We start from the raw sequence: 57186 nt of genomic DNA on the forward strand, positions 1-57186 counted from the left end.
CTCGGCGTCCAGCAGTCCCGCCTGGTCGCCCATCGACTCCGCCATGTCGTCACGCATCGTCGTGACACCCACGGTCGCCGCAGCCTCGTCCCTGTCGGACGGGTCCCCCAGGGTGACCGCGACATTCCGGGACACGGGGCCGGTGATGACGTCCGGGTCCTTCTCGCCCGCCGTCGCCAGGTAGGACTTGCCGATCGTCGCCTCGGGATCGGAGACGGTGAGCTGCGTGTCCCCCAGGTCCAGCGGCACCGGGCGGTCGGCGTCCACCAGGCGGGGCAGGACGAACCCGACCCCCAGGAGGATGCACCCGAGACCCAGGGCGAGGATGGAGAGGACGCGAGACTTCGGAAGCATGCGGACCATCGTATAGGTGCCACCTACGCGAACGACCCCCGCCCTGCACACGTGGTGCAGACCGGGGGTCGCGGTGCTCCCCGTGGGGAGCAGGGCTCTGTAAGGAGCGCAGATTCCTCTTACTTGAGGGAGATCTTGGCGCCGGCCTCTTCGAGCTTGGCCTTGGCAGCCTCGGCGTCGTCCTTGGAGGCACCCTCGAGGATGGCCTTCGGAGCGGCCTCGACCAGCTCCTTGGCCTCCTTCAGGCCCAGACCGGAGACGATCTCGCGGACAACCTTGATCACGCCGATCTTCTTGGCGCCGGCGTCCTCGAGGACGACGTCGAACTCGTCCTTCTCTTCCTCAGCGGCACCGGCGGCCGGGGCACCGGCAGCGGCGACGGCGACCGGAGCGGCAGCGGTGACGTCGAAGGTGTCCTCGAAGAGCTTGACGAACTCAGAGAGCTCGATGAGGGTCATTTCCTTGAAAGCTTCGAGGAGCTCGTCGTTGGTGAACTTAGCCATGGTGGCTTCCTTTCGTTCATGCGCCCCACCGGAGGGCGGGACAGAGGTAGATAAAGTGTGTGTTCCGCAGAGGGACACCGCTTACGCGGCGTCCTTCTTGTCCTGGAGCGCAACGGCGAGCCGTGCGACCTGGGAAGCCGGGGCGTTGAACAGACCGGCGGCCTTGGTCGGCAGGCCCTTGAGGGCGCCGGCCAGCTTGGCCAGGGTGGTCTCGCGGTTGTCCAGCTCGGCGATTGCCTGAACCTGTGCGGCGTCGAGGATGTTGCCATCCATGTTGCCGCCCTTGATCACGAGGAGCTTGTGCTCGCCAGAGAAGGCCTTGAGGGCCTTCGCCGCGTCGACAGCTTCGCCGCGAACGAACGCGACGGCCGTCGGACCGGTCAGCTGAGCATCATCGAGCTCCACACCGGCCTGCTTGGCGGCCAGCTTGATCATGGTGTTCTTGGCGACGGAGTAGGTCACGTCGGCACCGAGGGCCTTGCGCAGCTCAGTGGTCTCGGCGACGGTCAGGCCGCGGTACTCGGTGAGGATCGCGGCGGACGCGTCCTCGAAACGGGCGGTGAGCTCCGCGACGGATGCGGTGTTCTTCGGGTTTGCCATACTCTCGCCTCCTTCCTGATGTCTGTCAGTGTCATGACCGCCGGGCCACCAGACGACGACACGCCCCGTGCCGCAGAGGCACGGGGCGTGTCGGAGCTTCACCACCCCGTAGGGCGGGAGCTGCATGTCCTCGTGTTTCTCCTGCGCGGGCCGCCATCGTCTTCGATGGTCCTTCGCCGCGACCCCCGGAAATTCCGGGAGGACGCGGTGACCGACGGTCTTCGGTGAAACTTGAACGTCCGCGGTTGCCCGCGGTCAAACTTCGTTGATGGACTTTAGACGATCACGGCCGGCACCACCAAATCGCGGAATTTGGATGCCTGTCAGTCATCGGACGGATATTGTCGGGGAAATGAACACACCGCTCGTCACGGACCGTACTCCGCGCGCCTTCACCCCGGCATTCCTCTACTCCCAGCGTCATCCCCGGCGCATGCCGGACGGTGTCAATGACTGGGACACTCCCCTGGCGGAGTCCCGGCCCGGTTCGGTCCCGGTGGTCCTCATCCACGGCACCTGGATGAACAGTTACTGCACCTGGTCGCTCATCGCCCCCACCCTGGTGGACGCCGGCTACCGGGTCTTCGCCGTGAACTACGGACAGGATCCGTCGTGCTTCCTGGGCCGGCGGCCGTCCTGTTTCGGCAACGCCGGGCTGCTGGAGGCACAGGCCGAGGTCGCGGCGTTCATCGACAAGGTACTGGAGCACACCGGTGCCCCGGTCGTGGACCTCGTCGGCCACTCGCAGGGCGTCGCCCAGGCCCGGCTGTACCTCACCGACTCCGGCGGAGCAGGCGATCCCGCCGCAAGCACCGCCCCCAGGGTGCGCAGGGTCATCGGCTTCGCCGGCTCAAACCACGGGACGACCATGAGCGGTCTGGGGAGCCTGGGCCGGTGGAGCAAGAACCGGGGTCTCTACGGCCCGCTGCGCGCCGTGCTCGGCCGGTGCGCCGAGGACCAGATGATCGGGTCCGCGGCAATGGCCCACATCAACCTCCACGGAGACACTGTCCCGGGAGTCGACTACACCATGCTGTGCAGCCGCTACGACGAGATCGTGACCCCCTGGCGCACCCAGTTCCTCGAGGAGGGCGAGGGCGCGACGGTGCGCAACCTGCAGGTGCAGGACCACGGCAACGGTGGGGACATCAGTGACCACCTCTCGCTGCTGTACTCTCCCCGCGCCATCGACCTGATGCTCGAGGCCCTCGACCACGGACCGGAAGGAGACTACCGGGCGAATAACCCGCACGTGACCGGCCGGGTGCTTCCCTTCTGGGGGAAGATCGGGAAGAACGGGAAGTAGTAGGCCCCGGGTACAGCAGAACCCCCGCCGCCGTGGATGCACGGTGACGGGGGTTCAGCTGTGTCCGGCGTCCTCCCCTGCGCGGGGAGGAGCTGGAGGGACGCCGCGGGAAACTACGCGGTGTACTCCTTGACCACGGACGGGTCGACCGGGATGCCCGGGCCCGAGGTGGTGGAGACGGTGACCTTCTTGAGGTAGATGCCCTTGGCCGCGGACGGCTTCTGGCGCAGCAGCTCATCGATCAGCGCGCCGTAGTTCTCGGCGAGAGCCTGCTCGGAGAAGGAGGCCTTGCCGATGATGGCGTGCAGGTTGGAGGCCTTGTCGACGCGGAAGGAGATCTTTCCGCCCTTGATCTCCTGGACGGCCTTGGCGACGTCGGTGGTGACGGTGCCGGTCTTCGGGTTCGGCATCAGACCACGCGGGCCGAGGACGCGGGCGACACGGCCGACCTTGGCCATCTGGTCCGGGGTGGCGATCGCGGCGTCGAAGTCGGTCCAGCCGCCCTGGATCTTCTCGATCAGCTCGGCGGTACCGACAGCCTCAGCGCCGGCCTCTTCGGCGGCGGTGGCGTTCGGGCCCTCGGCGAAGACGATGACGCGGACGTTCTTGCCGGTGCCGTTGGGCAGAGACACGGTGCCGCGGACCAGTTGGTCAGCCTTGCGGGGGTCGACGCCCAGGCGGACGGCGACGTCGACGGTGGCGTCGAAGTTCTTGGAGGAGGTCTCCTTGGCCAGCTTGGCGGCCTCGATCGGGCGGTAGATCCGGCCGGCGTCGATCTTCTCTGCAGCGGCCTTGAAAGCCTTGGACTTGGTGCTCATTGGGGTTCCAATCAGTGGAATCGGACTGTGGTGCGGGCCGGAGCGGGCCCTGCCACGGTATGTCGGGTGTTGCTCGGTGGCCTGTGCTTAGGCCGGGGCGCCGGTGACGACGATGCCCATGGAGCGGGCGGTGCCGGCGATGATGCGGGCGCCGTTCTCGAGGTCGTTGGCGTTGATGTCCTCGAACTTGGTCTCGGCGATCTCGCGGCACTGGGCCCAGGTGACCTCACCGACCTTGTCGGTGTGGGGGACGCCGGAGCCCTTCTGGATACCGGCGGCCTTCAGCAGCAGCTTGGCTGCCGGCGGGGTCTTCAGCTTGAAGTCGAAGCTGCGGTCCTCGTAGACGGTGATCTCAACCGGGATCACGTTGCCACGCTGGGACTCGGTGGCCGCGTTGTAGGCCTTGCAGAACTCCATGATGTTGACGCCGTGCGCACCGAGCGCCGGGCCGACCGGCGGGGCCGGGTTAGCGGCGCCAGCCTGGATCTGGAGCTTGATGAGGCCGGTGACCTTCTTCTTCTTCGCCATGTTGCACCTCTTCACGTGGTATCAGGCACTCGGGGCTCCCCCGTGGCGACAGGGGAACGGCCTGACCGGATGCCGGACTGGATACCGGCCACCGGGTGGAATGTATGTACTGCTGCCCTGCGGTGAATCCTGACGGACGACACCCACGGGCAACCGGAGAGAGCTTAGTTGAGCTTCTCCACCTGGTCAAACTCCAGCTCGACCGGGGTCTCACGACCGAAGATGGAGACCAGGGCCTTGAGCTTACTGTTCGCGGCGTCGATCTCGGAGATTGTCGCGGAGACCGAGGCGAACGGACCGGAGAGCACGGTGACGGACTCGCCGACCTCGTAGTCGACCTCGACCTGGTTCGAGTTCGCGGTCGGTGCCATGGCCACACCGGTGGCGGAGACATCGACGCCGGACGCGGAATCGGCACCCTCGGCGTCTGCCGGGACGGTGGCGGTCTCCGGCGGGAGCAGGAACTTGGCGACCTCGCGGATCTTCACCGGAGTCGGCTCACCGGCGTTGCCGACGAAGGAGGTGACGCCCGGGGTGTCACGGATGACGGACCAGGACGGGTCGTCCAGCTCGACGCGGACCAGGACGTAGCCCGGCAGCAGCTTCTGCTTGACGATCTTCTTCTTGCCGTCCTTGACCTGGGTGACCTCCTCGATCGGGACGACGACCTCGTGGATCTGCTGGTCCACACCGAGGGTCTGGGCACGCATCTCCAGGTTGGTCTTCACCTTGTTCTCGTAACCCGAGTAGCACTGGATGATGTACCAGTTGCCCGGCAGCTTCTTCAGGGCGCGCATGAACTCGCGCAGGCGGGTCTTGTAGGCCTCGAGGGCGGCGTCCTCGGCGGACACCGGGGCCTCCTCCCCCTCGGTCCCGTCGGCCTGGGCGGCCTGGGCGGCCTGGGCAGCCTCAGCAGCCTGTGCCTGGAGGTCCGAGACGGACTGCTGGACATCCTCCTGGGCGGCGGCGGCCAGACCCTCGGCACTGAGCTTGTCGGCCCGGGGCTCGTTCTGATCACTCATCGGTGGATCCTTTCCAAGTCTGTGGCGGTGGTGGGGTGACACCCGGGCCGTTACCGGCCCCCGCATGAAAAATCCGCCTCGCCGGTGGGGCGGAGGCGGTCATGATCTGCTGCTAACTTACCACGGTCAGAAGCCGAAGATGAACTCCACACCTCCGTGCGCGAGGAAGTCCACGGAGGCGCAGAGGGCGACCATGATCACCAGGAAGGCGATGGTGATGAGCGTGGAGGAGACCATCTCACGCCCGGTCGGCCAGATGACCTTCTTCATCTCGCGGCCGACGGAGCCGGCGTAGGCGACGGGACCACGGGCAGGCTTGCGTCCATCGTCATCGGTGACGCGGGCGGACGCGACCTTGGCGGTGGCACCCTTCTCCGCGTTCTCGATCTGGCGCTTGCCGGACGGCCGCAGCCGGTCGTTCGTGGTGTTCTCGTCGCTCACTCGTGAAGCTCCTTCAACGTAGTAGTCCCCGGCCCAGGGTAACCGAATTTTGTTTTCGGCGCCCCCGGACCGGGGATCAGTGCAGGGGCGACAGGACTTGAACCTGCAACCTGCGGTTTTGGAGACCGCTGCTCTGCCAATTGAGCCACGCCCCTAAAAGGTGCAACCCACCGACGCTGCGGTGAGCACTCGGGAAGTGTAGCAGTTCCGTCGGAGCGTCCACAAATGGGGTGGATGACGGCGCGACACCTCCCCCGCGGAGTCCGAACGGAACAGCGGAAGGGCCCGGCACCGTCATGGTGCCGGACCCTTCCCGGTGGTAGCGATGCGGAGGATCGAACTCCGGACCTCACGATTATGAGTCGTGCGCTCTAACCATCTGAGCTACACCGCCACTGTCACTCGCGGTCATCGCAAAATGACTGGAGCCCCCTGACAGAATCGAACTGTCGACCTTTTCCTTACCATGGAAACGCTCTGCCGACTGAGCTAAGGGGGCACGCTCTGGGACTCCCGGCGCCTGCGCCGTTCGTCTGAAGCCTGAGATAGCATAACCAGTGACCCTGCACGGGGACAAATCCACAGGTCATGCCCTCATTTCACTCTGTTTCCACCACCGGGGAGGACGTCCCGTGCAGCTTTACGTCGCACCAGGCCGATCAGGCGGCCTCAGAACAGCCTCACGCGACGTGAACCTTCATGGACTGGCGGGTGCCGACCGGGACGGGGCTCTGACGCTCACGGCCGCCATGCCCCGCACACAGAGAAACCGCCTCCCGGACTCAGTCCGGAAGGCGGTTCATCCTGGTGTCTCAACCAGTGCCAGGTAAAGGATTCGAACCTTTGAAGGCAATGCCGGCGGATTTACAGTCCGCTCCCTTTGGCCGCTCGGGCAACCTGGCAAGCACTTGTTGGTGCGCCGGATACGTTACTACGAACCCTGTAGTCCAGCGCAACTCAGCAGGTCAGACAGCATAAATCACGTTGATCGACACGCAGTCGGATCAGCCCAGTCGCGCGAGCGAGTAGTTCATCAGCCGGCGCAGCGCGGTCGTCACCGGATTCTCCGGTAGCAGAGCCAGTTCCGCCTCGCCGAGATCCCGGTAGCGTTCGACATCCGCCAGGGACCGCTCCCGGCCGTCGGAGGCACGGATGAGGGTCAGAGCCTCATCCACGAGCGCGTCGTCGGTCACCGGGCCCGTGAGGATCTCCCGCAGCCGCTCCCCGCCCGGGGTCTGCTCACGCATCGCGTAGAGCACCGGCAGGGTGAACACGCCCTCGCGCAGATCGGTCCCCGGGGTCTTGCCGGACTCCTCCGGATCGGACCACACGTCGATGATGTCGTCGACGATCTGGAAGACCTGGCCGAGGTGGCGTCCGAAACGGAAAAGAGCATCGCGCTGCTCCACCGGCGCACCACCGTGCATCGAACCGAGGAAGCCGGCGGAGGCGATGAGCACACCGGTCTTCTCCTGGATGACGGTCATGTAGTGGTCCACCGGGTCCTCCCCCTCGGGGCAGCCCACGGTCTCACGCATCTGGCCGGTGACCAGCTCACCGAAGGTCTCGGCGAAGTGGCGCACGGTCTCCGGACCCAGGTCGGCCATGATGGAGGAGGCGACGGCGAAGATGAAGTCCCCGGCGAGGATGGCGACGGAATTGTCCCACCGGGCGTTCGCGCTCTCGGAACCGCGGCGACGGTCGGCCTCGTCCATCACATCGTCGTGGTAGAGCGTCGCCAGGTGGGTCAGCTCGACGACCACCGCGGCATTCACCACGGTCTGCGCGGCGGTCTCCGGGGTCGATCCGTAGCGGGACGCCAGCAGGGCGAACATCGGGCGGAAGCGCTTCCCGCCGGCCAGCGCCAGGTGCTGCACCTTGTCCGTGAGGAAACTCTCCCCGGTCGACAGGGAATCCTGCAGGGTCGACTCCACCCGGGTCATTCCCTCGGCGATGAAATCATTGAGGGCGGCGTCCCCCAGGTCCAACCCCATCTGTTCACCGGAGTTAGTGCGTGCCATGAATTTCGTAGCCTCTGTCCGTCGTCCGTCAGTCACCGTGTCGCCTGTGCAAGGTCATCGCGTGTTTCACGCATGGTCGGGCACAGTCGCGCACTGACGACCAACCATATCCCAGCAACGGCCGTGGTTCCTATACCGCCGCCCCGCTCCCGTGCCACAATGTCCCCTTGTGAACACCTCCGAGCCTTCCGGCGAGCTCCCGACCGACTGCCCCCTCCTCGTCATCGGAGGCGGCCCCGCCGGAGCCGCGACAGCAGCCACGGCCGCCCTGGCCGGGATGGACGTCACGGTCGTCGACATGCAGGATTTCCCCCGTGACAAGACCTGCGGCGACGGGCTCACCCCGCGTGCCGTCCACGCTCTGACCCGACTCTGGGGCGGGGACCCGGCGGCGACGTCCCCCCGCACCGGCACCACCGGCGTCCTTGCCGGGCGCCCCTCGATCCGCGGCCTCGCCCTCCACGGGTTCGGCGGCTCCGTGACGACCCCCTGGCCTGACCTGCCGGCCTTCCCGCCGCGGGGGTCGGCGGTCCCCCGCACACAGTTGGACGCTGCGCTGCTCGACTTCGCGGCGGACGCCGGCGCCCGCGTCGTCACCGGGTGGAAGGCCGTGGACGTGACACTGACCGGGGCGTCCACCGCAGGCGTCGTGGAGTCCGTCACCTTCCGGCGGGGACGCGAGGAGCGCACCGTCCGCTGCGGCACCCTCGTGCTGGCTGAGGGGGTGCGCAGCGGGATCGCCCGGAAGCTCGGGGTGCAGTGGCTGCGCGGCATGGTGCACGGGATCGCCGCCCGCTCCTACTGCCCCACCCCGCGCGGCGATGACCCGTGGATCCACTCACACCTCGAGCTGCGGGACGCTGAGGGCACCGCACAGCCGGGCTACGGCTGGATATTCCCCCTCGGGGACGCCACGGGCGGGAGCGACGCTAAGGGAGTGAACCTGGGGTGCGGCGCCCTGTCCACGTCGAAGCGTCCCGCGAAGGTCAACGTGAAGAAGCTCCTCACCCACTACGCCGACCAGGTGCGTGGCGAGTGGGAACTCGGCGAGCCGGAGGACATCGCCTCGGCGCTGCTGCCGATGGGTGGTGCGGTGACCCGCGTCGCCGGAGTGAACTGGGCCGCCGTCGGAGACACCGCCGCGCTCGTCAACCCGCTCAACGGTGAGGGCATCGACTACGCCCTCGAATCCGCCCAGGATCTCGTGGAGTACCTGCCGGACGCCGCCCGTACCCCCCGCGGGTTGGCCGACATCTGGCCTACCCACCTGCGCGGACGCTACGGGGACGCCTTCTCGCTCGCCCGACGCGCCGCGACCCTGCTGACGATGCCGGGGCTGTTGTCCGCGGTCGGTCCGCTGGGGTTCCGTGGCCCCCTGGCCCCGCGGCTGATGGGTGCGGCCACCCGGCTGATGGGCAACCTCGTCACCCCGGAGGACCGGGATCTCACGGCGCGGGCATGGCTGACCGCCGGGAAACTCTCGGTCGGTCACGACCGGTTCCGGCACCCGGAGTCCCGCCCCCTGTTCGGCGCCTGATCAGGCGTCCAGCGGCTTCGTCGCGCTGTGCAGCGCGGTGATGCCGAAGGTGAGGTTCTGCCAGCCGCAGCCCTCCCAGCCGTTGTCGTTGACGATGGTCGCCAGCTCCTCCTGCTCCGGCCAGGCGCGGATGGATTCGGCGAGGTAGACGTAGGCCTCCGCATTGGAGGACACGGCCTTCGCCACCGCCGGGAGCGCCCGCATGAGGTACTCCTTGTAGACCGTGGAGAACACCGGGACGACCGGGGTGGAGAACTCACAGACGGTGAGCTTCCCGCCGGGCTTGGTGACCCGGGCCATCTCCCGCAGGCCGGCGGCGGGGTCGACGATATTGCGCAGGCCGAAGCTGATGGTGACGGCATCGAAGGTGTTGTCGGCGAAGGGCAGGTTCATGCCGTCGCCGCAGACCTTCAGCACGTCCCGGTCGCGGCCGGCGGCGAGCATGCCCTGGGAGAAGTCACAGGCCACGCACCAGGCGCCGGACTCGGCGAGCTCGACCGTGGAGACCGCGGTTCCGGCGGCGAGGTCGAGGACCTTGTCACCGGGGCCGAGGCCGAGGCGCCGACGGGTGCGCTTCCGCCACAACCGGTCCTGCCCGAAGGACAGGACGGTGTTGGTGAGGTCATAGTTCTTACCGACGGCGTCGAACATCGAGGCGACGTCGTGCGGATCCTTCTCCAGGCTGGCTCGCGACATGTCAGACCACTCTAGTGGCTGTCACCCGCCGAGCACGCCCCGGTACACCTCCACCAGTTCACCGCACAGTGCGGGCCAGGTCCGGTGCAGCACCCCGGCCCGCGCGGCGTCCGCCATCCGGTCGTGGTCGGGCCCTGAGAGGCGGGCCACGGCATCCGGCAGATCCTGCTCGAAGGACGCCACGTCCAGCAGTTCACCGTTCACCCCCGGGTCGACGAGGTCCAGCGGTCCGCCGGCCGCGGGACCGACGGTGGGGACCCCGGAGGCGAGGGCCTCCTGGATGCCCTGACAGAAGGTCTCGAACTCTCCGGGGTGAACGAAGACGTCGAGGCTGGCGTACGCCTCGGCGAGGCCGGTACCGCGGAGTTCACCGGTGAACACCGCGTCCGGCAGGAGGTCCTCCAGGGCGTGCCGTTCGGGGCCGTCGCCGACGATGACCAGGCGGATCGTGGGGTCGACGGCCAGGACGCGCAGCCGCTGGACGTTCTTCTCACTGGCGAGGCGTCCGACATAGCCGACGAGCGTGCGGGTGCCCGAGGGGTCCCAGCGCCGACGCAGGTCATTGCTGCGCCGGTCGGGGTGGAACAGGTCGGCGTCCACCCCGCGGGCCCACCGACGGACGCGGCGGACGCCGTGGTCGGTGAGCATCGCGGCTGTCGCCGAGGACGGGGCGAGAGTGACCGCGGCGTGGTTGTGGATCCGGCGGACGACCTCCCACGCGCCGGCCCGCAGTGCCGGGCGGATGAACCCCAGGTCGTACTGGTCGACATAGCCGGGGACGTCGGTCTGGTAGACCGCCACGGTCGGGATGCGCAGTGCCGCGGCCGCGACTGCTCCCCCGGCGCCGAGCACGAAGGGGCTGGCCAGGTGGATCACATCCGGGCGGAACCGGCGCAGTGCGGTGGCCAGGGCCGGGGAGGGCACGCCGATCGACAGTGACGGAATGCGGGGCAGATACAGTGCCGGGACACGGACCACGGGGAAGCCCTCGTAGTGCGTCACCGGTTCCCGCCCTTCCCGCCGGTCCCGACGGGCGACGCCGGGGGCGATGACGAACGCTTCGTGGCCGGAGCGGCGGAGATGCTCGAGGATCCGCAGGACCGAGTTCACGACTCCGTTGACCTGGGGAAGGAAGCTCTCGGCGACGACGGCGACGCGCAGCGTACCGGGGCCGGTCATCGCCGGAACCACCAGCGCACCGCACCCGCGAGCAGCGCGGCGATGACCGAACAGACCGCCCAGGAGGAGATCGCCGGGAGGAAGGCGAGGGTCCAGGCGCGGCCAGCGACCTTCACATTATCCGGGTCGTCGCGCTGGTACTCGACCTTCACCCGGTCACCGACCTCGAGACCGCCCGGGTACTTCAGCCCCGTGCCCGGGGAGTGGTAGCGGCCCTGGTCGTCGGGGAAACGCACGAGGGTCTTCGACCCGGTCGACAGGACCTCCGCGGTGGCGCTGCCACGGTCATGGCTGATACGCCAGTCACTGATCGCCGCCGTGACGACGAGGGATCCGCAGACGACGCAGGCGAGCAGGTAGACGGCCAGGAGCACCTGGACCAGTCGCCGGCGCACCGTGGCGCGGGGTGGACGCGGCAGGTCCAGCATGTTGGCGACCGGGTGACGCCACCTGTTGCGACGTCGCCCCCCGGCCGGTTCTGCCGTGTTCACCTGCGCGTCGTCAGTCACGGCGTCCACCGGTGGCCAGCGTCGTCTGCTCCCGCAGTGCGGCGTGCAGGGCGGCACGCGGTGCCCGCTGGACCGCGGCCTCGATGACGAGCAGGCCGTCGGTGTACCCCTCGGCATGCTCGTCGAGGGCTGCGATGAGTTCCTGCAGGTCATCGACCCGTCGGTGCGCGACACCATGTCCCTCGCACAGTGCCCCCAGGTCGACTCCGGTGGGGGTGCCGAAGACGCGGTCGAAGGCGTCCGCCCCGTCGTCGAAGGTGCGCAGCCCCCGGTTGCCGGCCTCGAGGGTCTCGAAGATCGCGCCACCGTCGTCGTTGGAGACCACGACCACGAGGTTGTCGGGGCGCGGCTCCCCGGGGCCGACGGTGAAACCGTTCATGTCGTGCAGCACGGTGAGATCACCCATCAGCGCGACGGTGCGCGGGGCACGGACCAGCTCCGGGTGCTCACTGGCGTGGGCCAGGGCCACGCCGACGGCGGTGGAGACGGTGCCGTCGATGCCGGCGGCACCGCGGTTGGAGACCGCCCACACACCCTCGAAGGGCAGCCCGGCGAGCGAGGCGTCGCGGACGGCGGAGGACGCGCCGAGGACCAGGGCGTCCCCGTCCCGCAGGGCGTCGGTGACTGCGGCGGCGACGTGCAGACCGGTGAAGTCCTCGCCCGCGAGCAGGTCCTGCATCACGTCGACGGCGACCCCGCTGGCGGCCTCACAGACCGTGAGCCAGCCGGCGGGGTGCTCACCGGTGAGGGCGACGCCGCGTCCCCACTCGCGGACCGTGTGCGCCAGGTCGGGGATGACTTCCCGGTCGGTCAGCGCGACCACACGGACCTGCGGGTCGGCGAGCAGGCGGGAGACACTGCGGTGCAGGGTGGGGCGTCCGACGAGCACGATCTGCTCGGGACGCAGCTGCACGGTCTGTGCTGCTGCCGCCGCTGCACTGTCTTCGGAGACGGTGCCGCTGAACAGGCCGGCAGCCGCCGGGTGCACCGGAGTGCCCGGGGACGGCGCCGTCGGCTCGGCGATGGCGGGGACGTCAGCGAGCGTGTCGAGGATACGGGTGGCCCAGGTGCGGTCGCGGACATCGCCGACGATGACCAGGGTGCGCTTCGACAGGTCGACCGTGACGACCGGGGACTCCGGGAGCACGGCCCTCACCGGGGCGGCACTGCGGGGCAGGGCGTTGACGGGCCGGGCGGCACCTCGCCAGGGGGTGTCGGTGTTCTCTGCACTGCCGGTGAGTTCCTCGACGGCGATCCGCGCGGCCAGCGACACATCGGCGGTCGACCCCGGTACCAGCGGCTCGACGAAGTGCACGTTGAGCTGCACTCCCCCGGCGCGCACGCCCCCGCCGAACAGGTCGAGTGCCGAGGTGACGACGCGGTCGACGACCGTGCGGACCTCCCGGTGGTCGGGCCGGTCGTGCAGTGCGGCGGCGAGACTCACGGAGTCGACAGCGTGCGCTCCGAAGATGCCCGACTGCGCGATGGTCTGGTTCGCGCCGGTGCCCTGGTAGCTGACCGGGCGGTCCGCGGAGAGGATGAGCAGCGGGACGCCGGACGCGGTGGCCTCCACCATCGCCGGCAGACAGTTCGCCACGGCGGTTCCCGAGGTCATGAGGACCGGGACCGGGCGACCACTGCGTCGGGCCATACCCAGTGCCAGGAAGGACGCCGAGCGCTCGTCGGTCCTGACGTGCAGGCGCAGCCGGTGGGTGCGGTCGGCCTCGGCGAGTGCCAGGGCCAGCGCCGCAGAGCGGGACCCGGGGCAGACGACAGCCTCACGGACCCCGGCGCGCACCAGCTCGTCGACGATCACGGCCGCGACAACAGTCGCCGGGGTGATGGTGCGGTCTCCGGCGGTGGCGGGGGCTGCGTCGTGCTCGATGTCGTGCTCGATGTCGTGCTCGCTATCGTGCTCGATGTCGTGCTCGCTATCGTGCTCGGGGTCGTGCTCAGGGCGTTCGTCAGTCACACCCCTGACGCTACCCGCCGTCACCCCCTGACCGGGCATTCAGCCGACCCTGACCCGCAGCACTTCCCGGTGGCATCCCCTTCGTCGCAGTGGCATCCCGTGCTGTCGGGTACCGCGGCTGAAGCGACACGATGAGATGCCGCGCTGTAGGACGGGATGCCGACAGACAATCAGTGCACGGCGGCGGCCAGGTAGCGGCCGGTCAGGTTGGCTGACTGCGCAGAGGCAGACACCAGCTCCGCCGGCGAGCCCTCGAACACGACCTGCCCACCGTCGTGCCCCGCGCCCGGCCCGATGTCGATGATGTGGTCGGCGGCGGCGATGACCGCGAGGTTGTGCTCGATGACGACGAGCGTGTGCCCGGCGTCCACCAGGTTCTGCATCATCTCCACCAGGGTCGCGGTGTCCGCCAGGTGCAGGCCGGTGGTCGGCTCATCGAGGACGATCACCGGGGCGTCCCCGTCGATGCGGGACGCCAGCTTCAGCCGCTGTCGCTCACCACCGGACAGTGTCGTCAGCGGCTGCCCGAGACGCAGGTAGTCCAGCCCGACCTGGCGCAGCAGGGACAGTGCCGCGGCGACGGGCTTCGAGGGGGCGTCCTGCGTGAAATAGGTGGACGCCTCCGCCACCGTCATGTCGAGCACCTCAGAGATGTCACGTCCGGCGACGCGGTACTCCAGCACCTCGGGCCGGAAACGGCGCCCGGCACAGTCCTCGCAGGGCGCCGAGACGCCCGTCATCATCGCCAGATCGGTGTAGACCACACCCTGACCGTGGCAGGTGGGACAGGCCCCGTCGGAGTTCGGGCTGAACATCGAGGCAGTCGCCCCGGCGTCCCTGTTGCGACGGGCGAACAGTTTGCGGATGTCGTCGAGCATCCCGGTGTACGTCGCCGGGGTGGAACGCCGTGAACCCCTGATAGCGGACTGGTCGACGACCGCCACACCGTCGCGGCCGACCAGGCCACCGGTGACCAGCGAGGACTTCCCCGACCCGGCCACACCGGTGAGCACCGTGAGGGTGCCCAGCGGGATATCGACGGAAACGTCGACCAAGTTGTTCAGCGTCACCGGCCCCACCGGGAGTATGCCACGGCCCGGTCGCACCGTATCCCGCAGCGACAGCCCCTGGTGCAGGGACTCTGCGGTGACGGTGGACGCCTCCTCCAGCTCCTCCGGCGTCCCGGTGAACACCACCTCGCCACCGTGGTCGCCGGAGCCCGGTCCCAGGTCGACGACTAGGTCGGCGGCACGGATCACCGAGGGTTTGTGCTCGACGACGAGAACTGTGTTGCCCTTGTCGCGGATGTCGGTGAGCAGTGTGTTCATCCGGGTGATGTCGTGCGGGTGCAGGCCGACGGTCGGCTCGTCGAAGACATAGGTGACGTCCGACAGTGCCGAGCCGAGGTGCCGGATCATCTTCACCCGCTGGGCCTCACCACCCGACAGTGTGCCCGCGGGGCGGTCGAGGCTGAGGTAGCCGAGGCCGACGGAGACCAGCGCGGCGAGCTGGTCGGTCAGGGTGGTCAGTGCCGGGCCGACGGACGTGGCGTCCACCCCCGTGAGGAAGTCCAGGAGGTCCCCGACCTGCATCGCCGAGCATTCCGGAAGCGTCTTCCCGGCGACGGTGGCGGTGCGGGCGGCCTCGGACAGTCGCGCGCCGTGACAGGACGGGCACTGTCCGGTGGTGCTGATCTTCTCGACGAAGGCCACGATGTTCTTCTGCTTCGGCGGGGTGTCGCGGTCGATCCACAGGCGGCGGATACGGGTCACCAGCCCGTCGAAGGTGAGCGTGGAGAAGCCGTTGTTGTCCTCTTTCGCCACCTTGATCTTCTGCGTCGGGGCGTAGAGGAAGAACTCGCGGTCCTCGTCGCTGTAGTCCTTCACCGGCAGGTCGGGGTCGAGCCGGCCGTTGGAGGCGTAGGACGACCAGTACCAGTCGCCGACACCGAAGCCGGGCGCCTCGATCGCCCCCTCGTTGAGGGACTTCGTCTCATCCAGGAAGGACGCCAGGTCCAGGTCAGCGACCGTTCCGGAGCCTTCACAGGTCGGGCACCAGCCGTCAGGCAGGTTGAAGGAGAACGCCTTGGCGGAGCCGACGTAGGGCTCGGACAGGCGGGAGAAGAGGAGGCGGAGGGTGGTGGATGCGTCGGTCGCGGTACCCACGGTGGAGCGGGAGTTCGCGCCCATGCGCTCCTGGTCGATGATGACGGCGGCGGTCAGATCGGTCAGTTCATCGACGTCGGGTCGCGGCAGGGAGGGCATGAATCCCTGGATGAAGGCACTGTAGGTCTCGTCGATGAGGCGCCGGGATTCGGCGGCGACGGTGCCGAAGACGAGGGAGGATTTGCCGGATCCGGACAGGCCGGTGACAACGGTCAGCCTCCGCTTCGGCAGGTCGACGTCGATGTTCTTCAGGTTGTTGACGCGGGCTCCGCGGACGCGGATCGTGTCGTGGGTGTCGGGCAGGGACGCGGTGCTGGTCTCGGCGTTCACCCGGCCAAGTATGCCGGAAAGTGTGGGCCTCCCCGCCGGGGTGTCATCCCGGGGAGGGGCGGTGGATCAGTGGGTCTCGGCCAGCACCTGGTAGGACGCCGCCAGCCGGTCGAACCACCAGTCGCGCCGTGCGGCCGGGGACGCCAGTGCGTCCAGCCGGGCGTCCTCCGGGACGCACTGCTCGACCGCGAGGCGTCCGTCGACGATCTGACGCGGCGCGCAGACCTCCTCGGCATACAGCGACCCGGTCGCCAGGCCCGCCGCCTGCGGATGGACCACCATCTCATCATCGTCCTCGTAGCCCGGCAGTGTCGCAACGGCAAGCAGCCCGGCGTACATGCCCACTGCGGACTCCAGAGCGGAGGACACGGTCACGGCGACGCCGTACCGCCCCACCTCCTCGGCGATGGCCCGCACATGGTCCACCCCGCCCAACGGCGCGGCCTTGAGCACCGCCACATCACACGCACCGGCCTGCACCGCGGCCAGCGGATCGGAGGCCTTGCGGATCAGTTCGTCGGCGGCGATCCGCACCATCATCCCGCGCGAGCCCAGTCGACGCCTGAGCTCCGCCAGCTCCTCCACGGTCGCACAGGGCTGCTCCATGTAGTCCAGCGGTCCACCGCCCTGGGAGGGGTCGGTCAACGCCACGGCGGCGGCGAAGGCCTCGTCGACACTCCAGCCCGTGTTGGCGTCCACCCGGACGGCGATCCCGGGCCGGGCCTCGCGGACCGCACGAACACGGGCCACGTCATCGGCCAGCGTCTGCCCCTGCTGCGCGACCTTCACCTTCACGGTCGTGCACCCCGGGTAGCGGTCCAGCAGCGCGGGCACGAGATCCGGGTCAGCCGACACGTCCACCGCCGGCACCGTGGCATTGACCTCCACGGACGGCAGGACGCGGGAACCGGCGGGCCGCAACGACTCAGCGTCCCACCCCAGAAGCAACGCCGAACGCAGCCAGCGGGACGCCTCCTCCGGGCCGTACTCCAGGAACGGCGACCACTCGACCCAGCCGTCGGGCCCTTCGATGAGCATGATCTCGCGCTCGGTGACGCCCCGGAAGGGCACCCGCAGCGGGCAGGTCACCACGCGGGCGCGGTCGGTGAGCTCGGAAAGGGAAGGAAGGGAGTGCAGTGACATGCCCACAGCCTACGATGGCCGCATGACAGAACAGAGCAACCCCTTCAACCCGGACCTGTGGCGCGACGTCCCCGGCTTCGACTTCGACGACATCACCTACCACCGCCACGTCGGTGAAGGGCGCACCAACGGCATCGTCCGTATCGCCTTCGACCGCCCGGAGGTGCGCAATGCCTTCCGCCCGCACACCGTCGACGAGCTCTACCGCGCCCTCGACCACGCCCGCCGCTCCCCCGACGTCGGCACCATTCTGCTCACCGGCAACGGCCCCAGCCCGAAGGACGGCGGCTGGGCCTTCTGCTCCGGCGGTGACCAGCGCATCCGTGGCCGCTCGGGCTACCAGTACGCCACCGCCCACGACTCGGACGTCGAGCACGCCGACGCGTCCTCGGTGGATGCCGCCCGCGTCAAGGCCGAGGGAGGACGCCTGCACATCCTCGAGGTGCAGCGCCTCATCCGCACCATGCCGAAGGTCGTCATCTGCCTGGTCAACGGCTGGGCCGCCGGTGGCGGACACTCCCTGCACGTCGTCTGCGACCTGACCCTGGCGTCCCGTGAGCACGGGAAGTTCAAGCAGACGGACGCCGACGTGGGATCCTTCGACGCCGGTTACGGTTCCGCCTACCTGGCCAAGCAGGTCGGCCAGAAGAATGCCCGCGAGATCTTCTTCCTCGGCCGGACCTACGATGCCGAGCGGATGATGCAGATGGGCGCGGTCAACGAGGTCGTCGACCATGCCGAGCTGGAGAACACCGCCATCGAGTGGGCGCAGGCGATCAACACGAAGTCCCCGACGGCGCAGCGGATGCTCAAGTTCGCCTTCAACCTCACCGATGACGGGCTGATGGGCCAGCAGGTGTTCGCCGGCGAGGCGACCAGACTGGCCTACATGACCGACGAGGCGGTGGAGGGTAAGAACGCCTTCCTGGAGAAGCGGGACCCGAACTGGGATGAGTTCCCGTACTACTACTGACGCACTACTACCGACGCAGCGTCCGTCCACCCCGACCCGCCGCCGCGGGGCGGAAAGACAGACCCTGAGGTTGTGAAGTTTGTCACATTCTGCCCGGCCCGGCGCAGTGACGCAGATCATCTCCCCCGGCGGGGCCCCGGCCGCCCGGCCGGCGGCGCCACCCGCCCGACATGAACAGATCATGAACCACGGACAACGGGAACCGGGAGTATTCCGCGGATCATCGAATTGCTGACCTGCATATATTCCGTGGGAGAATCCCACTATTCCCCGTGCCCATCGCGGGTCGTATTCACAAACATACTGTGACCTGCACAGATGCGCCGTCATCGTCACGGCGTCGCCGAGCGTTTCCCTGAGGTTCACCTACCACCTCCACCGGCACCCCCGGCCCGGCAGGGGATGGAAATTCCGGCCGATAAGAGGGATTCTTCTCGGGTGACTACCGAAGTACTGATCCTCATCCTAGTGATCGGGACTGCCCTGGCGTTCGACTTCACCAACGGCTTCCACGACACAGCCAACGCGATGGCCACCTCCATCGCCACCGGCGCACTCAAGCCGAAGGTCGCCGTCGCACTCGCCGGCGGCCTCAACCTCGTCGGAGCCTTCCTCTCCGTCGAGGTGGCCAAGACAGTGGCGAAAGGCATCGTCGACCTCGACGCCTTCGACCTCTCCGACGTGGCCTCCACAGACAAACTCCTGCTGGTCGTCTTCTCCGGCCTGATCGGCGGCATCGTCTGGAATCTTCTCACCTGGCTCCTCGGCCTGCCGTCCAGCTCCTCCCACGCCCTGTTCGGCGGCCTCATCGGTGCCGCAATCGGCGCCCTGGGCTTCTCCGGTGTCGAGTGGGGCGGCGTCGTCGACAAGATCCTCGTCCCCGCCCTCGCCGCACCGTTCATCGCCGGCATCGTCTCTGCCATCGGTACCTACGGCATCTACCGCGCCACGAAGCGCACCCGTGAGACCGAGCGCGACAGCCTCTTCCGCATCGGCCAGATCGGTTCCGCCTCCCTCGTCGCCCTCGCACACGGCACCTCCGACGCGCAGAAGACGATGGGCGTCATCTTCCTCGCCCTCGTCGCCTCCGGCCACCTGGACGCCGCCGCGAACATGCCCTTCTGGGTCACTCTCTGCTGTGCCCTCGCCATCGCCGCCGGCACCTACTCCGGTGGCTGGCGCGTCATCCGCACCCTCGGTAAGGGCCTGGTCGAGATCTCCTCCCCTCAGGGCATGGCCGCAGAAGCGTCCTCCGCCGCAATCATCCTCACCTCCGCCCACTTCGGTATGGCCCTGTCCACCACCCACGTCGCCACCGGTTCCATCCTCGGCGCCGGCGTCGGACGCCCGGGCGCCGACGTCCGCTGGGGCGTTGCCGGTCGCATGGCCATGGCCTGGGTGACCACCCTCCCGATCGCCGCCCTGGTCTCCTACTGCATCTGGCAGGTCTCCCACGGCACCGCGAACCTCACCAACACCGCCGGTGGCGCCATCGCCGCCTTCGTCATCCTGCTCATCGTCGTCGGCCTGATCATCGTCAGGGCCCGCAAGCAGCCGGTCCACGCCGACAACGTCAACGCCGACTGGGACGAGCACGGTCTCGCTCCGGCCGAGGGGCACTCCGATTCCGCCCTCGCCGCCACCGAATCCAGCGACCTGGCGACCACTGCCGGACGCACACTCTCCGGCGCCACCGCCGGGGTCCACGACCCGGCCCACTTCGTCGATACCTCCGCCGGCATCGACACCTCCACCAACCGGAAGGACGTCTAGACCATGGAACTCCTCAGCGACCTCCTCCAGGTCATCATCGCCGGCATCATCCTCGGCGCCGGCATCCCCGTCCTCTTCGGTCTCGGTATCCGCCTCAGCGTTCCGGCGCAGGGCGTCGAGGGTCACCCCTCCCAGCACATCCCCGGCTGGCAGCGTGCTGTCGCCGGCCTGATCTTCCTGGTCATCATCGTCGCCGTGGTCATCGGCCTGCTGTGGATCACCCAGGGACGCCTCTACGACGCCTTCGGCTGGGACATCTTCGGCACCGGAGGATCCTCCGGACACTGACGGCACCCGGGGGCCGCATCCCCGCACAGACTTGCGGACCATCGGTAGTCACGCACCCGGTCCGCACCCGACCAGCTCACCGGCATGCCCGGTGAGCTGGTTTTTTACGCCAATTGTTTGACGTTTCCCACAATAGGGCTTACCCTCGGTAAAACTCATTGCACCGACCTGCCCATCCACGTACGGCGTGGAAGGAGTGAAAGCCCATGTACAACCCACTGTCCAGGATCCTCGACTGGTACCTCTCCCCCGTCAACGGAGGCACAGACGGCGCCGCCGGCACCGTTCTGGGCGTCCTCCCGTCGCGTCCCGGGGCGACCGACATCGTCGCCCACCTCATCGACCGGGGCCACACCCCCGCATCCGAGTCGGACGTGCGCGAATCCTTCGCCACCCTCTTCGACCGCGACGCCTCCCCCTTCGAGGAGATGCTCGCCTTCGACTACGTCGACAGTTTCGGACTGCTCTCCCGGTAGTAGCGTCGGAGATGTGAATCTCCCGCTCGAATCCCTCCCGGTCACGCTGGACAGCACGAGCGTACGCGCCGCACTGCCCGCCTACCGGGATTTCCTGGCAGGACGCCGCGCCCTGCTCCCCGTCTCCCCCGACGCCGCCGGCGACTCCCTGACTGAGCTGATGGGCGCTGACCGTACCGACGGTGCAGCACGCCCCACGGAGCCCGGCACCCTCATCGCCTGCACCTCCGGGTCCACCGGCACCCCGAAGGGCGCACTGTTGCGGACCGACGGGGTCCGTGCCGCGATCAGTGCCTCGGCCTCCTTCATCGCGGACCGGCTGGGCGCCGGCCCCGGCCCGTGGCTGCTGGCCCTGCCGCCGCACCACATCGCCGGGACGATGGTCATCCTGCGCAGTCTCGACGCCGGATTCGAGCCTGCGGTCCTCGACTCCTCCGGGGGACCGTTCCGGGTGGACGCCTTCTGCGCCGCCACCACCGCCCTCGCGGACGCCCACCCCGGCCTGCCGCTGTACACGTCCCTGGTCCCGACCCAGCTGGTCCGGGTGCTGGACTCTGCAGAGGGGTCCGCTGCCCTGGGCCGCTATGCCGCGGTCCTCGTCGGCGGCGGTCCCACTCCCCCGGCCGTGGTCGCACGGTGTGGGGAGCTGGGGGTGGGCGTCCTGCTGACCTACGGCTCCTCCGAGACCTCCGGCGGTGTGCTCTACAACGGTGAACCGCTGCCCGGGTACACCGTCGAGAGCGTGGATCCCGATGACGCCGGGGTCGGTCGCGTGGCCCTGCACGGCCCCTCGGTGGCCGACGGGTACCGCGTCACCTGCTCCCTGGATCCGACGGTCGCGGCGGACGCCTTCCCCGCTCCCGGCGTGTTCCGCACCTCCGATCTGGGACGGGTCGAGGGGGGCGTCCTCACGGTCCTGGGACGCGCCGACGGCGCGGTGAACTCCGGAGGACTGAAGATCCTGCCCGAGCAGGTGGAGGCGGCCGTGGCCTCGGTCGGGCTGTCCTGTTGTGCGGTCGGTGTACCCGATGACGAGTGGGGCGAGATCGTCGCCGTACTCGTGGAGAGCGGTGGCGCAGAGAGTGCAGCGGGAACCGACTGCACGGCGTCCCTGCGCGCCCGGATGAAGGACGCCGACGTGGCGTCACACCTGATACCCAGGCGGGCTTTCACGACCGGTGTCCTGCCGCTCACCGGTCCCGGGAAGCTCGACCGGCGGACGGTCCGTGGCGTCCTGCAGGAGCTTGTGCGGGGCACGTCCGGCGACTGACTACAGTGAGGGTCATGTCTGACCCCTCTGCTGCAGCCGCTGCAGCCTCCACAGCGTCCGGCGCCACCCCGCGGGACTGGCTCACCGGCGCGCGCCCACACACCTGGGCCAATGCCATCGCCCCCGTCCTCGCCGGCACGGGCGCGGCCATCTGGGACGACGGGGCGTCCTGGTGGCGGGCGATCCTCGCCGTCATCGTCGCCATGGCCCTGATCATCGGCGTGAACTACGCCAACGACTACTCCGACGGCATCCGTGGCACCGACGACGACCGGACCGGCCCGCTGCGGCTGACCGGCTCCGGACTGGTCCCGCCGACGCGCGTGAAGTACGCCGCCTTCCTGTGCTTCGGCGTGGCCGGGGTCGCGGGAATCGTACTGTCGCTGGCGTCGAGCTGGTGGCTGATCATCGCCGGTGCGGTGTGCATCCTCGCGGCATGGTTCTACACCGGCGGTAAGAACCCCTACGGCTACCGGGGGCTCGGCGAGGTCGCCGTGTTCATCTTCTTCGGGCTGGTCGCCGTGCTCGGCACCGAGTATACCCAGGCCGGGAAGGTGTCGTGGGTCGGTCTGGCGCTGGCGGTGGGCATCGGTTCCCTGTCCGCGGCGGTGAACCTGACCAACAACCTGCGTGACATCCCGACCGACGCGGTCGCCGGGAAGACGACGCTCGCCGTGATCCTCGGCGACCGGGGGACCCGGATCCTCTACGTCTCGCTGCTCGTCGTCTCCGTGGTGATGACGCTGGCGCTGGCCGGTGCGGGGATCGCCGCGCTCATCGGGCTGATCGCCGTGCCGCTGCTCATCGTCGCCGCGCTGCCCGTGGTGCAGGGCGCGACCGGTAAGGAGCTGATCCCGGTGCTGGGGACCACCGGGCGGGCGATGCTGGTGTGGTCGGTCGCGATGTTCATCGCGATGCTGCTGGTGTAGTCAGTCCAGCCGTTCCTCGAGCTGGGCACGCATCTGGTCCTTGTGGGCGCGGCGACCGGCGTCCCGGACGGCGAGGTGCTCGTTGACCCGAAGCCGCAGTCCCTTGAAGAAGAACATCGACAGCGGGAAGGCGATGATCAGCGCCAGCAGGGCGCTGATCGCCAGGGGGAAGGACTGTCCCATGCCCAGCAGCACGGCGATGAGCTGGATGACGACGGTCAGCACAATGAACAGCACCAGGCGTGCCAGTCCGTAGAGGACGATGTCGCGCCAGCCCGCGCCGCCGAGCTTGCCGGGGGCCAGATCGGCGGAGTCGGTGTCGTTGACGGTCTCGTTCACAGTCTCATTCACGCTGTCGTTAGCACTGTCGTTCACGACTGCCACTGTACGTTCGTCGCTGCGTCCCCTCCCAATCCCGTAGCATGGAGGGTCACACCGCACCTGTACTTCCAGACCAGTACGCGACCAGTACGCAAGGAGGGTCCCGCCGTGGGCCGGCTCATCATCCTCATCCTCGTGATCGTCACCGTGATCGTCCTGTGGCGTGCTTTCGGGCCAGGGTCGGGCGACCGCGTCAACGGTCGGCGTTCCCTGGACAAGACCCCGAAGAAGGAGGTCAAGGGCCCGGATGATGACCCTGACTTCATGTGGGAGATCCGCAAGGAGCGCTTCAAGGCCCAGCGGGAGAAGGAGCGGCTCGCGGAGGAGAGTCTGCGCAGTGCCGAGGCCCGGGCGAAGGACGCTGAACGGCGTGCCGCCGAGGCGGAGAAACGTGCGGAGGACGCCGAGACGCAGGCCCGGGCCGAGCGACCGGACACGTCACGTCAGGACCGCCAGGATCCCGAGGAGCCCGGCGCGGCGGGGTCGGCCGGTTCAGCCGGGGCCTGATTCCGGGGACTGAGTCCGCCTGACCTCGGGCCCAGCTACCGGCCCCCAGCGACCCCACAGCACTAACCCCCAGTTCACCCTGGCATGACAGGTGCACTCCCCGTACCTCCCATGCCAGGGTGAACTCGTTGTGAATGGACCACAGCGCCCTGTCGGGAGTCCAACAGGGTATGACTTCTGCATCGGACCCGAACCCCCACGTCAATCACGACCTCACCTCCGTCCTTCCCAGAAAGCGTGCCGGGTTGTCGGCGTCCGGAGAGATTCCGCGGAGGACACTTGACCGGGAGTGGACCATTGTCGCTCCCGGCCGTGTCGTCCCTCCCCCTCGGAGAGACCCGACCTCATGGTGGTGGACGCCCCGACCGCCGTCGTCCAGTGTCTATCCTCGGTGCTCGACGGCCGGCACAGATGGCGGGCCCTCGGTATCCCGCAGATGAGGTCCGAGCTGATCTGCGGGGTCCAACTGGTCGATGCTTTCCGGCACAGCACCGGCGTGGAGTGTGACGCCGTCAGGGCCGCGGCGAAGATCCGGATCGCCGCGGCCCGACTATCCACCGTGCTCGACCTGTCTGACGGCGGTGCGGAATCCCCCATGGAGACGGTTCTCCGGCTGCTGGTGCTGGAGTGTCTTCCGCCGGGATACCGGTGGGTGTCCCAGCTCGATCTCGGCCGCGGCCGGTGGGGCGGTACTGCCCCTGACCTGGCGTGCCCGGAGCTGAAGATCGCGCTGTACTACGACGGTGCCTCACACGATTCTCCTGACGTGCGGGCCAGAGACAAGGCGATCGACCGACAGCTGGAGTCCGAGGGGCGGCAAGTGCTCCGGTTCAACCGGGCGGATATCGGTGTCGCTTCAGTCCGTCGTGCCGTGCGTGCCGCGGTGCAGGTTGCGCTGGACCTGCTACGGATGCCCGGGGTGGCGTCCTGACCCTGGTGCCCGGGCATTCACCATCTGCACACCCTGGCACTGCAGGTACGTTCCCCGTACCTCTCGTGCCAGGATGCACCCCGGGTGAACGATCAGCGCAGACCCCTACCGGTCCTTGCCGCGCTCCAGGAGCTCACAGAGGTAGGACGCATAGGCCGACTTGCCGTGGGCGACGGCTGCAGCGGCGAGACCGGCGTCCCCGATGAAGCCCATCCGCCAGGCGACCTCCTCGGGACACCCGATCTTCAGGCCCTGACGCTGCTCGATGGTGCGGACGAAGTCGCCGGCGGCCATGAGATTGTCGACGGTGCCGGTGTCCAGCCAGGCCGTACCGCGCGGCAGGATCTCGACCTGCAGGTCACCGCGCTCCAGGTAGGCGCGGTTGATGTCGGTGATCTCCAGTTCACCGCGGGGCGAGGGCTTCAGCGACCGGGCGATGCCGACCACGTCCGGGGCGTAGAAGTACAGCCCGGGCACCGCGTAGTTCGACTGCGGCTGCTCCGGCTTCTCCTCCAGTGAGGTCGCCGTACCGTCGGCGGAGAAGGTCACCACACCGTAGGCCGACGGATCGCGTACCCAGTAGGCGAAGATGGCGCCACCCTCGACCTCGTGGAAGCGGCGCAGCTGCGTACCCAGACCGGCACCGTAGAAGATGTTGTCACCGAGGACCAGCGCCACCGGCTCATCGCCGATGAAGTCCGCCCCGAGGATGAACGCCTCGGCCAGCCCGTTCGGCTTCTCCTGCACCGCGTAGTCGATGGACACCCCGAACTGGGAACCGTCGCCGAGCAGGCGTCGGAACTGGTCGTTGTCCTCGGGGGTCGTGATGACGAGGATCTCGCGGACGCCGGCGAGCATCAGGGTGGTCAGCGGGTAGTAGACCATCGGCTTGTCGTAGACCGGCACGAGCTGCTTCGACACGCCCAGGGTGATCGGACTCAGCCGCGACCCGGTGCCGCCGGCGAGGATGATGCCGCGCATCACTCCCCCTCCCAGCCCTCGGCTTCCGCTGTGGCGGCCTCCCAGTCGTGGCGGAGCTCCTGCTCCCAGCCGCGGCACTCGGAGTAACTCGGGAGGGACGCCTCGACCTCGCGGTAGCCCGGCGCGTCCCGGTCCTTGTCGGACAGGACCAGATCAGAATCCGCCAACCCGGCGACCGACCAGTCGATGCCGAGCTTCGGGTCCAGCGGGTTCACGCCGTGTTCGGCGTCCGGGTTGTAGCTCTCGGAGACGAGGTAACAGACCGTCGCCGGACCGGACCCCTCCGGAACGACGAATCCGTGCCCCATGCCCACCGGCAGGTACAGGCCACGGCGGTTCTCGGCGGAGAGCTCGACGACGATATGGCGCCCGAAGGTGGTGGAGCCCCGGCGCAGATCGACGATGACATCGAGAATCCGGCCCGCCACACAGGTGACGTACTTGGCCTGTCCGGGCGGGACATCGGCGTAGTGGATACCGCGGACGACGCCTTCGACGGAGGTGGACAGATTCGCCTGGGGAAGGTCGAGGGGGTAGCCGAGCTTCTCGGCGACGGCGTCCGCCCGGAACCACTCGAGGAAGGTGCCGCGGTCGTCAGGGAAGATCCTGGGGGTGTTCACCCAGGTACCGGACAGGGGAAGACCGTAGATTCCGGGTTCGTCAGGGATGCCACTGAACTCACTCATGACCACAGAGTTTAGCCGCTCCCCCGGACACGTCCCCGACGCACCGATCTTCTTCTGCTTTTAGCCTCATATTGGAATACATATTTTTGATGGCCTACAATGTCAATCTCCGAGACGAACACCGACGGAGGACCCCCGTGAGAATCAACAACCGAATGGCCGCCCGCCTGGGCCGCCTGGCTGAGCTCACCGAGCCTTTCACCACCCCACTGCTGCCGACCGACTACGCCGGCCTTTTCAACCCGCTGTTCGGCCGCGAGATCCGAGGACGCGTCACCGCCGTGGACCGCCACGACGACTTCACCACCGTCACCATCGAGCCCGGCCCCGGTGCCGGACGCTCCTTCACCCGCTTCCAGGCCGGCCAGTTCATCGGCCTCGGCCTGCAGATCGACGGCCGGTGGACCTGGCGCTGCTACTCGCTGACCAATGCCCCCGAGCTCACCGGCGACCGCCTGCACCGCAGCGAACGTCGACTCACCATCTCGGTGAAGCCGGTCCCCGACGGCACCATGTCGACACGCATCGCCGACCGACTGCGTCCGGGCCGCATCATCCGGCTCTCCGCCCCCGGCGGCGACTTCCACCTGCCCGATCCCGTGCCCGAGAAGATCCTGTTCGTCACCGCCGGCGCCGGCGTCACCCCGGTCATGTCCATCCTGCGCTGGCTCGACCAGGAGGCCAGAGCAGGTGGCACAGCAGGTGGTACCTTCCCGGACGTCGTGCACGTCCACTCGGAACGTGCCACCACCCCCGCCGCCCCGTTCGGCGACGAGCTCACCGCCCTCGCAGCGGAGCAGCCCGGATACACTCTCATCCACCGGGACTCCGCCACCGCCGGGCGGCTCCACGCCGAGGACATCCCCGACCTCGTCCCGGATCTCGCCGAGCGGGTCACCCTGGCCTGCGGCCCGACCCCGTTGCTCGACGACCTACGCACCGTCATCCCCGACATCCGCACCGAGAGCTTCCACGCCACCGACCTGCCCGGCTCCGTCGATCCCGCCGATCTCGGCGGCGAGATCGTCCTCGGCAGCACTGGGGTCACGACGTCCTCCACCGGGACAACGACCATCCTCGACGCCGCGGAAGCCGCCGGCGTCCCGCTCATCCACGGCTGCCGGATGGGTATCTGCCGCACCTGTGTGACAGCGGTGACGGACGGCACCGCCGTCGACCTGCGCGACGGGGCGGTCTACGGCCCCGGCGAGCAGATCCGCACCTGCTGTTCCGTCCCCTCCGGCCCACTCGCCATCGCCGTCAACTGAGTCCGATCTCAACCAAGCCCGATCAAGGAGAAAAACATGGCTGTTCAGGACATCACCGCCTACGCCCACCTTACCGACAGGGACATCGAGGAGATCGGACGCCGACTCACCGCGCTCGAGAAGAAGCACCGCGACTCCCTCGGTGCCAAGGACGCCGGCTACATCAAGGGGCTCATCCGCACCCAGCGTGGCCTCGACCTCGCCGCCCGGGCCGGCACCGTCGCGTCCCCCGCCATCGCGATGCCCGCCGCCGCGGTGCTCGGTGTGGCCAAGATCCTCGAGAACCTCGAGATCGGCCACAACGTCATGCACGGCCAGTGGGACTGGATGAACGACCCCGAGATCCACTCGTCGACCTGGGAGTGGGACAACACCGGCCCCTCCTCGGGGTGGAAGCACTCCCACAACGTGGTGCACCACACGTACACGAACATCGTCGGCATGGACAACGACATCGGCTACGGCATCCTGCGCGTCACCCGTGACCGGAAGTGGAAGCCGTCCACCCTGATGCAGCCGGTGACGAATGTCATCCTGGCGTCCCTCTTCGAGCTTGCCGTGGGGTTCTACGATGTCGAGCTCGGCCGCTACTTCGCCAAGAAGCAGACCTGGGAGGAGACGAAGCCGCGGCTCGTCGAGACCGTCCTCAAGGTCGGCAAGCAGTGGGGCAAGGACTACGTCGCCTTTCCCGCCGTCGCCGCCGGCGTCGGCCTCCTCCTCGGCAAGAAGGGAGGACGCCGCGCCTCGGCGAAGAAGCGCGCCAAGGCGGCCGGACAGGCTGCCCTCGTGGCGAACCTCATGCGCAATGTGTGGGCCTATGCGGTGATCTTCTGCGGCCACTTCCCCGATGACGTGGAGACGTTCACCAAGCGGACGCTGGACGAGGAGTCCCGCGGTGACTGGTACCTGCGCCAGATGCTCGGCTCGGCAAACTTCCACGGCGGCAAGGTGCTGACGCTCATGTCCGGCAACCTCAACTACCAGATCGAGCACCACCTCTTCCCCGACATGCCGTCGAACCACCTCGACGAGATCGCCAAGGAGGTGCAGGCCATCGCCGAGGAGTACGGGCTGCCGTACAACACCGACAGCTTCCCCAGGCAGTTCCTGCAGGTGCAGAAGACGCTGCTCAAGCTGTCCCTGCCGAACTCGATGCTGCGGGCGAAGGCCTCGAACGCCCCGGAGGTCCGGTCAGACGCGGCGTTCACCGACAACCCGGAGATCGCGGCGCAGACCGGTCACCGGCAACTGCGCAAGGGACTCGCGCTGCTGAAGAAGGCCCGACCGAAGATCCTGGCGTAGGCGGGAGGACGCCGGGGAGGACGCGCGGAACTCCTCAGTGGATCGCGGTCTGGTTGACGAGCGTCCCTCCGGGTCCCACCTGCCAGTTCACGTCCACCCCGGCGTTGGTCCCGGCGGCCTGGCGGACCGGTCCGTCGATCACGTGCTGGACAGTGCTGAGGACCGCCACCGTCGTGGACGGTCCGGAGGTGGTGACCAGCGCATCCCCCGCAGAGCCGGCGGTCGCACCGACGGGGACGGCGGACAGTACCCGTGCCATCGTCGGGTCGACGTACACGTGGCCCGACCGCGGGTAGAGGAACTGGTCCGGGGTCGACGCGGGGGCCGCGGATGCGGCCGGTGCGCCGAGGGCCGCGACAGCCGCCCCGGCGAGTGCCAGGGTGGACGCGGTGAGGGCGGTTCGGGTGAGGGTCCGGTTCAGTCTCATCATGGCCCCCGACCCTACGCGACCAACCGGCTACCGACGGTCAGTTCCAGAGGATGTCGTCGACATCGTCGAGCCCTGCAGACTCGACATCGTAGGTGAAGCTGAGGCCGGTCGGCGTGATGCCGTCATCACTCTTCGACTCCCAGCTGCGCACCGCACCCCGGTACACCTTGCCGGTCTCCAACTCTCCGGCATCCGACGGCAGGAGGTCGGCCTCAGGGATGTCACAGTCCTCGCTGCCACCCATGAGGATGTAGTTGGCACCGTTACCGTCATCGTCGACCGCGCCCATGTCCGGCTCCGTGACGAGCTGGTGGCTTTCCGGATCGGAGGCCTCGCCCTGCCCCAGGAACTCGACGTCGTAGTTCATGCAGATGAAGTGGTCGACATCCGCCGCGTCCTCGTCGTCCAGCGGAATCTCACCGGAGGCCGTCTCCGTCGAATCCCGGGCGGTGATCTTCCAGTACTGCTGCGCGAAGGTCTCACCCTCGTACTCGGCCTGCTGCGTGACGACATACGCCGACTCGCCGTTCTTCAGATGTGAACCCGGGTCCGTGAGGTCGAACCCGTCGGGAGCGCCGACAAGATCGCCGTCTCCGGAGCCGGAATCCTCTGACGACGAGTCATCCGAGGAGGTGTCGTCGCCGGCAGCGGAGGAATCTGAGGAGTCTGAGGAGTCGGACGAGGACGAGTCAGAGGAATCATCGTCGTCAGAGGAACAGGATGCCAGTGCGAGGGCGGTAACGGCGATCCCGGCCATCAGGACGTTTCGTTACTTTCTGCGTGTGAGATAAGTCATGCAGCGAAACTATCATTTGCGAGAGGACCTCGGGAACAGGATCGGGAAATCTCACCTCCCGGGCGCTGTCAGGGGGCACCGTCAGGGCGCTGTCAGGGCACCGTCAGGGGTCGAGAATGTCCTCGGTCGCACGGTAGACGAGCTCGGCGTCCTTCCGGGAGGTCTCCCACCAGTCCCGGTGGTCGCGGTACCAGGCCACGGTGTCCGCCAGGCCGGCGGCGAAGTCGGTGAACCGGGGCGTCCAGCCCAGGGCATGCATCGAGGACGGGTCGATGGCATAGCGCAGATCGTGACCCGGACGGTCGGTGACGTGGACGAAGTCATCCCCGTCCCGCCCGAAGATGCCGTTGAGCGCGCGGACGCACTCCAGGTTGGAGCGCTCGCCGTCCGCGCCGATGAGGTAGGTCTCCCCCGCCACACCACGGTCGAGAATCGCCCAGACGGCGTCATTGTGGTCGTCGACGTGGATCCAGTCGCGGACGTTCTCGCCGGTGCCGTAGAGCCGCGGCGTCTCGCCGTCGAGCAGGCCGGTGATCTGCCGGGGCAGGAACTTCTCCGGGTGCTGACGCGGCCCGTAGTTGTTCGAGCAGTTCGAGATCGTCGCACTCAGCCCGTGACTGCGCACGAAGGCACGCACCAGGTGATCGGCGGACGCCTTGGATGCCGAATACACCGACGAGGGCGCGTAGGGCGTGTCCACCGTGAAGCGGTCCTCCGACCCCGGTTCCCCGGACCCGCGCAGCGGCAGATCCCCGAAGACCTCATCGGTGGAGATGTGGTGCAGGTGGACACCGTGCCGTACACAGGCCTCGGCGAGCACCGCAGTGCCCTCGGTGTTGGTGCGCACGAACCGCAGCGGGTCCCGCAGAGCGTTGTCGTTGTGGCTCTCCGCCGCGAAATGGACGACGGCAGCGCCCCCGGCGTCCCCGGTGCCTTCACCAAGGGACACCACGAGACGGTCGACCAGGGCGGCGTCCGCCACGGTCCCCTCGACGAGCTCGACACCGGTCCCGGCGAGATTCGCCGGATTCGCGGCGTAGGTCATGGCGTCCAGCACGGTGATGTGCACGTCGGGACGCGTCGCCAGCGTGCGGTGGACGAAGTTGGAACCGATGAAACCGGCCCCGCCGGTCACCAGCAGGCGGGTGGTCCGGCGGGGCCGGTCGAGAGAGGTCGTCATCGGGGGCGGTATCAGTTCAGTCCGGCGTAGGAGTGCAGACCCGAGACGACGATGTTGATGAAGAAGAGGTTGAACACCATCGTCGCGAAGGCGAAGATGTTGATCCACGCAGCCGGCAGACCGCGCATACCCGGCGTGGCGCGGGCGTGCAGGTAGGCGGCGTAGAGGATCCAGGTGATCAGGGAGACGGTCTCCTTGGGGTCCCAGCCCCAGAAGCGGCCCCAGGCGGCATGCGCCCAGATCGCGCCGAAGACCACACCCAGGCCGAAGATCGGCAGGGTCCAGATGGCGGTGCGGTAGGCCAGGGCGTCCAGCTTCGAGGCGTCCGGCAGCGGGGAGACGACCTTGCCGAACCAGCCGTGCTCCTTGCCCTTGGGCTGCTTGCGGCGCAGCACGTAGAGAAGAGAGGACACACCGGAGACCAGACCGATGGAACCACCGACGGACACGGTGGAGACGTGGATCCAGTACCAGTTGGACTTCAGGGACGGGACGACCGGGGCGACATCGGCGTAGAGCTCGGTGCCGGCGTAGAAGAGCAGCAGGATGATCGGCGTGAGGATCCAGGGCCACAGCACGCGCATCGCCTTACGGCGGAGCACCACGCAGGCCACGCAGATGGCCATACCGGTGACGACGGTGACGTACTCGAAGAGGTTGCCCCACGGGAAACGCTCCGCGGCCAGACCGCGGCACACCAGGAAGAGCAGGTGGACGGCGGCGGTGAGCCAGACCATCATCTGCGTCATCCCGCCCCACTTGTCGGCGCGGCGGAACTTCGCCTTGAGCGCCTCGACCTGGAAGGTCTTCGGCAGGTCCGCCTCGGTCATCGACCCGGAGGCGATACCCGAGACATCGTTCCTCTCGTCGTCGGGGACGTCCGTGCCCTCGATGACGTCGCCGCCGACGGCGGCTCCCACGGCCACCTTCTGCTTCGTGGACGCCTTCTTGGCCTCCCCGAGGATGCGGGAACGCTCACGACGCGCCTCGGTGGCCGACCGCAGCATGCCGTAGTAGACGAGCGACACGGCAAGACTGATGAGGTACAGGACCACCGCGGTCTTGAAGGCCATGTCCGAAAACTCGGCGAGCCCCTGATTGGCGTACATCCGTCGGTTCCTCCGTTGAGAGTTGGATTTCAGTGGTCAACGCTACCGCTGGGGTGCGTCGGTCACCAACATGTCGTTACTTGTTGTCGTCGGTATCACTGTCGCCGTCGGTGATCTCACCGTCGCGGCGCTCGCGGGCCAGCTCACGGTCGAGCTCGTCCTCCCAGTCGTCCCAGTCCGCGTCGGTCTGGTCGAACTCCTCGTCCAGTTCCTCGTCGTCGAGGTGCAGCAGCTCCTCGGAGACGCGGTTGAACTCGCGTCCCCAGCCGGCGGAGTCGGTGCGGGCCAGGCCGGCGATCTCCAGGCGACTGGTGCCGTCGCCGAGGTCGGTGACCCGGACCCAGAAGCGGCGACGCTTGATCGTCAGCGAACCGACCAGGCTGATGAGCATCAGCAGGGCGAAGCCGAGCACGAAGATCTCGGTCCGGTCGCGGCTGACCTGGAGGTTCACGAACTCCTTGGCGCCGTCGAACGAGATCTTCGTGCCGTCGTCGAGGGTCACGTCCTCGCCCTGGTGCAGGTTCACCCTGTCGAGCTTCTGCAGTGCGCCGTTGTGCAGCTGGGTCTGGGACAGGGTGAAGATGTCCTGTCCGGTACCGGAGTCCAGGCCGGTGTCACCGCGGTAGATGTCGATGGCGACCGCCGGGTCGTCCATCGCCGGGAAGCGGGAGGACAGCAGCGCGTTGTTCTCGCCGGAGAACTCGGCCGTCGGGGCGAAGAGGCCCTGGATGGCCAGCTGGTTCTGTCGCCGTTCCTGCAGGTCCGGGTACATGCCGGCCGGCGGGTCCATCTTCACCGCACCCGAGGACAGGAAGTAGGTCAGGTCGTCGGGGCGGAACTGGATGGTCTCGGTACGGGTCTCACCGTTCGGCCAGGTGACGGTGAACGTCGGGGCGTAGCCGTGGCCCTGCAGGTAGACGCGGTCACCGTTGATGGTCAGCGGGTGGTTGACCTTCAGGGTGGTGTGCTCCCAGTCCTCGGTGGGCTTGAGGGCGTCGTCACCGGCGGCGTAGTCGACCTCCGAACGGAAGTCGACGGCCTGTCCGGACGGCAGGTAGTCGGCGTTGAAGTTCTTGACGTTGACGCAGAAGGGCGTCAGCGTGGTGCCGTCGAAGGTGGGGCCGTAACGCATCGAGTCGAAGTTCGCGACGGCGGTGTTGCAGAACTGGGAGTTGTCGGAACCGGCGACGACGATGACCTGGCCCTCGTAGTAGACCATCCGGCCGACGAGGACGGACACCAGGATGCCGACCAGCGAGAGGTGGAAGACGAGGTTCGAGAACTCGCGGAGGTAGCCCTTCTCCGCGGAGTAGGACCACTTGCCCGCGCGGTCCTTGTCCGCCTCGGTAGCGCCACCGGTCCAGCGGCGGAACCGGGCGCTGACCTCCTTCTGCGCCTGCTCGGCGGGCATGTCCACGGTGCCGGTGATGTGGTTCGGCATCCGGTCCAACCGCTTCGGCGCGGCCGGCGGAAGCTTGCGCAGCGCCTTCCAGTGGTCGATCGACCGCGGCAGGATACAGCCGATGAGTGAGACGAACAGCAGCACGTAGATCGCGGCGAACCACGCGGAACTGAAGACGTCGAAGAGACCGAGCTTGTCGTAGATCTCCGCGATCGTCCCGTTGGCCTCGAGGTAGCTGTCCACGTTTGCCGCGTTCAGCGACCGCTGCGGCAGCAGGGCACCCGGGATCGCGCCGACGGCCAGGAGGAACAGCAGCACCAGGGCGGTACGCATCCTCGTCAGCCACTGCCACGCCTTCTTCGGCCAACGGAGGATACTGCGGAGCATGGGGACCTTTCGTGCGGTTGCCGGGGCCGTCATCGGGTTCCGGCGGGTTTCTGTGCGGAAGTCTAGGTTCTGATTCTGTGAGTACTACACCGGCAGGGTCGTGTCATTGACGAGCCACTGGCGGATCCAGTCGACGAAGACCGCCCACTGGCCGCTGACCAGCAGAACGCCGACGACGACCAGGAGTGCACCGCCGACCATCTGGATGGTGCGGGAGTGACGTCGGAGCCAGCCGACACCGCGCAGTGCCTTCGCCGACCCCAGCGCCACGAGGATGAACGGGATGCCCAGACCCAGGCAGTAGGCCACGATGAGCACCACACCACGGGCGGCGGTCATGCCCTCGGTACCGGCGGACACCGAAATGATCGCAGCCAGGGTCGGGCCCAGGCAGGGCGTCCACCCGAGGGCGAAGACCGCGCCGAGCAGCGGCGCGCCGGCGAGCGTCGACCAGCGACGCGGCGTCATGCGGGTGTCGGTCTGCAGCGGGCGGATGAAGCCCATGAAGATGACGCCCATGATGATGGTCACCACGCCACCGATGCGCATGAGCAGGTCCTGGTTGACCTGGATCGCCCGGATCGCGCCGAAGACCGTGGCCGTGGCCAGGCAGAACACGACGGTGAACCCGGCGACGAAGAGCAGGGCAGCACCACCGGCGCGTCCGCGGCGCTTCGTGACGACGGTGCCGTCGGCGGTGTACTCCGCCTCCGCGCCGACCACGCCAGCGAGATAGGAGACGTAGCCCGGGACCAGCGGGATCACACACGGGGACGCAAAGGACACCAGTCCCGCGGCGGCGGCGGCCAACAGGCCGAGCAGCAGCGGACCGGTGGTCACCGCGTCCGCGAAGGTGCTTCCCAGATCACTCATCGAGCAGTGGCTCCACGGTGTCCCACAGCTCGTCGGCCGTGATCTCCTTGAGGAAGACCGCCGCCGGACGGTGCTGCTTGTCCAGCACGATCGTCGTCGGGATGACGGACGCCGGGACGCCGCCCAGGGCGAGGGCGGACTTGAAGGGCGGATCGTAGATCGAGGGGTAGGTCATGCCGTTGTCCTCGTGGAAGTCCTGCGCCTTCGCCCGGGCACTGTCGCGGACGTTGATGCCCAGCAGCGAGCCGCGGCCGTCCTTCTCCAGACGCTCCTGCACGGTCTGCAGGTCATCGGACTCGGAGCGGCACGGGCCACACCACTGGCCCCAGGCGTTGAGGACGACGACCTGGTTCTCGAAGTCCTTGAGACCGATGGTGGTGCCCGGGTCCATGAGGGAATCACCCTGCAGGTCGCCGATCGCCTGCCGGTCACCCTCGCCATAGGTGATCACGGTCTTGCCGCCCGGGGAGACGAACTTGAACTCACCGCCGATGGCGACGGCGTCCGTGCCCGCGGTGGAGTCCTCGCCACAGGCCGCGGTGCCCAGCAGGACACCCACCACCAGGGAGGACGCCGCGATGGTCCGGGTCACCTTCTGTGCTTTCCCGGCTTTCCCTGCTCCGCGCATCTCAGATCTCCTGCGCGGGCTCGGAGTAGAGGAAGTCGGTCAGCTCGTCGCCCTCGAAGACGAGGGAGGAGACGGAAGCGAGGTTGCAGCGCCGGGTGGCCGGATTGTGCTGCAGCGGCAGTCCCTGGACGTCGCGCTGGACGCAGACGACCGGCAGCTGGTGGGAGACGCACACGGCCTCGTGCCCCTCGGCGGCGCGACGGGCGCGGTCGATGGCGACCCACATCCGGTCGAGGATCTTCGGGTAGGGCTCGCCCCAGCTCGGGACGCTCGGCTTCGTCAGCATCGGCCAGCGCTTCGGGTTCCACAGGGCGGACCGGACACCCTTGATGTGGAGGCCCTCGAGCTGGTTTCCGGCCTCGAGGAGATCCTCGTCGGTGACCAGGTCGAGCTGGTCACCGTTGCTGTTGCCGTTGACGGCGTCGAGGATCGGAGCGACCGTCTCCTGTGCACGCTGGAGAGGGGACGCCGCGACATAGGTGATGTCGTGGTCCCTGAAGTCTTCGGCGACAGCGGCGGCCATCTGCCGGCCACGGACACTGAGGTGCCAGCCGGGAAGACGACCGTAGAGGATGCGGTCCGGGTTGTGGACCTCGCCGTGACGGACGAGGTGGACGATCGTGCTCATGGCATGTCAGCGTACCTCCCGTGGTGCTGAGGTCATAAGTGTGTGATGGCGTCCTTGATCATCGGCACGTAGCGGTCGATGGCCCACGGGACAGTGAGCGGGTTGACGATCGAGGAGCCGGTGACCAAGGAATTCTCGGTCGGGGCGACGACCGCCCCCTTCCGGATCGCGGAGACGGCACCGTAGGTCGGCAACGCCTCCATCTCCGCACGGTTGGCCTCGTCCGAGTAGAAGGTGAAGATGAGGTCAACGTCATTGAGTCTGTCCGCGGTCTCGATGCTGAACGTCGCCGAGTCTGTTCCTTCCTTCTCCTGACCCTTCATGTCCTCCACGACAGGGGCGACTGTCAGGCCGAGGTTCTCCACCATGGCGACGCGCTGCTCCGTGGGGAGGAAGACGCCCATGTCACCGGTGGTTCCCTGGTTGTAGATGAAGGCGAAGTCATGGTCGGCGAACTCAGGGTTCTGTTCACGGACGGTCGCGAACTGGTCCTCGATGCCGCCGATGAGTTCCTCAGCCCGGTCCTTCTCCCCCAGCGCGGTGGCGACGGTGGTGATCTGGTCCTTCCAGTCGATGGTCCACGGCTTCTCCGGGTAGGCGACGGTGGGCGCCAGGGCGCTGAGGCTGTCGTACTGTTCCGCCGTGATCCCTGACCAGGGAGCGAGGATGACGTCCGGGTCGAGCTTCGCGATCTCTTCGGCACTGACTCCGTTGTCGCCGGCACTGATGAGTTCGGGGTAGTCGTCCTCGGCGACGCCCTCGTTCTCCAGTTCCTCGTGGATCCAGGGGAGCTGGCCGGACTCGTCGGCACCCCACTCGTACTCCTCGGTGCCGACCGGGACGATGCCGAGAGCCAGAGCGGTCTCGGCGGATCCCTGACCGAGGGTGACCACGCGCTCGGGCTTCTCGGTGATTTCGGCCTCGCCGAGGGCGTGGCTGATGGTCACCGGCTCGAAGTCGGTGTTCACTGAGGTGCCGTTGCTGTCGTCGTCATCGTCGGAGCCGCAGGCGGCCAGGCCGATGACGAGGGTGGACGCTGCGAGCACCGAACCCGCGGTGCGCAGAGCCCGCGTCGGGAAAGACGCCCGTGAAGTCAGGGGTGGGTGAATGATCGTCATGGAAGCGAAGCCTACCTTTTCCCGCGATGCGCCGCACATCCCCGACAGCAGAAAAGTGTTACCAGATCTCACCGGTAACACTTTTCGCGACCTGGGGAAATGTCAGATTATGGCCCGGTCAGCTGGTAACACTTTCCGCGGCAGGGCTGACCTGCCGGCCAAACCCCGGCCAGACCCCGGCCAAACCCCCGCTTACCCCGCCGGCTGAGCGGCAGCGGCGGCCTTCGCGGCCACGGCCAGGGCGGCCTCGATGCGCGCGAAGTCGTCGTCGGTCAGAGCGGTCGAGACGAACCAGGTCTCGAAGACGCTCGGCGGCGCGTAGACCCCGGCGTCCAGCAGGGCGTGGAAGAAGGGGGCGTAGCGGAAGGTGTCCGCCGCCTGCATGTCGGCGAAGTTGCGTCCCTGCCCCTCGGCGAAGCGGATGGAGAGCATGGACTCCGCCCGCTGCATGTGGTGGACCACGCCTTCGGTGGTCAGGGCCGAGGAGATCAGCGAGGACAGCCGGTCGGCGTTCGCGTTCAGGGTCTCGTAGACCGCGTCGTCCGCGAGCTGCAGGGACGCCAGGCCGGAGGCCATGGCCACCGGGTTACCCGACAGGGTGCCGGCCTGGTAGACGGGGCCGACCGGGGCGAGCATGTCCATGATGTCGGCGCGTCCACCGAAGGCGGCCGCGGGCATGCCGCCGGAGACGACCTTGCCGAAGGTGGTGAGGTCGCCGGCCACGCCGTCGACCCCGAACCAGCCCTTACGCGAGGTGCGGAAACCGGTCATCACCTCGTCGACGATGAGCAGAGCACCGTCGGCGTGGGCGATCTCCTTGAGCGCGGCGTTGAAGCCCTCGTCGGGGTGGACCGAGCCCATGTTGCCGGCGGAGGCCTCGACGATGATTCCGGCAATCTCGCCGGGGTGCTCGGCGAAGGCCTCCCGCACGGCGTCCAGGTCGTTGTAGGGCACGGCGATGGTCTCCGCCGCGGCGGCCGCGGTGATGCCGGGTGAGTCGGGAAGGCCCAGCGTGGCGACACCGGACCCGGCGGCGACCAGCAGGGAGTCGACGTGGCCGTGGTAGCAGCCGATGAACTTGAGGATCCGGTCACGGCCGGTGAAGCCACGGGCCAGGCGTACCGCCGACATCGTGGCCTCGGTGCCGGAGTTCACCATGCGGATCTTCTCCACGCTGGTGCGGCCGATGATCTCCTCGGCCAGGGCGATCTCCCCCATCGTCGGCGCGCCGAAGGAGACACCCTTGGCCACGGCCGACTGCACCGCGTCCACCACCACCGGGTGGGAGTGGCCGTGGATCATCGGACCCCAGGAACAGACCAGGTCGACGTAGTCGTTGCCGTCGACGTCGACCAGCCGGGAGCCGTCGGCGGAGGCGATGAACGGCGCGGTACCGCCGACGGAGCCGAAGGCGCGGACCGGGGAGTTCACGCCGCCGGGGATCACCCGGCGGGCCTCCTCCATCGCGGTCGAGCTGGCGGACAGGTTGGACTCGGTGTGTTCACTCATCACGCCGACCAGCTTAACCGCAGAGGCGTCAGCGGGTCTGCCAGGGCAGCAGGTTCTCCCCCGCCCAGGAGCGCAGCTTGCCGCGTCGCGGACGCCAGTTCGCCACGACGGTGCTGCGGTTCGTGTATTCGCGGTGGGTGATGCGGGCGGAGCGCCACTCGATGAGCATGGAGGACAGCAGCATCGGCACCGTCGCGAGCAGCGGGTTGAGCAGTCCGGTGACGGACAGCAGCACGGCGATGACGTTGTAGCCCCAGGCGAGCCATAGGTTCCAGTCCACGGTGGCGCGGACGTGGCGGACCAGGCTGACCACCTCGGGGATGCTGGAGATGTCCTCGCGCAGCAGCACGACGTCGCTCTCGGCGTTGTCGATGCGGTCCGCCGACCCCATGAGGACGCCGACGTCGGCCACCCGGAGGCAGTCGAGCACGTCCTTGTCACCGACCATGGCCACGGTCGCACCCTGGGCGTGGACGCTGCGCACGGTGGCGGCCTTGCGCCCTGGTGCGATGCCGGCGAGCACCGTGGAGATGCCGATCATGTCGGCCATCCGGCGGGCCACCGGGTAGGTGTCCCGGGCGATCATCGTGGTCTCGATGTTCATGTCCTCGAGCTGCTCCACGGCCGTCGAGGCGTCCCGCTTGACTTGGTCGGAGACATTGATGACGCCCCGGGCGATCCCCTTCCACGAGACGACCAGCGGGGTGCCGCCCCCGACGGCGGCGTTGGCGAGTGCGGGATCGGCGAGTTCGGAGAGGTCACGGGGACGCCACACCGCGGCGGTGACGTGGCGGGTGGTGGTTTCGCCGGTCCTGGCGTCCGTCACGGGCAGGTCGACAGTGGCGCTGAAGGTGCCGTGGTCGTCGATGGTGACGGCGCCGGTCTCGAGCCAGTGCGGGACGGAGTCCCCGCCGGCGCCGGCGTCGCGGGCCTCGCGGTCGGCGCGGACGATGGCACGGGAGACGGCGTGGGTGGATTCCAGGGACAGGGCACCGGCGACGCGGAGCACCAGTTCCGGGTTCTCCCCCTTCGCCGCGGTGACCCCGGTGACGGCCATGGGGCCGTGGGTCAGGGTGCCGTTGCGGTTGAAGATGATGGTGTCAACGTCGGCGAGCTGATGGATGGTGTTCGCGTTGCGCAGCAGGGTACCGCCGGCCGCGGCCCGGGCCAGACCGAGACGCAGGGCGAGGGTGGTGGACAGTGCGAGGGCCAGGGGCGCCACGGAAATGAGGACCGCCAGGGCGGCGGCGACGGCACTGGCGGTGGCGTCGGTGACGAGCAGCCAGACGGCGGCCGCGCAGCTGGCGATGACGACCGCCCAGGGCACCAGGAGGGACGCCGACCTGGTCGCGATCTGGTCGAGCTGCGCCTCGTCGCGCTCGGCGGCACTGATCCACCGTTGGACGGCGGAGAGCCTGGTCCGGGAACCGGTGCGCTCCACCCGGATCTTCAGGGTGTCGCCGAGGTTGCGGGTCCCGGCGTAGACCGGGGAGTTCACGGTGACCTCGGTGTGCCGGTCGACGCCACCGAAGGGGCCGGCGTCCACCTCGGCGCGTCCGCCGACGACCTCGCCGTCGGAGGGGACGACGCCGTCACGGGGCACGAGGATGTCGTCACCGACGCGGATCTCACCGACGGTGATCTCCGATTTCACCGGCTTGCCGCGACGGTTGTTGCGCACCACGGTGACGGTGTCGGAGGGGGGCGTCCGCAGTGAACTCAGTGCCAGCGCGGAGCGCAGCCGGGTACGTCTGGTGAACAGGCGACCGAGCAGCAGCAGGATCGTCACACCACAGGCGACGTCGAGGAAGACCGCGCCGTTGCCGTTGTCGTGGTAGCCCGCGGTCCACCCGGGGTCGTTACGCCACCCGGCGTCGCCGACATCGGTGATCAGCATCGCGATGAGCGAGTAGACGAAGGCGAGGACGATCGCCACCGAGGACGCCGTGTCCAGGGCGGACATGCCGCGCCTGAGTCCGGCGGCCATGGCGCGGTGGAAGGGCCAGGCGCACCAGGTGACGACCGGCACCGACAGTGCGAGGCAGAGCCACTGCCAGTTGTCGAACTGCCAGGAGGAGTTGATCTGCATCGCCACCACGGGCACACCGAGCAGCACGGCCACGATGAGCCGGGCCGGGGTGATCAGTGCACGGGCGGTGTAGAGGACCTCGGTGGTCGCACTGGTCTGGGTCGAGCGTCGCTGAGGTGCGGTGCTGTCCCGGTGTTTCCGGTCGCGTTGCTGCGACTGCCGGTGGCGACGCATCCGGCGGCGGCGTTCATTGATGTTGAGGCGTTCGGCGCGACGACGCAGGGACGCGGTGGTGAGCCAGGCGTCCACCCCGGCCTGTGCCATGAGGTCACGCAGGACGTCGGGCGACAGGGAGTCCGGCGCGGTGACCCAGGCCATGGAGGTGGAGTACACCACGCGGGCCTGGACCCCGGGCACGAGGTTGAGGATCTTCTCCAGATGTCCGGCCGCGACCGCGGAATCCAGCCCGGACAGGTGCCAGGTGAAGGAGGTGACCGGGCCGCCGACGACCTCGGCGTCCTCACTGTCCCCGTGATCACCGGCATCCCCGGAACCTTCGGCGGCGTCGTTGTGCGCGGACAGTCCGGCGGCACGCGCAGCGGCGCGTGCCTCGTCGATGGCGCGGGCGACATCGGGGGTGTCGTCAGTCACCGGTCCTCCCCGGTCGCTTGTCCGAAAAACGTCTTCACTGCGGGACGGTACGCCGCCAGCGCGGCGAAGGCGAGGAAAAGGGCGATGACCGGCTGGACGAGTCCACCGACCCCGAACAGCCAGCTGCCCAGGGAGATGACGAGGAGGACGCCGGTGACGATGAGCGTCCGGAACCGCGCGCGCGCATCACCGCGCAACAGACCGGGCACGAGGACGCAGAGGGCGACCGCGCCGACGGCCTCGATCACCGCGAGCCACTTAAGTACCGAGGCGATGGTGTCGATGGTGGCCTGTCGGTCGGCGTCGGAGGAGGTCGGCGGGTCGGCTGTCCACATCAGCAGGGCGGCGACGAGCAGGCCGACGCCACAGAGCACGTAGAGGACAAAGGAGAAGCGGACCACTCCGGGCGTCCCCTCACCGGGACGCCAGTAGCGGATCTGACGGTTCGGGTCGTTCGCGTCCGCCCCGGCACCGGGGAACAGGGAGGCAGGCACTGTCAGTCGCCCTTCTGCTTCTTCTTCTCTTTCTCCTTCTTCTCCTTCTTCGCGGCCCGCTCCTCGTCCTTCATCTTCTTCAGGTCGGCGGAGCGCCTGTCGAGGGCGGCGGTGAACTCCTCCATCTCCCGCTCGCCGGGTATGCCGAACCAGTCCCGGGTCTCCGGGCGGGTCAGCAGCCACCAGCCGGCCGGGGCGAGGACGCCGGAGATGATCGTGCCGGCACCGATGAGCACGATGAGCAGCACGGATCCGGTGTCAGGGGCGCCGGCGAAGGTCTGCATCAGAGCCATCAGCGCCAGGTAGACGGTGCCGAGGGTGAGGAAGAAGCGGGAGCGGTACCCGCCGCGTCCGACCCGGGAGATCAGCCACACCGCCACCATGACAGAGAGCAGGGTGAGCAGGAACTGCAGGATGGCGTAGCCGGTGACCAGGGTGTGGATGCTGGCGTCGCCAGGCAGGTCCATGTCCTTGGTCTGCTCGGTGACCTGGCGGGTCAGGGTCCGTCGGTCGGTGAGTGAGAGCACCAGCTGCAGGATGCCGGTGACCAGTTGCAGGGCGGCGACGCCGTACCAGATGAGGACGCCGTCCTTGACCTGCTGCGGGGCACCCTTCACCGAGGGCGCGAGCCCGTCGGCACGTCCCATCTTCGGCGGCGTCGGCATCGGTGCGGGTTGCGCGGGCGGCCCGGACGGCGGGGGCGTCTGCTCCGGGGAGCTGCCGGAGCGGCCGGAGCGGCGGGGGGTGCGGTGCGGTGCAGTCATATCGTCCCCCAGCCTAGCGGTCAGGCCAGCATCTGCGCGGCCTCGGTGGCCCAGTAGGTGAGGATGATGTCCGCACCGGCACGACGGATCGAGGTCAACGAATCCATGATCGTCTTCTCACGGTCGAGCCAGCCGTTCTGCGCCGCCGCGGTGATCATCGAATACTCACCGGAGACCTGGTAGGCGGCGACGGGGACAGTCGAGTAGTCCGCGACCTGGCTGAGGATGTCGAGGTACGGCAGGGCCGGCTTGACCATGACCATGTCCGCGCCCTCGTCGATGTCGAGCTGGACCTCCATGATCGCCTCACGGGCGTTGCGCGGATCCTGCTGGTAGGTCTTCCGGTCACCCTGCAGCGTCGAACCGACAGCCTCACGGAACGGGCCGTAGAAGGCACCGGCGTACTTCGCGGAGTAGGCCAGGATAGAGACGTCCTGGAAGCCCTCGGCGTCCAGCGCGGCACGGATGACGCGGATCTGGCCGTCCATCATGCCCGAGGGACTGACGATGTGGGCGCCGGCGCGGGCCTGGCTGACAGCCATCGCCGCGTACAGCGGGAGGGTGGCGTCATTGTCGACGACGGTATTGCCGTAGTGGTCGGTGGTCAGCACACCGCAGTGACCGTGGTCGGTGAACTCGTCGAGGCAGGTGTCCGACATGACCAGCAGATCGTCACCGAACTCACGGCGCAGGGCGGCGACACCCTTGTTGAGGATGCCGTCGGCGGCCCAGGCCTGGGTGCCGGCGAAGTCCTTGTGCTCCGGGGTGGGGACGCCGAAGACGTCGATCGAACCGACGCCCGCCTTCACCGCCTCCTCCGCCGCCTTGAGCAGGGAGGTCTCAGTATGCTGGTACACACCGGGCATCGCGGAGATCTCACGCGGGGCGTCGATCCCCTCGGCGATGAACACCGGGAGGACGAACTGCGCCGGATCAAGCTGCGTCTCAGCGACGAAGTTGCGCATCGTCGCACTGGTGCGCAGCCGGCGCGGGCGACGCGACGGGGCGGGGACACCGTAGGTGTCGGTGGGGGGGTTCGGGAGGGTGGGCTCGCTCATGGTGTCGATGGTACGCCCGCTCCCCCACCGGGCCCCGTCAGTTCGGCAGCACCGGATGCAGCCGCTTCATCGACCAGCTGCGTTGCATTCTCGCCGCCAGGGTGGAGATCAACAGTGCCACGACAAGTGTGGCGACCAGGACGATGAGTGCCGTCCACAACCGCTCGTCGTGGAAGCCGTAGAGCATCTGCCGTAGCGCGTTGACCGCGTAGGTCATCGGGTTGAACGGGTGGAGTGCCTCGATGAGTCCGTTCTGCGTCTGCACCGGATAGATGCCGCCCGAGGTCACCATCATGACCATCAGTGTGATCAGTGCCCCCACTCTGCCCGGCCCGGAGCCGAGCAACGAGACGAGGGCATGGTTCATCGCGATGAACACCAGCGACACAAGCATCGCGACCAGGGTGAAGCCGAGGACGTTCGCCGGGCGCAGGCCCACCGCCAGGGTGCAGACCGCGACCATGACCAGTGCCTGGCACAGCGCGAGGAGGGCCACCGGCAGGTAACCGTCGAAGGCGGCGCGGAGCGATCCGACTCCGGCGGCGATGGCGCGCTGCTGCAGCGGCTTGAAGATCTGGAAGATCACGATGCCGCCGATGAACAGGGCCAGGGAGATGAAGAACGGCGACAGACCGGTGCCGAAGGAACTGACCTCGACATCGTCCTGGGAGGCCAGGGCGACCGGGCCACCGATGGTGGTCGCCGCCTGGACGCGTTGCCCCTCATTCCAGGTGGGGATCTGCTTGATGCCGTCGGTCAGACGGTCGTGCAGCTCATTGGCCCCGTCATCCAACTGACTGGCGCCGTCCACCAGAGTCGGAAGCTGCGCCTGGGCCTGGCCGAGACCGTCATCGAGCTGCTTGGCACCGTCGTCGAGCCGGCCGACACCGTCGATGAGCTGGGGCAGCCGGTCCACGCCGGCGCGGTACTCGGCGGAGGGATCGGAGAGCTGGTAGGCCAGCTGGGATGCCCCGTCATCCAACCGCTGCAGGTCGGAGGCGGTGGAGGACTGCGGGCCGAGCCCCTCGGTCTCCAGGGAGGACGCAGTTCCCTCCATCTGGCTGATGATCCCGGCCGTCCCGGGGAGATTCAGACTGCGCAGCTGCTCGGCGTATCCGCGCAGTTTGGACGCACTGTCCCCCTGCACCGTGGTGACCTGGCCGAGCTGACCGGTGAGCTGGCTGACGCCGGCGCTGAGTTCACTGGCACCGTCACCGAGCCGCTGCGTCCCGTCGACGAGCTGGCTGAGCTGCTGGACCTGGGTGTTGAGCTCCCCGGTGCCTGCGGCCAGCGTCGATGAGCCGTCCTTGAGCTGGTCCATGCCGTCGGTGAGCTGCGGCAACTGGTCGACGAGCTGCCCGGTACCGTCGGCGAGCTGACCGGCACCGTCGGCGGCCTGTGACATGCCGTCACCCGCGTCGAGGACGCCGACGAGGACCTTGTCCACCGCCTCGGCACTGATCGTCGTGCCGACCGTGTTGAGCACCTCACGCATGACGTTCTCGCCGATGATGGTCGAGAGGTAGCCGTTGGCGTCGTTGTAATGGGTGATCAGACGGGCCTTCTCCGCGTACGTCCCGGCCGCGGAGGTCACCGCCTCGGAGAAGTTCTCCGGCAGCTCGAGGGAGAAGTAGTACTTACCGTCCTTGACGCCCTGTTCTGCCTCCTCCGAGGAGACCTCGGTCCAGTTGATCTGGTCGTTGTCCCGCAGTCCCTGGACCACCTGGTCGCCGGCCCGGGTCTCCTCGCCGTTGAGCTCGGCACCCTGGTCACTGTTGACCAGGGCGACGGGCAGCGCGTCGGTCTTGTTCAGCGGGTTCCAGAACGCCCACAGGTACAGCGCCGAGTACAGCAGCGGGATGAGGATGAGGGCGATGATCGTCAGTCGGGTCAACCTGGCCCGCTTGAACCTGCGCAGTTCATTGGCGACGTGGAATCCGGCGATAGGCACTGTGCGGTCCTTCTTCTAGCGGGTGGCGGAGAGGTCGGACGTGGACGGAGCGGTACCCGGACCGCCGTCATGGGTGGGTCGGATGTGCGTCCCGTAGGTGTCGAGGACGACCACCTGGTGTGGCGGAGCGGACTCCGGCAGGGGGTTGACCGAGTTGAGGACGACGGGCATCCGCTCGGCGAACCGGCCGAGGATGCCCAGCAGGATGTCCCGGTCACGGGCCTCGCGGACCTGCTCGAAGTCGTCCATGACGAGCATCCGGATCTCCCCGTGGTGGGAGGGACGCAGCGCCAGGCAGATCCGCAGCAGCAACCGGTCGAGAGTGGAGAGGTCGGAGACCCAGGCGTCCAGCGGCGGCAGATCCCGGGAACCGTAGACCTCACTGCAGAGGTCCCGGACATCGTCCTCGGTCGCCTTACGTACCGGCCTGAGCCAGGTGCGGGACCAGGACTTGTTCTCGGTGATGATGTCGCGGACCCGGACGGAGCGCGGCATCTCGTCGAGCTGCTCCACCCCGGCGAGCGCGACATGGTGCCAGATGCTCTTCCGGTCGGTGTGGCCCAGGACCTCGAGCTGACCGGCGGTCGGCTTCATGCGTCCGGACAGCACCAGCGACAGGGCGGTGCGTCCTGATCCTCCGGACCCGCCGAGCACGGTCAGACCGACCGGGGCGAGAGTGAAGCTCAGTGGCCCGAAGACCGGCCCTTCCTCGCCCGTCACCTCGATCCCCCCGGCGATGACGGACGGACGGGTGGTGTCACTCTGGGTCACTGTGTGATTCCTCGTCGGGGTGGGGCGGGTGTCTGTCGCCCCTCAATATACGGGTCAGACGCCCCCGGCCCACGCCGTCCGGCGGAATCGGGACCTCTACTCGGCAGGCACGGTGCGCCGGCGACGGCGACGCTTGCGCGGCGGCGGCAGCTGGTCAGCGGCCCGCAGCGCGGCGACGTGCTCGGCCAGGGCGTCCACCAGCTCGGGGACACCGGCGACCTCGGGCATGACGTCGACGCGCAGCCCGTGCTCCTCGGCGGTCTTCGCCGCCATCGGGCCGATGCAGGCGATGATCGTGCGGGTGTGCGGCTTGCCGGCGATGCCGACGAGGTTCTTCACCGTCGACGAGGAGGTGAAGCACACCGCGTCGAAGCCGCCGGACTTGATCATGTCGCGGATGTCCTGGCTGGGCGGGGCCGCGCGCACGGTGCGGTAGGCGACGACGTCCTCCACCGACCAGCCGAGGTCGATGAGACCGTCGACGAGGGTGTCGGTGGCGATGTCGGCGCGCGGCAGCAGCACACGGTCCACCGGATCCAGATCCTCGTCGTAGGGCGGGAAGACCTCGACCAGACCGGCGGCGTTGCGGGCCTTCGCCTTCGGCAGCAGTTCCGGGGTGATGCCGAGGTCGCGGACGGCCTGGGCGGTCTTCTCACCGACGGCGGCGACGGAGACACCGGCCAGGGCGCGGGCGTCGAGGCCGAACTCGCGGAGCTTCTCCCACACCGCGTTGACGGCGTTGACCGAGGTGAAGACGATCCACTGGTAGCGGCCGTCGACCAGGCCCTTGACAGCCCGTTCCATCTGGGCGGGACTGCGCGGCGGCTCCATGGAGATCGTCGGCACCTCGATCGGGATGGCACCGTGGGACGCCAGCCGGGTGCTCATCGGACCGGCCTGGGCCTTCGCCCGGGGAACGAGCACGTTCCAGCCGTAGAGCGCGCGGCTCTCCCACCAGGAGTACTTCGACCGGCCGGACGCCGCGGCGCCGAGGGTGACGACCAGGTGCTCCGGCAGCTCACCCTCCTTGGCCAGCGGACCGGAGGCGGCGACAACCGACTTCAGGGTGTCGAGGGTGACATCCCAGGAGCGCTGCTTGCGGGTCGTCGCGTGGACGGTGACGGTCGCCGGGGTCGATCCGGGGACGCCGTGTCCCTTGAGCTCCCGGGCGACCGGGGCGAGGTCGGTGGGGGCGACCGTGAGGATCAGCGGCTTCGGGGCGGCGGCGACGGCGGACCAGTCGACACCGGGCAGTCCGCCACGCAGGTCGACGGCGGTGTAGCCGTCACCGGTGGGGATGCCGTTGTAGGCGGGCAGCGCCGACGCGCCGGTCATCCCCGGGATGACCTCGAACTCGGCGCCGAGGGCGGCGACCTCACGCAGCTCACGCAGCACAGCCGGGTCATCGACCGGGTTACCTGCCACGAGACGTACCACGTTGACGCCGCTGTGGATTATCTCGACCATGTCGGCGGCGAGGCTCTGGGCGGTGAGGTCCGGGACCGTCAGGTCGGGACCGGTGGCACCGGCGCGACCGCACGGCGAGTCCGGCAGGTCGACGGAGGTGCGGGTTGCCGCGGCGTTGACCGAATCCCCGCCGGGGACCGCGAGGACGATCTCGGCGGCGGTGACGTGGGTGGGTCGGGCGGGACGCCGACGGCTGCCGGCTTCCTTGGCCGCCTCGTTCTCGGCCTGCCACTCCTGTTCCGCCGCGTCGAGCTTGGCGGCGGAGACCGGCTCGGCGTCCGCGATGAGTGAGCGGACGTTCTCGGGCACGGCAGGGTCGACCCAGGCATGGACCGTGTGCTCGAGAATGTCGCGGGCACGGACGGTCAGCAGTTCGGGGTTGCCTGGTCCCGCACCGACGAAAAGTACACGTCCGTATCCGAGGGCATTACCGGCAGAGGTCATCGGGGTCTTTCTCGTTGAAGCGTCCTCGACGGTCGGCGTGCCGGTCGTGGAGGAAGGAAAAGTTGTGTGGAGCTGGGGTCTACTCCGGAACGCTGGCGGCGATTACCTCGGCCGCCCCGGCGTCCAGCAGTTTCTGTCCGACTGTCCGCCCCAGCTCCCTGGCGGCGTCACGCCACCGGGGATGCAACGGGTCGGCACCGACATCGGACAGGTCGACCGTCACGGAGGCCTCACGGACCACGCGGGTCGACCCGTCGAGGGCGAAGGCACCGGCCTGCAGGGTCAGGATGGCGGCGTCCTCCGCTGTCCCGAACTCGGAGTAGGCACCGACCGGGGCGGTGCATCCGGCTTCGAGGGTGGCGAGCACGCCGCGCTCGGCGACGGCCCTGGCGTGGGACGCCGGGTCGTCGAGCCCGAGGACCGCGGCGACCGCCTCCGCGTCATCGGCGCGGACCTCCACGCACAATGCACCCTGTGCGGGCGCAGGCATGATGTCGGTGACGGCGACGGTCTCGGCGGCGTGGTCGAGGTGACCGACCCGCTCCAGCCCTGCACGCGCCAGGACGACAGCGGCGAGATCGCCGGGGCCACCCTCGACGACGGTGCTGGTCGTGCCGTCACCGGCGCGGCCCATACGGGTGTCGATGTTGCCGCGGATACTGATGCACTCGACGTCCGGGCGCACAGCGCGGATCTGGGAGACACGACGCGGAGCCCCGGTGCCGATCTTCGCCCCGGTGGGCAGTTCACGCAGGGTGAGGTTGCCGTGGCTGACGAGGACCTCCCGCGGATCGACCCGCGGCGGGACGACGGCGATGAAGCGGGGGTCCGGTGCGGTCGGCAGATCCTTGAAGGAGTGCACGGCCACATCGCACTCGCCCGCGGCCAGGGCATTGCGGAGGGTCTCGGTGAACACGCCGACACCGATGCGGGACACCGGGGTCTGCGCCTTCTGGGACGCGTCCCCCGGTGTGTGCACGAAGTGGAGGTCGGCGGTCGCACCGTTGTCGACCAGGGCGTCGCGCACCATGCCGGTCTGGGTCGACGCCAGGGCCGACGCCCGGGTGCCGATGAGAAGAGTGCGGGTCATGAGGCCTCTCCGGAAAGCATGTTGCCGATCCGTGCGAGTCCGGCGTCCCCGGGCTCCAGCGAACGGGAGACGGGTGCCGAGGACCCGGCAGGAAGGTTGAACAGGACGGCGAGGGCCTCGGCGTAGTTCACGCCGTCGGCGGAACCGAGCTTCTTCACCTGGACCGTCGGGGTGTGGAGGATCTTGTCGACCACGCGGCGGACGGTGCGGGTCACCTCGGCACGGTCCTGGTCGCTCATGCCGGGGGTCCGGCGGATCAGCTGGCCGATCTCGTCGTCGATGACGTCGGAGGCGCGCTGGCGCAGGGCCTTGACCGTCGGGACGACCGACTGGACGCGTACCTGCTCGAGGTACTCGGAGAGCTCACCTGCGACGACGGCGCGGGCGGCGGCCTCGTCCCTGGTGCCGTCACCGGCCAGGGTGGTGAGCTCCTCGATGTTCAGCAGGCGGATCTGGTCGCCGGCCTCGGTGACCGCGTCATCGATGTCACGCGGCATGGACAGGTCCACGAGCACCATGCGGTGCGGGTGGCTGGCCTGGGCTCCGGCGATGTCCTCACCGGAGAGGACCGTGCCGACGGCGCCGGTGGCGGACACCACGACATCGACACCTGCGAGGACGCCCGGAATCCCGGTCAATGGCACGGCGGAGGCCGCCACACCCGCCTGGCGGGCATGGTCGGCGAGGTTCTCGGCGCGGCTCAGCGTCCGGTTCGCCACGGTGACGTGCTCCACGCCCGCCCGGCCGAGCCAGGTGGACGCGAGAGAGGCCATCGCGCCGGCGCCGACGACGAGGGCACGGCGACCGACCATGTCTGTGGCGCCGAGCTCGGACAGTGCGTGATCAAGCGCGAAGCTCACCATCGACGATCCGGCGACGTCCACCTCGGTCTCGGAGTGGACGCGCTTGCCGGTGCGCAGGGCACGCTGGGTGAGCTCGTGGAGGGTGCTTCCGACGGTGCCGTTCGCGTCGGCGGTCTGGTAGGCCGAGCGGAGCTGGCCGATGACCTGCTGCTCGCCGATGACCATCGAATCCAGACCGGAGGCGACGGTGAGCATGTGCTCGGCGGCCTTGTCGGCGTAGCGGACGTAGAGGTAGGGCTCCAGGTCGGTCGCAGGGATACCCGCATGGAAGGCGACGGTCTCGACGACATGGTCGAGCGCAGGGTGGAACGCCGTGGTGGCGACGTAGAACTCCATGCGGTTACAGGTGGAGAGGACCAGAGCCTCGGTGACGCAGTCGCCGTCGAGCATGTCCTGCTCCAGTGAGGCCAGGTCAGCGGCTGCGGCGGACGCCTTCTCCAGCACCGGCACGGGTGCGGAGCGGAAGGACAGTCCGACGAGGAGGACAGCTGCGGGCCCGGTGATACCCAGTCCAGCCATGGGCGTTCCGCCTCCTGTGTGTCATAATTCGACGCGTATGAATTCATTGGGACTCCGCCGGGGCCGGCGGGCTCCAATGGTGTCAACGGATATCTACGGTATCTGTTCCACCCCCCGATGACCAAAGCGTGCGGGTGTGTGATGTATATGGTGCAGCCCCGCGCGGCGTGGACGGTGCCCGCATTTGCGCAGGGGCTTCAGTCAGGGCTCCGGTGTCAGGTTGCTCCGGATCAGCGTGCTCTCGCGGCGGTGACGGCGTCCACCAGTTCGTCGTCGTCGATCTCCCAGCAGGCGACCTCCTCATCGTCGACGAGAACCACCGGGACGCGGTCCCCGAACTCGACGGCCAGTGACGTCTCCCCGTCGACATCGACAACGTCGAGGTCAGCATGCAGATCCACACACAGCGGCGTGATCTGCTCCCGGACCCTCGCGCACGAACCACAGGTGCTGCGGACCAGGAGGGTGACGGTGACCGGGCGGTCGGCATGGTTGGCGGGCTGCGCGGGGTCGACGGGGTAGGTGCTCACGACGCAGAGCCTAGTCGCCGATCACACCTGGTCGCAGGTCGAGCGGGTGGGGAACCCGTGACAAGGCAGGAGCAGCGGACATCGCCCGCTGACAGGCCGGGGCCCGGTTATGGCAGCGGTAACCGCACCGTGGCAGCGGCAAATGTCACCCGAAGGCCCGTCGGCGACACTTGCAGCTGCCACCCTGCAGAGAGCGCTGCCACGGAACCCGGCCCCGGAAACGCCGGAAGGCGCAGCCCCCGGTAATCCGGGGACCACGCCTTCCTGCTGCTGGCGAGAAAGCAACCGACCCTACGGCCGGCGGCTTTCTACTTGCCGAGCTTCCGCCGCTGAACGCGGGTACGGCGAAGCATCTTGCGGTGCTTCTTCTTCGACATGCGCTTGCGACGCTTCTTGATGACGGAACCCATAGGTCCTCCTCGTCAATGATTCGGTAACGGACAACTGTGATCGGTACCCGACCGCCCGGAACCGGCGACCCCGCAAGGAGTCTCCGCAGACGATCGGTAGCGGCAAGGACCATTCCGAGACCGAACCGACACGAATGGTCCCTACTCTATCGCCCGCATACGCCGGGGACAAAAAGACCCCTCCTCTAACTCGGTGCGAACACCGGTACAGGAGGGGTCCGGGGCCTCAGCCCGGGGTGGCGGCGTGGGTGGAATCAGCCCGCCTGGTCCGCGTTGTAGATCGACGCACCGAGGTATTCCTCGACGGCCTGCTCGTGAACGCGGAAGGACCGGCCCACCCGCACAGCCGGCAGCTCGCCGGAGTGGACGAGCCGGTACACGGTCATCTTCGAGACGCGCATGAGATCAGCGACCTCAGCGACGGTCAGGAATGCTCCGCTGTCGTTACTTGCCATAGTGTTCCATCCTTACGACGCCTCCGTGCGCTGCAGGCTTCCCCTCCTGCAGAAACAGTCACAACGGTGCGCTGGGACCATACTAGCGTTATCTGTGTGACTTGTGGGATACGAAGGGATGAATGACACCCGTGATACTCACGAGACAGGGGGGTCTGGCGGGGGTGCCGTGGTCATCCACCGGAGCGAAAAAGCAGGTCAGTCTTCGTCGGAGGACGGACGACCGAGCTCTGCGGAACGCTCGGCGCAGGCCTCCATGGCCTGGTAGAAAGCCTTGCGGATCCCGTTCTCCTCCAGGCCACGGACGGCGGCGGCGGTGGTTCCGCCGGGGCTGGTGACGTTGCCACGGAGCTCGGCGGCGGACTTGTCGCCCTTCACCAGCATCGCGGACGCGCCCTCGAGGGTGCCGGCGGCCAGCTGGGCGGCGACCGGACGGGTCAGACCGAGCTGCACGCCGGCCTCGATCATCGCCTCCGCGACGAGGAAGACGTAGGCCGGGCCGGAACCGGAGACGGCCGTCACGGCGTCCATGTCCTTCTCACCGACGGTCACGGCGGTACCGACGGCCTCCATGAGCCCACGCACGGTCTCAACCTGCTCATCGCGGGCGAAACGGCCACCGGCGACCGCACTGGTGCCCTTACCGACGAGCATCGGGGTGTTCGGCATGACGCGGACGACCGGCACACCGGCGGCCAGCGCAGCCTCCATGGTGGCCAGGGTGACGCCGGCGGCGACGGAGACGATGACCGTCTCCGTGTCGTTGGCGTCGATGGTGGAGGCGATCTGCTCGAGGACGGTGGAGACGAGGTACGGCTTCACCGCGATGACGACGATGTCCGCCTCGGTGGCGGCCTCGGTGGCGTCATCGGTGGTGGCGAGACCGTAGGTCTCGCGGAGATAGTCGAGGCGGGGTGCATACGGGTCGACGACGGTCACATCGGACGCCGAGACCTCCGCCGCCGCACCGGACGTGTCCGCCACGAGTCCGGAGGCCAGGGCCTCACCGATGTTTCCGCCGCCGATAATTGCAATTTTGGTCATACCCCCCAGCGTGCCAGGTGGCACCACCTCACTGCCACCCGGGGAGGACACGGCCCTGTGCCGCGTCCGGGTCAGATCGACATGATCAGGCGTGGCCCGACCGTCAGGGCGATGCCGACGACAAAGGTCAGGACCAGCAGCAATGTGTCGCGGTGACGCAGCAGGGAGTGCACCACGCCGACGCAGACACAGGTCACCACGAGGGCCATCACGAGCACCAGAACGGTGCCGAGGTTGTCCCACAGGAGAGTGAATCCGAAGAAGATGAGGACGCCGAGGATGACCGCGGCGGCCGACTGGGCGACCACTGCGGGCCAGGAGACGGTGTCGTCCTCGTACTCGACGATCTCGTCGTCCTTCGGGGCACGGGTCTTCTTCGACGCGGCCGCAGCGGGCGCCTCGGCAGGCACTGCGGCAGGCACTGCGGCGGACGCACGGTCCGCCTCCGGCTCCGCGAGGGAGGACGCCGCGAGGTCGCCTGCACCTGCGGTGGCACCCGCACCGGCGGATGCGACGACGGCCAGGTCATCGGCCTCGTCTGGCGCGTCGACCTTGTCTGCGTCAGCTGCATCGTCGATGTCAGTGGCGTCGGTGTCGTCGTCGACAACCTCGCCCTCGACGACGTCGGCGTCAGCAGCGACTGTGTCGTCAGCGTCGGCAGTGTCGGCGGCGTCGGCAGTGTCCTCTTCCGCGGCGTCACCGTTGACGGCCTCGGCGTCCTCGGAGTCCACAGCCACGAACTCACCCGAGGGGTTGGCACTGGTGAGCAGGGAATCCGGGACAACAGCCTGGACGATCGTGGACTGCTCATCAAAGCCCTCATGGGACTCAGACGCCCCAGACGCCTCAGACGCCTCAGGCGCTTCAGCCTCCTCCGGGTCATCGGCCTCGTGGCCACCGTGCCGCTCGGCGACGGCACCCTCCGGAGTCCCAGTGGCACCGGCGACGACGCTCTCCGCGTCCGCGGTGTTCCCGGCGCCTTCCGCAGCCTCGCCCTGACCGTCCTCGTCGTCGATCTTGACGACGGGAATCGAACCGGTCAGTTCAGAGACGGAGACTCCGCCATCGTCGAGGTTGCGGCGTCGACGGGGCCGGTCGGAGGCATTGCGTCCTCCTTCTCTGGCATTGCGGGCCAGCAGCTCCGCGACCGTCAGCTTCTCACTCATCCTTGAATCCCATCAGTCTCCGTCCCACCCCACCGGCCGGCGCGTGACACCGGGCGGAGAGGTACTACAGGAGACACTCTACAGTTGCCGAATCACAACTCACACCACATCCGGCACACCCGCCGACATTCGCAGCAGATTCACTGCCCCCGCCCGACTGCACGGGACGGGGTCAGTCGTCGATCCGGAAACTCCCGGACACCCCTTCCCCGGCATCCGCCCGACGCAGAATCACGCCCTCACGCAGCGCCCACGGGCACATCTGCAGCTGCTCGATACCCAGGTGACGCATCGCCGCCTCCGCCACGAGCGCACCGGCGACGATCTGGTGGGAACGGTCGGCGCTGACGCCCTCCAGTTCCGCCCGGTCCGCCGCAGTCATCCGTGAGATGAACGAGGTCAGCTGACGCAGACCGGCCTGGGTGAGCACACGACGCACCCGTGGGCCGGCCGAGCTCGGCGCCGCACCAGTGAGTCGGGCCAGCATCCGGAAGGTCTTCGAGGTACCGACGGCGAGATCGACCGGGCCGGCGTCCCGCAGCAGTTTCACCGGCTCGGCGAGCGTGTCGTCGATGTACTCGGCGAGCGCCTTGATCTCCTTCTTCTTCGGCGGGTCCGTCTCGAACCAGTCGTGGGTCAACCGACCGGCACCGAGGTTCACGGACTCGGCGACATCAGGCATCTCATTGACACCGACGGACATCTCGAGCGAGCCACCGCCGATGTCCAGGTCACAGATCCGACCGGCGGACCAGCCGTACCAGCGGCGCACCGCGAGGAACGTCAGCTTCGCCTCATCGGCACCGGAGAGGATGTTCAGACGGACGCCCGTCTCCTTCTCCACCGCGTCGAGCACCTTCTCACCGTTGGTCGCCGACCGCACCGCCGACGTGGCGAAGGGCAGCAGCTCATCACAGTGGAACTGCTCGGCCATCTCGCGGGCCAGACCGACACCCTTGATGAGCTTCTTCGCCCCTTTGCCGGTGATGGCACCGTCCTTGTCGAGGTACTCGACAAGACGCATCGGGGTCTTCCAGTTGCTCATCGGGGTCGGGGGACCGCCGGGGGCCATGTCCACCACAACAAGATGGACCGTGTTACTTCCCACATCCAGGACGCCTAATCGCACGCCGTCCAGAATAGCGGTTCCGCCCCCGTCCCCGTGTGTCGTGAGGCACAGGAATGACCGGAGATGCCGCAGAGTTCGCCGCTGACCACCCCGGCGTTACAGTGGAGAGGTGACTGCCCCGGAACAGATTGCCTCCACCGGATTCCCCGACGGGACCCCCGCCGACCTGTCGATCCGTGCCGGCCGGGAGCTTCCCGACGGGCACCCCCGCGAATGGCTCGAATTCATCGACCCCGCCGATCCGGAGCACATCATCCAGGTGGATCTCACCTGGCTGACCTCCACCTACCGTTGCCGGTTCGGCACCGACGCCTGCCACGGCATAGACGCGGCGAACCCCGATGTCGGCTGCTGTGTCCACGGCGCCTTCCTCACCGACGAGGACGACAACGACGCGCTCACCGAGATCGCGTCCCGGCTCACCGACGAGGACTGGCAGCTGCGCGGCGAGGTTCTCGCTCTCGGGGAGGACGCCGCCCCCGACGACAACGGTGGCGAGGCCGGACCCGAACCGTGGCTGGTGTGGGACGAGCTGGATGACGAGGAGACCGGCGAGACCCAACCTGCACTGAAGACCCGCGTCCTGCGGGGCGCCTGTGTCTTCGCAAACCGCGCCGGATTCACGGGGGGTGCGGGGTGTGCACTGCACGGCTGGGCGCTGCGTCATGATGTGCCGGTGACCGTCGCCAAGCCCGAGGTGTGCTGGCAGCTGCCGCTGCGCCGCCTGGAGGACTGGGAGACCACCCCGGACGGACGCGAGATGCTGCGCACCACTGTCACCGAGTACACCCGGCGCGGCTGGGGTGAGGGCGGCGAGGACTTCGACTGGTACTGCACCTCGGACCCCGGCTGCCACACCGGCTCGACCGGCCTGTGGGAGAGCTGCGCGGAGGAACTCACCGAACTCATCGGTGCAGAAGCCTATGCACTGCTCGCGGAGCACTGCCGGGCGCGGGAGGAGCTGGTGGCGTCTTTGCCGCAGCCGTTGACCGGCGGGATCTCCCCCTCCGGACTGCCGCTGCTGAGCATCCACCCGGCGACGGTCGCCGCGCGGCAGCGCGGGTAGCCTCAGGCGAACTTGTAGCCCAGCCCCCGGACCGTGAGCAGCTGGACCGGCGAGGACGGGTCCTCCTCGATCTTCCCGCGAAGACGCTTGACATGGACGTCGAGGGTCTTGGTGTCCCCCACGTAGTCCGAGCCCCAGATCCGGTCGATGAGCTGGGCGCGGGTCAGCACCCGGCCGGCGTTGCGCAGCAGGTACTCCAGCAGGTCGAACTCCTTGAGCGGCAGGGCGACCTCCTCCCCCGCGACCGTCACCACATGACGTTCGATATCCATCGTCACCCGGCCACCGGAGATCACCGAGGTGGCGTCCTCCGCGTTCTCCGCCTCGCCGCCGCGG

Annotated in this window: 56 protein-coding genes and 4 tRNA genes (2 of these 60 running past the window's edge); 13 read left to right on the forward strand and 47 right to left on the reverse strand. The window is 68.3% G+C overall.

The window, feature by feature from the left end:
* From pgfA to rplJ, 3 genes are all read right to left on the reverse strand, one after another.
* Nucleotides 1-354, reverse strand: partial view of a cell envelope lipid trafficking protein PgfA gene (gene pgfA, locus CVA01_RS08600; RefSeq protein ID WP_244938225.1) — the beginning only. Its footprint begins 651 nt before the window's first position; 354 of the gene's 1005 nt are visible here — the first part of the coding sequence; its start codon is at nt 352-354; the stop codon falls past the left edge of the window.
* Nucleotides 355-473: 119 nt separating this feature from the next.
* A complete protein-coding gene (gene rplL / locus CVA01_RS08605) occupies nt 474-857 on the reverse strand; it encodes a 50S ribosomal protein L7/L12 (RefSeq protein WP_014010909.1) in 384 nt (127 codons plus the stop codon).
* Between the two features lie 81 nt (nt 858-938).
* Entirely contained in the window at nt 939-1457 is a 519-nt protein-coding gene (gene rplJ / locus CVA01_RS08610; protein ID WP_041630171.1) for a 50S ribosomal protein L10, read from the reverse strand.
* Nucleotides 1458-1809: 352 nt separating this feature from the next.
* On the opposite strand from rplJ, the gene CVA01_RS08615 reads away from it, so the two are divergent.
* The gene (locus CVA01_RS08615; protein WP_244938226.1) at nt 1810-2763 is read left to right on the forward strand and encodes an esterase/lipase family protein; all 954 of its coding nucleotides are present in this window, start codon (nt 1810-1812) and stop codon (nt 2761-2763) included.
* A 113-nt stretch (nt 2764-2876) separates the two neighbouring features.
* Here the strand turns inward: CVA01_RS08615 and rplA are convergent, their stop codons facing one another.
* From rplA to CVA01_RS08660, 9 genes are all read right to left on the reverse strand, one after another.
* Nucleotides 2877-3581: a 50S ribosomal protein L1 gene (gene rplA / locus CVA01_RS08620; protein ID WP_014010912.1), complete on the reverse strand. Its 705-nt coding sequence runs from the start codon at nt 3579-3581 to the stop codon at nt 2877-2879.
* Between the two features lie 87 nt (nt 3582-3668).
* Complete coding sequence (gene rplK / locus CVA01_RS08625) at nt 3669-4109, reverse strand: 50S ribosomal protein L11 (RefSeq protein ID WP_014010913.1); 441 nt, start codon at nt 4107-4109, stop codon at nt 3669-3671.
* Between the two features lie 164 nt (nt 4110-4273).
* Entirely contained in the window at nt 4274-5131 is an 858-nt protein-coding gene (nusG, locus tag CVA01_RS08630) for a transcription termination/antitermination protein NusG (RefSeq protein ID WP_014010914.1), read from the reverse strand.
* Between the two features lie 126 nt (nt 5132-5257).
* Nucleotides 5258-5572 carry a preprotein translocase subunit SecE gene (gene secE / locus CVA01_RS08635; protein WP_141330076.1) on the reverse strand — a complete coding sequence of 105 codons (315 nt, stop codon included), beginning with the start codon at nt 5570-5572 and terminating at the stop codon, nt 5258-5260.
* A gap of 82 nt (nt 5573-5654) precedes the next feature.
* A tRNA-Trp gene (locus tag CVA01_RS08640) sits at nt 5655-5727 on the reverse strand.
* A 162-nt stretch (nt 5728-5889) separates the two neighbouring features.
* Nucleotides 5890-5966: transfer RNA gene (locus tag CVA01_RS08645), tRNA-Met, on the reverse strand.
* A 29-nt stretch (nt 5967-5995) separates the two neighbouring features.
* Nucleotides 5996-6071, reverse strand: a tRNA-Thr gene (locus CVA01_RS08650).
* Between the two features lie 321 nt (nt 6072-6392).
* Nucleotides 6393-6474 (reverse strand) — tRNA-Tyr (locus CVA01_RS08655).
* A gap of 102 nt (nt 6475-6576) precedes the next feature.
* Nucleotides 6577-7593, reverse strand: coding sequence for a polyprenyl synthetase family protein (locus CVA01_RS08660; protein WP_141330078.1), 1017 nt, complete (start codon nt 7591-7593; stop codon nt 6577-6579).
* 169 nt (nt 7594-7762) lie between these two features.
* Between CVA01_RS08660 and CVA01_RS08665 the strand changes: the two genes are divergently transcribed.
* Nucleotides 7763-9130, forward strand: a complete 1368-nt coding sequence (locus CVA01_RS08665; protein WP_170209737.1) for a geranylgeranyl reductase family protein — start codon at nt 7763-7765, stop codon at nt 9128-9130.
* On the opposite strand, the gene CVA01_RS08670 is transcribed toward CVA01_RS08665, so the two are convergent.
* The 6 genes from CVA01_RS08670 to CVA01_RS08695 all read right to left on the reverse strand — a co-directional run bounded on the left by CVA01_RS08670 (nt 9131) and on the right by CVA01_RS08695 (nt 17124).
* Nucleotides 9131-9826, reverse strand: a complete 696-nt coding sequence (locus CVA01_RS08670) for a demethylmenaquinone methyltransferase (RefSeq protein ID WP_141330081.1) — start codon at nt 9824-9826, stop codon at nt 9131-9133.
* Between the two features lie 21 nt (nt 9827-9847).
* On the reverse strand, nt 9848-11005 hold the full coding sequence (locus tag CVA01_RS08675; protein WP_170209738.1) for a glycosyltransferase family 4 protein: 1158 nt from the start codon (nt 11003-11005) through the stop codon (nt 9848-9850).
* Nucleotides 11002-11514, reverse strand: coding sequence for a DUF3592 domain-containing protein (locus CVA01_RS08680; RefSeq protein ID WP_234946277.1), 513 nt, complete (start codon nt 11512-11514; stop codon nt 11002-11004). Before CVA01_RS08680 ends, CVA01_RS08675 begins: the two co-directional genes overlap by 4 nt.
* Nucleotides 11507-13525, reverse strand: coding sequence for a 2-succinyl-5-enolpyruvyl-6-hydroxy-3-cyclohexene-1-carboxylic-acid synthase (gene menD, locus CVA01_RS08685; RefSeq protein ID WP_141330083.1), 2019 nt, complete (start codon nt 13523-13525; stop codon nt 11507-11509). The genes CVA01_RS08680 and menD overlap by 8 nt, the downstream gene beginning before the upstream one ends.
* A 131-nt stretch (nt 13526-13656) precedes the next feature.
* The gene (locus tag CVA01_RS08690; protein WP_141330085.1) at nt 13657-15981 is read right to left on the reverse strand and encodes an ATP-binding cassette domain-containing protein; all 2325 of its coding nucleotides are present in this window, start codon (nt 15979-15981) and stop codon (nt 13657-13659) included.
* Nucleotides 15982-16047: 66 nt separating this feature from the next.
* Nucleotides 16048-17124, reverse strand: a complete 1077-nt coding sequence (locus CVA01_RS08695) for an o-succinylbenzoate synthase (RefSeq protein ID WP_041630804.1) — start codon at nt 17122-17124, stop codon at nt 16048-16050.
* A gap of 22 nt (nt 17125-17146) precedes the next feature.
* On the opposite strand from CVA01_RS08695, the gene CVA01_RS08700 reads away from it, so the two are divergent.
* The 6 genes from CVA01_RS08700 (at nt 17147) to CVA01_RS08725 (ending at nt 22833) form a co-directional block, all read left to right on the forward strand.
* Nucleotides 17147-18097 (forward strand): 1,4-dihydroxy-2-naphthoyl-CoA synthase, encoded by a 951-nt coding sequence (locus CVA01_RS08700; protein WP_141330087.1) that lies wholly within the window; start codon nt 17147-17149, stop codon nt 18095-18097.
* 402 nt (nt 18098-18499) lie between these two features.
* A complete protein-coding gene (locus tag CVA01_RS08705) occupies nt 18500-19870 on the forward strand; it encodes an inorganic phosphate transporter (protein ID WP_170209739.1) in 1371 nt (456 codons plus the stop codon).
* A 3-nt stretch (nt 19871-19873) separates the two neighbouring features.
* Complete coding sequence (locus tag CVA01_RS08710) at nt 19874-20158, forward strand: hypothetical protein (protein ID WP_014011201.1); 285 nt, start codon at nt 19874-19876, stop codon at nt 20156-20158.
* A gap of 206 nt (nt 20159-20364) precedes the next feature.
* Nucleotides 20365-20634 (forward strand): hypothetical protein, encoded by a 270-nt coding sequence (locus CVA01_RS08715; RefSeq protein WP_041630217.1) that lies wholly within the window; start codon nt 20365-20367, stop codon nt 20632-20634.
* A 13-nt stretch (nt 20635-20647) separates the two neighbouring features.
* Complete coding sequence (locus tag CVA01_RS08720; RefSeq protein ID WP_141330091.1) at nt 20648-21904, forward strand: AMP-binding protein; 1257 nt, start codon at nt 20648-20650, stop codon at nt 21902-21904.
* Between the two features lie 14 nt (nt 21905-21918).
* Complete coding sequence (locus CVA01_RS08725; RefSeq protein ID WP_141330092.1) at nt 21919-22833, forward strand: 1,4-dihydroxy-2-naphthoate polyprenyltransferase; 915 nt, start codon at nt 21919-21921, stop codon at nt 22831-22833.
* Here the strand turns inward: CVA01_RS08725 and CVA01_RS08730 are convergent, their stop codons facing one another.
* Complete coding sequence (locus CVA01_RS08730) at nt 22834-23136, reverse strand: DUF4229 domain-containing protein (protein WP_141330161.1); 303 nt, start codon at nt 23134-23136, stop codon at nt 22834-22836.
* A 186-nt stretch (nt 23137-23322) separates the two neighbouring features.
* On the opposite strand from CVA01_RS08730, the gene CVA01_RS08735 reads away from it, so the two are divergent.
* Both CVA01_RS08735 and CVA01_RS08740 read left to right on the forward strand, forming a co-directional pair.
* Nucleotides 23323-23721: a hypothetical protein gene (locus tag CVA01_RS08735; protein WP_014011205.1), complete on the forward strand. Its 399-nt coding sequence runs from the start codon at nt 23323-23325 to the stop codon at nt 23719-23721.
* Between the two features lie 352 nt (nt 23722-24073).
* Nucleotides 24074-24652 (forward strand): endonuclease domain-containing protein, encoded by a 579-nt coding sequence (locus CVA01_RS08740; protein ID WP_170209740.1) that lies wholly within the window; start codon nt 24074-24076, stop codon nt 24650-24652.
* Nucleotides 24653-24757: 105 nt separating this feature from the next.
* On the opposite strand, the gene rfbA is transcribed toward CVA01_RS08740, so the two are convergent.
* Together rfbA and CVA01_RS08750 are read right to left on the reverse strand one after the other, a co-directional pair.
* Nucleotides 24758-25633: a glucose-1-phosphate thymidylyltransferase RfbA gene (rfbA, locus tag CVA01_RS08745; protein ID WP_073884653.1), complete on the reverse strand. Its 876-nt coding sequence runs from the start codon at nt 25631-25633 to the stop codon at nt 24758-24760.
* A complete protein-coding gene (locus tag CVA01_RS08750) occupies nt 25633-26319 on the reverse strand; it encodes a dTDP-4-dehydrorhamnose 3,5-epimerase family protein (RefSeq protein WP_170209741.1) in 687 nt (228 codons plus the stop codon). The genes rfbA and CVA01_RS08750 overlap by 1 nt, the downstream gene beginning before the upstream one ends.
* A gap of 137 nt (nt 26320-26456) precedes the next feature.
* Here CVA01_RS08750 and CVA01_RS08755 point away from each other — a divergent pair, with 137 nt between their 5' ends.
* Both CVA01_RS08755 and CVA01_RS08760 read left to right on the forward strand, forming a co-directional pair.
* On the forward strand, nt 26457-27587 hold the full coding sequence (locus tag CVA01_RS08755; RefSeq protein WP_141330096.1) for a flavin reductase family protein: 1131 nt from the start codon (nt 26457-26459) through the stop codon (nt 27585-27587).
* Between the two features lie 36 nt (nt 27588-27623).
* Nucleotides 27624-28889 (forward strand): fatty acid desaturase family protein, encoded by a 1266-nt coding sequence (locus CVA01_RS08760; protein ID WP_141330098.1) that lies wholly within the window; start codon nt 27624-27626, stop codon nt 28887-28889.
* Nucleotides 28890-28923: 34 nt separating this feature from the next.
* Here the strand turns inward: CVA01_RS08760 and CVA01_RS08765 are convergent, their stop codons facing one another.
* The 25 genes from CVA01_RS08765 to CVA01_RS08885 all read right to left on the reverse strand — a co-directional run bounded on the left by CVA01_RS08765 (nt 28924) and on the right by CVA01_RS08885 (nt 55784).
* Nucleotides 28924-29319, reverse strand: a complete 396-nt coding sequence (locus CVA01_RS08765) for a hypothetical protein (protein WP_014011211.1) — start codon at nt 29317-29319, stop codon at nt 28924-28926.
* Nucleotides 29320-29356: 37 nt separating this feature from the next.
* Entirely contained in the window at nt 29357-30076 is a 720-nt protein-coding gene (locus tag CVA01_RS08770; protein ID WP_141330100.1) for a hypothetical protein, read from the reverse strand.
* 142 nt (nt 30077-30218) lie between these two features.
* Nucleotides 30219-31295: a dTDP-glucose 4,6-dehydratase gene (gene rfbB / locus CVA01_RS08775; RefSeq protein WP_141330102.1), complete on the reverse strand. Its 1077-nt coding sequence runs from the start codon at nt 31293-31295 to the stop codon at nt 30219-30221.
* A gap of 11 nt (nt 31296-31306) precedes the next feature.
* Entirely contained in the window at nt 31307-32404 is a 1098-nt protein-coding gene (gene ccsB, locus CVA01_RS08780) for a c-type cytochrome biogenesis protein CcsB (RefSeq protein WP_141330104.1), read from the reverse strand.
* 76 nt (nt 32405-32480) lie between these two features.
* Nucleotides 32481-34193 carry a cytochrome c biogenesis protein ResB gene (resB, locus tag CVA01_RS08785; protein ID WP_141330106.1) on the reverse strand — a complete coding sequence of 571 codons (1713 nt, stop codon included), beginning with the start codon at nt 34191-34193 and terminating at the stop codon, nt 32481-32483.
* Between the two features lie 84 nt (nt 34194-34277).
* Nucleotides 34278-35066, reverse strand: coding sequence for a cytochrome c biogenesis CcdA family protein (locus CVA01_RS08790; RefSeq protein ID WP_041630219.1), 789 nt, complete (start codon nt 35064-35066; stop codon nt 34278-34280).
* Complete coding sequence (locus tag CVA01_RS08795) at nt 35059-35694, reverse strand: TlpA family protein disulfide reductase (protein ID WP_073884648.1); 636 nt, start codon at nt 35692-35694, stop codon at nt 35059-35061. Before CVA01_RS08795 ends, CVA01_RS08790 begins: the two co-directional genes overlap by 8 nt.
* A 1-nt stretch (nt 35695) precedes the next feature.
* Nucleotides 35696-36322, reverse strand: coding sequence for a histidine phosphatase family protein (locus CVA01_RS08800; protein WP_014011218.1), 627 nt, complete (start codon nt 36320-36322; stop codon nt 35696-35698).
* A 32-nt stretch (nt 36323-36354) separates the two neighbouring features.
* Entirely contained in the window at nt 36355-37440 is a 1086-nt protein-coding gene (locus tag CVA01_RS08805; RefSeq protein ID WP_244938227.1) for an iron-siderophore ABC transporter substrate-binding protein, read from the reverse strand.
* Between the two features lie 192 nt (nt 37441-37632).
* The gene (gene hemL, locus CVA01_RS08810) at nt 37633-38949 is read right to left on the reverse strand and encodes a glutamate-1-semialdehyde 2,1-aminomutase (RefSeq protein WP_141330108.1); all 1317 of its coding nucleotides are present in this window, start codon (nt 38947-38949) and stop codon (nt 37633-37635) included.
* A gap of 28 nt (nt 38950-38977) precedes the next feature.
* Complete coding sequence (locus CVA01_RS08815) at nt 38978-41629, reverse strand: heavy metal translocating P-type ATPase (protein WP_141330111.1); 2652 nt, start codon at nt 41627-41629, stop codon at nt 38978-38980.
* A complete protein-coding gene (locus CVA01_RS08820; RefSeq protein WP_014011222.1) occupies nt 41626-42123 on the reverse strand; it encodes a hypothetical protein in 498 nt (165 codons plus the stop codon). Before CVA01_RS08820 ends, CVA01_RS08815 begins: the two co-directional genes overlap by 4 nt.
* 2 nt (nt 42124-42125) lie before the next feature.
* Nucleotides 42126-42887: a hypothetical protein gene (locus CVA01_RS08825; protein WP_014011223.1), complete on the reverse strand. Its 762-nt coding sequence runs from the start codon at nt 42885-42887 to the stop codon at nt 42126-42128.
* Nucleotides 42888-42907: 20 nt separating this feature from the next.
* Nucleotides 42908-43945, reverse strand: a complete 1038-nt coding sequence (gene hemB, locus CVA01_RS08830; protein ID WP_141330113.1) for a porphobilinogen synthase — start codon at nt 43943-43945, stop codon at nt 42908-42910.
* Between the two features lie 37 nt (nt 43946-43982).
* On the reverse strand, nt 43983-45896 hold the full coding sequence (locus tag CVA01_RS08835; protein ID WP_141330115.1) for a YhgE/Pip domain-containing protein: 1914 nt from the start codon (nt 45894-45896) through the stop codon (nt 43983-43985).
* 15 nt (nt 45897-45911) lie between these two features.
* Nucleotides 45912-46667 carry an ATP-binding cassette domain-containing protein gene (locus CVA01_RS08840; RefSeq protein ID WP_141330117.1) on the reverse strand — a complete coding sequence of 252 codons (756 nt, stop codon included), beginning with the start codon at nt 46665-46667 and terminating at the stop codon, nt 45912-45914.
* A 96-nt stretch (nt 46668-46763) separates the two neighbouring features.
* The gene (locus CVA01_RS08845) at nt 46764-48578 is read right to left on the reverse strand and encodes a uroporphyrinogen-III synthase (protein ID WP_014011227.1); all 1815 of its coding nucleotides are present in this window, start codon (nt 48576-48578) and stop codon (nt 46764-46766) included.
* A 79-nt stretch (nt 48579-48657) separates the two neighbouring features.
* Nucleotides 48658-49668 carry a hydroxymethylbilane synthase gene (gene hemC / locus CVA01_RS08850; RefSeq protein WP_141330119.1) on the reverse strand — a complete coding sequence of 337 codons (1011 nt, stop codon included), beginning with the start codon at nt 49666-49668 and terminating at the stop codon, nt 48658-48660.
* Entirely contained in the window at nt 49665-51050 is a 1386-nt protein-coding gene (locus tag CVA01_RS08855; RefSeq protein WP_141330121.1) for a glutamyl-tRNA reductase, read from the reverse strand. The genes hemC and CVA01_RS08855 overlap by 4 nt, the downstream gene beginning before the upstream one ends.
* Before the next feature lie 230 nt (nt 51051-51280).
* A complete protein-coding gene (locus CVA01_RS08860; protein ID WP_141330123.1) occupies nt 51281-51580 on the reverse strand; it encodes a glutaredoxin family protein in 300 nt (99 codons plus the stop codon).
* Between the two features lie 308 nt (nt 51581-51888).
* A complete protein-coding gene (locus tag CVA01_RS08865) occupies nt 51889-51990 on the reverse strand; it encodes a 30S ribosomal protein bS22 (RefSeq protein ID WP_003855542.1) in 102 nt (33 codons plus the stop codon).
* 254 nt (nt 51991-52244) lie between these two features.
* Nucleotides 52245-52445, reverse strand: coding sequence for a helix-turn-helix domain-containing protein (locus CVA01_RS08870; RefSeq protein ID WP_014011231.1), 201 nt, complete (start codon nt 52443-52445; stop codon nt 52245-52247).
* Between the two features lie 198 nt (nt 52446-52643).
* Nucleotides 52644-53489 carry a pyrroline-5-carboxylate reductase gene (gene proC / locus CVA01_RS08875; protein ID WP_041630221.1) on the reverse strand — a complete coding sequence of 282 codons (846 nt, stop codon included), beginning with the start codon at nt 53487-53489 and terminating at the stop codon, nt 52644-52646.
* 71 nt (nt 53490-53560) lie between these two features.
* A complete protein-coding gene (locus tag CVA01_RS08880) occupies nt 53561-54655 on the reverse strand; it encodes a hypothetical protein (RefSeq protein WP_141330125.1) in 1095 nt (364 codons plus the stop codon).
* Nucleotides 54656-54827: 172 nt separating this feature from the next.
* On the reverse strand, nt 54828-55784 hold the full coding sequence (locus CVA01_RS08885; protein WP_141330127.1) for a Ppx/GppA family phosphatase: 957 nt from the start codon (nt 55782-55784) through the stop codon (nt 54828-54830).
* A gap of 109 nt (nt 55785-55893) precedes the next feature.
* Between CVA01_RS08885 and CVA01_RS08890 the strand changes: the two genes are divergently transcribed.
* Nucleotides 55894-56850, forward strand: a complete 957-nt coding sequence (locus CVA01_RS08890) for a DUF3109 family protein (protein ID WP_141330129.1) — start codon at nt 55894-55896, stop codon at nt 56848-56850.
* A 2-nt stretch (nt 56851-56852) separates the two neighbouring features.
* Here the strand turns inward: CVA01_RS08890 and CVA01_RS08895 are convergent, their stop codons facing one another.
* Nucleotides 56853-57186: the 3' end of a winged helix-turn-helix domain-containing protein gene (locus CVA01_RS08895; protein WP_141330131.1), read on the reverse strand. The gene runs 383 nt beyond the window's last position; only the last 334 of its 717 coding nucleotides appear in the window; its start codon lies beyond the right edge, outside the window — the gene reads right to left on this strand; the stop codon is at nt 56853-56855.

The organism is Corynebacterium variabile (assembly GCF_006539825.1).
Classification (GTDB): domain Bacteria; phylum Actinomycetota; class Actinomycetes; order Mycobacteriales; family Mycobacteriaceae; genus Corynebacterium; species Corynebacterium variabile.

Coding starts and splice junctions, on each gene's coding strand:
- CVA01_RS08675 (WP_170209738.1), bottom strand. CDS start 11,005: ATGACCGGCCCCGGTACGCTGCGCGTCGCCGTCGTCGCCGAGAGCTTC.
- ccsB (WP_141330104.1), bottom strand. CDS start 32,404: ATGTACGCCAATCAGGGGCTCGCCGAGTTTTCGGACATGGCCTTCAAG.
- CVA01_RS08695 (WP_041630804.1), bottom strand. CDS start 17,124: ATGTCACTGCACTCCCTTCCTTCCCTTTCCGAGCTCACCGACCGCGCC.
- resB (WP_141330106.1), bottom strand. CDS start 34,193: ATGCTCCGCAGTATCCTCCGTTGGCCGAAGAAGGCGTGGCAGTGGCTG.
- CVA01_RS08715 (WP_041630217.1), top strand. CDS start 20,365: ATGTACAACCCACTGTCCAGGATCCTCGACTGGTACCTCTCCCCCGTC.
- CVA01_RS08700 (WP_141330087.1), top strand. CDS start 17,147: ATGACAGAACAGAGCAACCCCTTCAACCCGGACCTGTGGCGCGACGTC.
- CVA01_RS08660 (WP_141330078.1), bottom strand. CDS start 7,593: ATGGCACGCACTAACTCCGGTGAACAGATGGGGTTGGACCTGGGGGAC.
- CVA01_RS08805 (WP_244938227.1), bottom strand. CDS start 37,440: ATGACGATCATTCACCCACCCCTGACTTCACGGGCGTCTTTCCCGACG.
- CVA01_RS08760 (WP_141330098.1), top strand. CDS start 27,624: ATGGCTGTTCAGGACATCACCGCCTACGCCCACCTTACCGACAGGGAC.
- hemC (WP_141330119.1), bottom strand. CDS start 49,668: ATGACCCGCACTCTTCTCATCGGCACCCGGGCGTCGGCCCTGGCGTCG.
- CVA01_RS08790 (WP_041630219.1), bottom strand. CDS start 35,066: ATGAGTGATCTGGGAAGCACCTTCGCGGACGCGGTGACCACCGGTCCG.
- CVA01_RS08710 (WP_014011201.1), top strand. CDS start 19,874: ATGGAACTCCTCAGCGACCTCCTCCAGGTCATCATCGCCGGCATCATC.
- CVA01_RS08670 (WP_141330081.1), bottom strand. CDS start 9,826: ATGTCGCGAGCCAGCCTGGAGAAGGATCCGCACGACGTCGCCTCGATG.
- CVA01_RS08705 (WP_170209739.1), top strand. CDS start 18,500: ATGGAAATTCCGGCCGATAAGAGGGATTCTTCTCGGGTGACTACCGAA.
- CVA01_RS08870 (WP_014011231.1), bottom strand. CDS start 52,445: ATGGCAAGTAACGACAGCGGAGCATTCCTGACCGTCGCTGAGGTCGCT.
- proC (WP_041630221.1), bottom strand. CDS start 53,489: ATGACCAAAATTGCAATTATCGGCGGCGGAAACATCGGTGAGGCCCTG.
- CVA01_RS08765 (WP_014011211.1), bottom strand. CDS start 29,319: ATGATGAGACTGAACCGGACCCTCACCCGAACCGCCCTCACCGCGTCC.
- nusG (WP_014010914.1), bottom strand. CDS start 5,131: ATGAGTGATCAGAACGAGCCCCGGGCCGACAAGCTCAGTGCCGAGGGT.
- CVA01_RS08855 (WP_141330121.1), bottom strand. CDS start 51,050: ATGGCTGGACTGGGTATCACCGGGCCCGCAGCTGTCCTCCTCGTCGGA.
- rplK (WP_014010913.1), bottom strand. CDS start 4,109: ATGGCGAAGAAGAAGAAGGTCACCGGCCTCATCAAGCTCCAGATCCAG.
- rplA (WP_014010912.1), bottom strand. CDS start 3,581: ATGAGCACCAAGTCCAAGGCTTTCAAGGCCGCTGCAGAGAAGATCGAC.
- rfbB (WP_141330102.1), bottom strand. CDS start 31,295: ATGACGACCTCTCTCGACCGGCCCCGCCGGACCACCCGCCTGCTGGTG.
- CVA01_RS08750 (WP_170209741.1), bottom strand. CDS start 26,319: ATGAGTGAGTTCAGTGGCATCCCTGACGAACCCGGAATCTACGGTCTT.
- CVA01_RS08800 (WP_014011218.1), bottom strand. CDS start 36,322: ATGAGCACGATCGTCCACCTCGTCCGTCACGGCGAGGTCCACAACCCG.
- CVA01_RS08865 (WP_003855542.1), bottom strand. CDS start 51,990: ATGGGTTCCGTCATCAAGAAGCGTCGCAAGCGCATGTCGAAGAAGAAG.
- CVA01_RS08880 (WP_141330125.1), bottom strand. CDS start 54,655: ATGAGTGAGAAGCTGACGGTCGCGGAGCTGCTGGCCCGCAATGCCAGA.
- hemB (WP_141330113.1), bottom strand. CDS start 43,945: ATGAGCGAGCCCACCCTCCCGAACCCCCCCACCGACACCTACGGTGTC.
- CVA01_RS08725 (WP_141330092.1), top strand. CDS start 21,919: ATGTCTGACCCCTCTGCTGCAGCCGCTGCAGCCTCCACAGCGTCCGGC.
- CVA01_RS08615 (WP_244938226.1), top strand. CDS start 1,810: ATGAACACACCGCTCGTCACGGACCGTACTCCGCGCGCCTTCACCCCG.
- rplJ (WP_041630171.1), bottom strand. CDS start 1,457: ATGGCAAACCCGAAGAACACCGCATCCGTCGCGGAGCTCACCGCCCGT.
- hemL (WP_141330108.1), bottom strand. CDS start 38,949: ATGAGTGAACACACCGAGTCCAACCTGTCCGCCAGCTCGACCGCGATG.
- menD (WP_141330083.1), bottom strand. CDS start 13,525: ATGCCCGGTCAGGGGGTGACGGCGGGTAGCGTCAGGGGTGTGACTGAC.
- CVA01_RS08770 (WP_141330100.1), bottom strand. CDS start 30,076: ATGGCCGGGATCGCCGTTACCGCCCTCGCACTGGCATCCTGTTCCTCT.
- rplL (WP_014010909.1), bottom strand. CDS start 857: ATGGCTAAGTTCACCAACGACGAGCTCCTCGAAGCTTTCAAGGAAATG.
- CVA01_RS08825 (WP_014011223.1), bottom strand. CDS start 42,887: ATGACTGCACCGCACCGCACCCCCCGCCGCTCCGGCCGCTCCGGCAGC.
- CVA01_RS08795 (WP_073884648.1), bottom strand. CDS start 35,694: ATGCGCGGAGCAGGGAAAGCCGGGAAAGCACAGAAGGTGACCCGGACC.
- CVA01_RS08845 (WP_014011227.1), bottom strand. CDS start 48,578: ATGACCTCTGCCGGTAATGCCCTCGGATACGGACGTGTACTTTTCGTC.
- rfbA (WP_073884653.1), bottom strand. CDS start 25,633: ATGCGCGGCATCATCCTCGCCGGCGGCACCGGGTCGCGGCTGAGTCCG.